Annotated in this window: 61 protein-coding genes, 2 tRNA genes and 1 pseudogene (1 of these 64 running past the window's edge); 19 read left to right on the forward strand and 45 right to left on the reverse strand. The window is 74.5% G+C overall.

Annotated elements, in window-relative coordinates; genetic code table 11:
- The 6 genes from ACYVKY_RS15560 to ACYVKY_RS15585 form a co-directional block, all read right to left on the reverse strand.
- On the reverse strand, positions 1–1104 hold a 1104-nt coding region (locus tag ACYVKY_RS15560), incomplete at its 3' end, for a chromosome segregation SMC family protein (protein WP_460435900.1).
- Positions 1105–1158: 54 nt separating this feature from the next.
- Positions 1159–2103: a sensor histidine kinase gene (locus ACYVKY_RS15565; protein WP_460435901.1), complete on the reverse strand. Its 945-nt coding sequence runs from the start codon at positions 2101–2103 to the stop codon at positions 1159–1161.
- Positions 2100–2825, reverse strand: coding sequence for a response regulator transcription factor (locus ACYVKY_RS15570; RefSeq protein WP_460435902.1), 726 nt, complete (start codon positions 2823–2825; stop codon positions 2100–2102). Before ACYVKY_RS15570 ends, ACYVKY_RS15565 begins: the two co-directional genes overlap by 4 nt.
- Positions 2822–3352, reverse strand: coding sequence for a DUF3060 domain-containing protein (locus ACYVKY_RS15575; RefSeq protein WP_460435903.1), 531 nt, complete (start codon positions 3350–3352; stop codon positions 2822–2824). Before ACYVKY_RS15575 ends, ACYVKY_RS15570 begins: the two co-directional genes overlap by 4 nt.
- A gap of 38 nt (positions 3353–3390) precedes the next feature.
- A complete protein-coding gene (locus ACYVKY_RS15580; protein WP_460435904.1) occupies positions 3391–3687 on the reverse strand; it encodes a DUF4190 domain-containing protein in 297 nt (98 codons plus the stop codon).
- A 114-nt stretch (positions 3688–3801) separates the two neighbouring features.
- Positions 3802–3969, reverse strand: coding sequence for a hypothetical protein (locus ACYVKY_RS15585; protein WP_460435905.1), 168 nt, complete (start codon positions 3967–3969; stop codon positions 3802–3804).
- 114 nt (positions 3970–4083) lie between these two features.
- Between ACYVKY_RS15585 and ACYVKY_RS15590 the strand changes: the two genes are divergently transcribed.
- On the forward strand, positions 4084–5001 hold the full coding sequence (locus tag ACYVKY_RS15590; protein WP_460435906.1) for a LysR family transcriptional regulator: 918 nt from the start codon (positions 4084–4086) through the stop codon (positions 4999–5001).
- A gap of 18 nt (positions 5002–5019) precedes the next feature.
- Here ACYVKY_RS15590 and ACYVKY_RS15595 read toward each other — a convergent pair whose 3' ends face one another.
- The 3 genes from ACYVKY_RS15595 to ACYVKY_RS15605 are packed head-to-tail and all read right to left on the reverse strand — an operon-like array spanning position 5020 to position 7032.
- Entirely contained in the window at positions 5020–5484 is a 465-nt protein-coding gene (locus ACYVKY_RS15595; RefSeq protein WP_460435907.1) for a hypothetical protein, read from the reverse strand.
- Between the two features lie 10 nt (positions 5485–5494).
- Positions 5495–6721 (reverse strand): MFS transporter, encoded by a 1227-nt coding sequence (locus ACYVKY_RS15600; RefSeq protein WP_460435908.1) that lies wholly within the window; start codon positions 6719–6721, stop codon positions 5495–5497.
- 20 nt (positions 6722–6741) lie between these two features.
- Positions 6742–7032 (reverse strand): acylphosphatase, encoded by a 291-nt coding sequence (locus ACYVKY_RS15605; protein ID WP_460435979.1) that lies wholly within the window; start codon positions 7030–7032, stop codon positions 6742–6744.
- 46 nt (positions 7033–7078) lie between these two features.
- Between ACYVKY_RS15605 and ACYVKY_RS15610 the strand changes: the two genes are divergently transcribed.
- A complete protein-coding gene (locus ACYVKY_RS15610) occupies positions 7079–7858 on the forward strand; it encodes an HAD-IIA family hydrolase (protein ID WP_460435909.1) in 780 nt (259 codons plus the stop codon).
- Positions 7859–7861: 3 nt separating this feature from the next.
- Here the strand turns inward: ACYVKY_RS15610 and ACYVKY_RS15615 are convergent, their stop codons facing one another.
- The 3 genes from ACYVKY_RS15615 to ACYVKY_RS15625 form a co-directional block, all read right to left on the reverse strand.
- Positions 7862–9421: a vWA domain-containing protein gene (locus ACYVKY_RS15615; RefSeq protein ID WP_460435910.1), complete on the reverse strand. Its 1560-nt coding sequence runs from the start codon at positions 9419–9421 to the stop codon at positions 7862–7864.
- Positions 9422–9486: 65 nt separating this feature from the next.
- Positions 9487–10326 carry an IclR family transcriptional regulator gene (locus ACYVKY_RS15620; protein ID WP_460435911.1) on the reverse strand — a complete coding sequence of 280 codons (840 nt, stop codon included), beginning with the start codon at positions 10324–10326 and terminating at the stop codon, positions 9487–9489.
- Between the two features lie 46 nt (positions 10327–10372).
- The gene (locus ACYVKY_RS15625; RefSeq protein WP_460435912.1) at positions 10373–11836 is read right to left on the reverse strand and encodes an amidohydrolase family protein; all 1464 of its coding nucleotides are present in this window, start codon (positions 11834–11836) and stop codon (positions 10373–10375) included.
- A 192-nt stretch (positions 11837–12028) separates the two neighbouring features.
- Here ACYVKY_RS15625 and ACYVKY_RS15630 point away from each other — a divergent pair, with 192 nt between their 5' ends.
- The 5 genes from ACYVKY_RS15630 to ACYVKY_RS15650 are packed head-to-tail and all read left to right on the forward strand — an operon-like array spanning position 12029 to position 15820.
- Positions 12029–13189, forward strand: a complete 1161-nt coding sequence (locus ACYVKY_RS15630) for a CaiB/BaiF CoA transferase family protein (RefSeq protein WP_460435913.1) — start codon at positions 12029–12031, stop codon at positions 13187–13189.
- On the forward strand, positions 13186–13998 hold the full coding sequence (locus ACYVKY_RS15635) for a citrate synthase family protein (RefSeq protein ID WP_460435914.1): 813 nt from the start codon (positions 13186–13188) through the stop codon (positions 13996–13998). Before ACYVKY_RS15630 ends, ACYVKY_RS15635 begins: the two co-directional genes overlap by 4 nt.
- 12 nt (positions 13999–14010) lie before the next feature.
- A complete protein-coding gene (locus ACYVKY_RS15640) occupies positions 14011–14898 on the forward strand; it encodes a class III extradiol ring-cleavage dioxygenase family protein (RefSeq protein ID WP_460435915.1) in 888 nt (295 codons plus the stop codon).
- A complete protein-coding gene (locus tag ACYVKY_RS15645) occupies positions 14895–15254 on the forward strand; it encodes a hypothetical protein (RefSeq protein ID WP_460435916.1) in 360 nt (119 codons plus the stop codon). The genes ACYVKY_RS15640 and ACYVKY_RS15645 overlap by 4 nt, the downstream gene beginning before the upstream one ends.
- Positions 15251–15820, forward strand: coding sequence for an NADPH-dependent FMN reductase (locus ACYVKY_RS15650; protein ID WP_460435917.1), 570 nt, complete (start codon positions 15251–15253; stop codon positions 15818–15820). Before ACYVKY_RS15645 ends, ACYVKY_RS15650 begins: the two co-directional genes overlap by 4 nt.
- Before the next feature lie 3 nt (positions 15821–15823).
- Here ACYVKY_RS15650 and mutM read toward each other — a convergent pair whose 3' ends face one another.
- The 8 genes from mutM to ACYVKY_RS15690 form a co-directional block, all read right to left on the reverse strand.
- Positions 15824–16741 carry an Fpg/Nei family DNA glycosylase gene (gene mutM / locus ACYVKY_RS15655; protein ID WP_460435918.1) on the reverse strand — a complete coding sequence of 306 codons (918 nt, stop codon included), beginning with the start codon at positions 16739–16741 and terminating at the stop codon, positions 15824–15826.
- A gap of 21 nt (positions 16742–16762) precedes the next feature.
- A complete protein-coding gene (rnc, locus tag ACYVKY_RS15660) occupies positions 16763–17542 on the reverse strand; it encodes a ribonuclease III family protein (RefSeq protein WP_460435919.1) in 780 nt (259 codons plus the stop codon).
- A 20-nt stretch (positions 17543–17562) separates the two neighbouring features.
- Positions 17563–17766, reverse strand: coding sequence for a 50S ribosomal protein L32 (rpmF, locus tag ACYVKY_RS15665; protein ID WP_460435920.1), 204 nt, complete (start codon positions 17764–17766; stop codon positions 17563–17565).
- A gap of 2 nt (positions 17767–17768) precedes the next feature.
- On the reverse strand, positions 17769–18269 hold the full coding sequence (locus ACYVKY_RS15670) for a YceD family protein (protein WP_460435980.1): 501 nt from the start codon (positions 18267–18269) through the stop codon (positions 17769–17771).
- A gap of 172 nt (positions 18270–18441) precedes the next feature.
- The gene (gene coaD, locus ACYVKY_RS15675) at positions 18442–18933 is read right to left on the reverse strand and encodes a pantetheine-phosphate adenylyltransferase (protein WP_460435921.1); all 492 of its coding nucleotides are present in this window, start codon (positions 18931–18933) and stop codon (positions 18442–18444) included.
- 22 nt (positions 18934–18955) lie between these two features.
- Entirely contained in the window at positions 18956–19534 is a 579-nt protein-coding gene (rsmD, locus tag ACYVKY_RS15680; protein WP_460435922.1) for an RsmD family RNA methyltransferase, read from the reverse strand.
- A 7-nt stretch (positions 19535–19541) separates the two neighbouring features.
- On the reverse strand, positions 19542–21797 hold the full coding sequence (locus tag ACYVKY_RS15685) for an ATP-dependent DNA helicase RecG (protein WP_460435923.1): 2256 nt from the start codon (positions 21795–21797) through the stop codon (positions 19542–19544).
- A gap of 33 nt (positions 21798–21830) precedes the next feature.
- Positions 21831–23495 (reverse strand): DAK2 domain-containing protein, encoded by a 1665-nt coding sequence (locus tag ACYVKY_RS15690; RefSeq protein WP_460435924.1) that lies wholly within the window; start codon positions 23493–23495, stop codon positions 21831–21833.
- Between the two features lie 147 nt (positions 23496–23642).
- On the opposite strand from ACYVKY_RS15690, the gene rpmB reads away from it, so the two are divergent.
- The gene (rpmB, locus tag ACYVKY_RS15695) at positions 23643–23828 is read left to right on the forward strand and encodes a large ribosomal subunit protein bL28 (protein ID WP_460435925.1); all 186 of its coding nucleotides are present in this window, start codon (positions 23643–23645) and stop codon (positions 23826–23828) included.
- Between the two features lie 62 nt (positions 23829–23890).
- On the opposite strand, the gene ACYVKY_RS15700 is transcribed toward rpmB, so the two are convergent.
- On the reverse strand, positions 23891–24877 hold the full coding sequence (locus tag ACYVKY_RS15700) for a thiamine-phosphate kinase (RefSeq protein ID WP_460435926.1): 987 nt from the start codon (positions 24875–24877) through the stop codon (positions 23891–23893).
- Positions 24878–25001: 124 nt separating this feature from the next.
- Here ACYVKY_RS15700 and ACYVKY_RS15705 point away from each other — a divergent pair, with 124 nt between their 5' ends.
- The 3 genes from ACYVKY_RS15705 to ACYVKY_RS15715 all read left to right on the forward strand — a co-directional run bounded on the left by ACYVKY_RS15705 (position 25002) and on the right by ACYVKY_RS15715 (position 26937).
- Positions 25002–25235: an Lrp/AsnC family transcriptional regulator gene (locus ACYVKY_RS15705; protein ID WP_460435981.1), complete on the forward strand. Its 234-nt coding sequence runs from the start codon at positions 25002–25004 to the stop codon at positions 25233–25235.
- A 73-nt stretch (positions 25236–25308) separates the two neighbouring features.
- Positions 25309–25719, forward strand: a complete 411-nt coding sequence (locus tag ACYVKY_RS15710) for a DUF3515 family protein (RefSeq protein ID WP_460435927.1) — start codon at positions 25309–25311, stop codon at positions 25717–25719.
- A 51-nt stretch (positions 25720–25770) separates the two neighbouring features.
- On the forward strand, positions 25771–26937 hold the full coding sequence (locus ACYVKY_RS15715) for an RtcB family protein (RefSeq protein ID WP_460435928.1): 1167 nt from the start codon (positions 25771–25773) through the stop codon (positions 26935–26937).
- 69 nt (positions 26938–27006) lie between these two features.
- On the opposite strand, the gene ACYVKY_RS15720 is transcribed toward ACYVKY_RS15715, so the two are convergent.
- The 3 genes from ACYVKY_RS15720 to ACYVKY_RS15730 are packed head-to-tail and all read right to left on the reverse strand — an operon-like array spanning position 27007 to position 29830.
- On the reverse strand, positions 27007–27738 hold the full coding sequence (locus ACYVKY_RS15720; RefSeq protein ID WP_460435929.1) for a sulfotransferase-like domain-containing protein: 732 nt from the start codon (positions 27736–27738) through the stop codon (positions 27007–27009).
- Complete coding sequence (locus tag ACYVKY_RS15725; protein WP_460435930.1) at positions 27735–28688, reverse strand: aminotransferase class IV; 954 nt, start codon at positions 28686–28688, stop codon at positions 27735–27737. The genes ACYVKY_RS15720 and ACYVKY_RS15725 overlap by 4 nt, the downstream gene beginning before the upstream one ends.
- Positions 28685–29830 (reverse strand): D-alanine--D-alanine ligase family protein, encoded by a 1146-nt coding sequence (locus ACYVKY_RS15730; protein ID WP_460435931.1) that lies wholly within the window; start codon positions 29828–29830, stop codon positions 28685–28687. Before ACYVKY_RS15730 ends, ACYVKY_RS15725 begins: the two co-directional genes overlap by 4 nt.
- Before the next feature lie 39 nt (positions 29831–29869).
- On the opposite strand from ACYVKY_RS15730, the gene ACYVKY_RS15735 reads away from it, so the two are divergent.
- Positions 29870–31018, forward strand: a complete 1149-nt coding sequence (locus ACYVKY_RS15735) for a trans-sulfuration enzyme family protein (protein ID WP_460435932.1) — start codon at positions 29870–29872, stop codon at positions 31016–31018.
- Here the strand turns inward: ACYVKY_RS15735 and ACYVKY_RS15740 are convergent.
- Both ACYVKY_RS15740 and ACYVKY_RS15745 read right to left on the reverse strand, forming a co-directional pair.
- Positions 31015–32028, reverse strand: a complete 1014-nt coding sequence (locus ACYVKY_RS15740; protein WP_460435933.1) for an NAD(P)H-dependent glycerol-3-phosphate dehydrogenase — start codon at positions 32026–32028, stop codon at positions 31015–31017. The genes ACYVKY_RS15735 and ACYVKY_RS15740 overlap by 4 nt on opposite strands.
- Positions 32025–32771: a lysophospholipid acyltransferase family protein gene (locus ACYVKY_RS15745; RefSeq protein WP_460435934.1), complete on the reverse strand. Its 747-nt coding sequence runs from the start codon at positions 32769–32771 to the stop codon at positions 32025–32027. Before ACYVKY_RS15745 ends, ACYVKY_RS15740 begins: the two co-directional genes overlap by 4 nt.
- A gap of 113 nt (positions 32772–32884) precedes the next feature.
- On the opposite strand from ACYVKY_RS15745, the gene cofC reads away from it, so the two are divergent.
- Positions 32885–33682 (forward strand): CofC family guanylyltransferase, encoded by a 798-nt coding sequence (gene cofC, locus ACYVKY_RS15750; protein ID WP_460435935.1) that lies wholly within the window; start codon positions 32885–32887, stop codon positions 33680–33682.
- A gap of 25 nt (positions 33683–33707) precedes the next feature.
- Here the strand turns inward: cofC and murA are convergent, their stop codons facing one another.
- The 4 genes from murA to leuC form a co-directional block, all read right to left on the reverse strand.
- Positions 33708–35033 (reverse strand): UDP-N-acetylglucosamine 1-carboxyvinyltransferase, encoded by a 1326-nt coding sequence (gene murA / locus ACYVKY_RS15755; RefSeq protein WP_460435936.1) that lies wholly within the window; start codon positions 35031–35033, stop codon positions 33708–33710.
- A gap of 118 nt (positions 35034–35151) precedes the next feature.
- Positions 35152–35886: an HU family DNA-binding protein gene (locus ACYVKY_RS15760; protein ID WP_460435937.1), complete on the reverse strand. Its 735-nt coding sequence runs from the start codon at positions 35884–35886 to the stop codon at positions 35152–35154.
- A 251-nt stretch (positions 35887–36137) separates the two neighbouring features.
- Positions 36138–36734: a 3-isopropylmalate dehydratase small subunit gene (leuD, locus tag ACYVKY_RS15765; protein WP_460435938.1), complete on the reverse strand. Its 597-nt coding sequence runs from the start codon at positions 36732–36734 to the stop codon at positions 36138–36140.
- A 21-nt stretch (positions 36735–36755) separates the two neighbouring features.
- Complete coding sequence (gene leuC, locus ACYVKY_RS15770; protein WP_460435939.1) at positions 36756–38183, reverse strand: 3-isopropylmalate dehydratase large subunit; 1428 nt, start codon at positions 38181–38183, stop codon at positions 36756–36758.
- A gap of 60 nt (positions 38184–38243) precedes the next feature.
- On the opposite strand from leuC, the gene ACYVKY_RS15775 reads away from it, so the two are divergent.
- Positions 38244–38960, forward strand: a complete 717-nt coding sequence (locus ACYVKY_RS15775) for an IclR family transcriptional regulator (protein WP_460435940.1) — start codon at positions 38244–38246, stop codon at positions 38958–38960.
- Here the strand turns inward: ACYVKY_RS15775 and ACYVKY_RS15780 are convergent.
- Entirely contained in the window at positions 38932–39426 is a 495-nt protein-coding gene (locus ACYVKY_RS15780) for a DUF4188 domain-containing protein (protein WP_460435941.1), read from the reverse strand. The two genes, ACYVKY_RS15775 and ACYVKY_RS15780, sit on opposite strands and share 29 nt — an antisense overlap.
- A gap of 78 nt (positions 39427–39504) precedes the next feature.
- Between ACYVKY_RS15780 and ACYVKY_RS15785 the strand changes: the two genes are divergently transcribed.
- The gene (locus ACYVKY_RS15785) at positions 39505–40143 is read left to right on the forward strand and encodes a MerR family transcriptional regulator (protein ID WP_460435942.1); all 639 of its coding nucleotides are present in this window, start codon (positions 39505–39507) and stop codon (positions 40141–40143) included.
- A gap of 22 nt (positions 40144–40165) precedes the next feature.
- Here the strand turns inward: ACYVKY_RS15785 and ACYVKY_RS15790 are convergent.
- The 7 genes from ACYVKY_RS15790 to ACYVKY_RS15820 all read right to left on the reverse strand — a co-directional run bounded on the left by ACYVKY_RS15790 (position 40166) and on the right by ACYVKY_RS15820 (position 45649).
- Positions 40166–40238: transfer RNA gene (locus ACYVKY_RS15790), tRNA-Glu, on the reverse strand.
- Positions 40239–40306: 68 nt separating this feature from the next.
- Positions 40307–40378 (reverse strand) — tRNA-Gln (locus tag ACYVKY_RS15795).
- 83 nt (positions 40379–40461) lie between these two features.
- Positions 40462–41535 (reverse strand): CPBP family intramembrane glutamic endopeptidase, encoded by a 1074-nt coding sequence (locus ACYVKY_RS15800; protein ID WP_460435943.1) that lies wholly within the window; start codon positions 41533–41535, stop codon positions 40462–40464.
- Positions 41532–42476 carry a CPBP family glutamic-type intramembrane protease gene (locus ACYVKY_RS15805; protein ID WP_460435944.1) on the reverse strand — a complete coding sequence of 315 codons (945 nt, stop codon included), beginning with the start codon at positions 42474–42476 and terminating at the stop codon, positions 41532–41534. The genes ACYVKY_RS15800 and ACYVKY_RS15805 overlap by 4 nt, the downstream gene beginning before the upstream one ends.
- Positions 42473–43951: a glutamate--tRNA ligase gene (gltX, locus tag ACYVKY_RS15810; RefSeq protein WP_460435945.1), complete on the reverse strand. Its 1479-nt coding sequence runs from the start codon at positions 43949–43951 to the stop codon at positions 42473–42475. The genes ACYVKY_RS15805 and gltX overlap by 4 nt, the downstream gene beginning before the upstream one ends.
- Positions 43952–43975: 24 nt before the next feature.
- Positions 43976–44752 (reverse strand): fumarylacetoacetate hydrolase family protein, encoded by a 777-nt coding sequence (locus tag ACYVKY_RS15815; RefSeq protein WP_460435946.1) that lies wholly within the window; start codon positions 44750–44752, stop codon positions 43976–43978.
- Positions 44753–44761: 9 nt separating this feature from the next.
- On the reverse strand, positions 44762–45649 hold the full coding sequence (locus ACYVKY_RS15820) for an exodeoxyribonuclease III (RefSeq protein WP_460435947.1): 888 nt from the start codon (positions 45647–45649) through the stop codon (positions 44762–44764).
- A 17-nt stretch (positions 45650–45666) separates the two neighbouring features.
- On the opposite strand from ACYVKY_RS15820, the gene ACYVKY_RS15825 reads away from it, so the two are divergent.
- Positions 45667–46683 carry a 3-methyladenine DNA glycosylase gene (locus ACYVKY_RS15825; protein ID WP_460435948.1) on the forward strand — a complete coding sequence of 339 codons (1017 nt, stop codon included), beginning with the start codon at positions 45667–45669 and terminating at the stop codon, positions 46681–46683.
- Here the strand turns inward: ACYVKY_RS15825 and ACYVKY_RS15830 are convergent.
- The 3 genes and pseudogenes from ACYVKY_RS15830 to ACYVKY_RS15840 all read right to left on the reverse strand — a co-directional run.
- Positions 46683–46970 (reverse strand): annotated as a pseudogene (locus tag ACYVKY_RS15830) (GNAT family N-acetyltransferase); the annotation flags it as partial. The gene ACYVKY_RS15825 and the pseudogene ACYVKY_RS15830 sit on opposite strands and share 1 nt — an antisense overlap.
- A gap of 80 nt (positions 46971–47050) precedes the next feature.
- Positions 47051–47593, reverse strand: coding sequence for a P-loop NTPase family protein (locus ACYVKY_RS15835; RefSeq protein WP_460435949.1), 543 nt, complete (start codon positions 47591–47593; stop codon positions 47051–47053).
- 16 nt (positions 47594–47609) lie between these two features.
- Positions 47610–48026 (reverse strand): nitroreductase/quinone reductase family protein, encoded by a 417-nt coding sequence (locus ACYVKY_RS15840; protein WP_460435950.1) that lies wholly within the window; start codon positions 48024–48026, stop codon positions 47610–47612.
- 62 nt (positions 48027–48088) lie between these two features.
- On the opposite strand from ACYVKY_RS15840, the gene ACYVKY_RS15845 reads away from it, so the two are divergent.
- Together ACYVKY_RS15845 and ACYVKY_RS15850 are read left to right on the forward strand one after the other, a co-directional pair.
- A complete protein-coding gene (locus tag ACYVKY_RS15845) occupies positions 48089–48412 on the forward strand; it encodes an ArsR/SmtB family transcription factor (protein ID WP_460435951.1) in 324 nt (107 codons plus the stop codon).
- Entirely contained in the window at positions 48409–49326 is a 918-nt protein-coding gene (locus ACYVKY_RS15850) for an SRPBCC domain-containing protein (RefSeq protein WP_460435952.1), read from the forward strand. Before ACYVKY_RS15845 ends, ACYVKY_RS15850 begins: the two co-directional genes overlap by 4 nt.
- Here ACYVKY_RS15850 and cimA read toward each other — a convergent pair.
- The 4 genes from cimA to serA form a co-directional block, all read right to left on the reverse strand.
- Positions 49313–50914, reverse strand: coding sequence for a (R)-citramalate synthase (gene cimA, locus ACYVKY_RS15855; RefSeq protein WP_460435953.1), 1602 nt, complete (start codon positions 50912–50914; stop codon positions 49313–49315). The genes ACYVKY_RS15850 and cimA overlap by 14 nt on opposite strands.
- Before the next feature lie 254 nt (positions 50915–51168).
- A complete protein-coding gene (locus ACYVKY_RS15860; protein ID WP_460435954.1) occupies positions 51169–52293 on the reverse strand; it encodes a branched-chain amino acid transaminase in 1125 nt (374 codons plus the stop codon).
- Between the two features lie 29 nt (positions 52294–52322).
- A complete protein-coding gene (locus tag ACYVKY_RS15865) occupies positions 52323–53375 on the reverse strand; it encodes a 3-isopropylmalate dehydrogenase (RefSeq protein WP_460435955.1) in 1053 nt (350 codons plus the stop codon).
- 172 nt (positions 53376–53547) lie between these two features.
- Positions 53548–55140 (reverse strand): Rossmann-fold NAD(P)-binding domain-containing protein, encoded by a 1593-nt coding sequence (gene serA / locus ACYVKY_RS15870; protein WP_460435956.1) that lies wholly within the window; start codon positions 55138–55140, stop codon positions 53548–53550.
- A gap of 113 nt (positions 55141–55253) precedes the next feature.
- Between serA and ACYVKY_RS15875 the strand changes: the two genes are divergently transcribed.
- On the forward strand, positions 55254–55640 hold the start of the coding sequence (locus ACYVKY_RS15875; protein WP_460435957.1) for an SGNH/GDSL hydrolase family protein. Its footprint extends 885 nt past the window's final position; the window shows 387 of its 1272 coding nt (coding positions 1–387); it begins with the start codon at positions 55254–55256; the stop codon falls past the right edge of the window.

Raw genomic sequence — 55640 nt, forward strand, 5'->3', positions numbered from 1 at the left:
CTCGACGCGGCCGCGCTCGGCGACCCGTCCCTCGACCACCTCGTCGGCGTGCTCGGCCTCGGCCGCCAGCGCGGCCTCCTCCTGCAGCGCCCGCTCGGCCTGGGCACGCAGGTCCTGCGGGTCGCGGCCGGTGTCGGCGGGCTCGCCACCGTCGTCGGTGCCGAGCAGGCGGGTGCGCTCGGACGCGAGCGTGCCGGTGCCGCGCAGCCGCTCGCGCAGGCTCGACAGGGCGTACCAGGTCTGCGCGGCCTCGGTGAGCCGCGGCGCCGCCTCGGCCGCGGCGCGCTCGAGCGCCTGCAGCTGCTCGCGGGCGGCAGCGATCTCCTGCTCGACCTCCGCCCGGCGGGCCCGCAGCGCGGTCTCGTCGGCGACCTCCTGCTCGAGCGTGGAGGTCAGCTGCACCAGCTCGTCGGCCAGCAGCCGGGCCCGGGCGTCGCGCACGTCGGCCTGGATCGTGACCGCCCGCCGAGCGACGTCGGCCTGCTTGCCCAGCGGGCCGAGCTGGCGACGGATCTCGGAGGTGAGGTCGGACAGGCGGGTCAGGTTCGCCTGCATCGCCTCGAGCTTGCGGAGCGCCTTCTCCTTGCGCTTGCGGTGCTTGAGGACGCCCGCGGCCTCCTCGACGAACCCGCGGCGGTCCTCCGGCGTGGCGTGCAGCACCTGGTCGAGCTGGCCCTGCCCGACGATGACGTGCATCTCCCGGCCGATGCCGGAGTCGGACAGCAGCTCCTGGATGTCGAGCAGCCGTGCGGGCGAGCCGTTGATGGCGTACTCGGACCCGCCGGAGCGGAACATCGTCCGCGAGATCGTGACCTCGGTGTACTCGATCGGCAGCGCGCCGTCGGAGTTGTCGATGGTGAGCGACACCTCGGCGCGGCCCAGCGGCGCGCGGCCGGCCGTGCCGGCGAAGATGACGTCCTCCATCTTGCCGCCGCGCAGGCTCTTGGCCCCCTGCTCGCCCATCACCCAGGCGAGCGCGTCGACGACGTTGGACTTGCCCGACCCGTTCGGCCCGACCACGCAGGTGACGCCCGGCTCGAGGCGCAGGGTCGTCGAGGACGCGAAGGACTTGAAGCCCTTCAGCGTGAGGGTCTTGAGGTACAAGCTCGGGCTCCCGCTCGGGCCGGGGACGGACCCGCGCCACCCTAGTGGACCCCGCTACGCCGCCGGCCGGGGCGCCGCGGGCAGGGTGAGCCGCACCACCGTGCCGCTGCCGTGGCGCGAGCGCAGCACCAGCGAGCCGCCGTGCCGGGCCGCGACGACCCGGGCCAGCGCCAGGCCGAGGCCGGAGCCCGGAGTGCCGCGGGCGTCGCGTCCGCGGGCCAGCTCCTCCAGCACGAGGTCGACCTCGTCCGCGGGGATGCCCGGGCCGCCGTCGGCCACCTCCAGCACCACGGTGGCCCCCTCGTCGGAGCCCCGGACCTCGACCGGCGCCCCCGGCGGGCAGAACTTCACGGCGTTCGCGACCAGGTTGTACACGGCCAGGTAGAGCAGGTCGGCGTCGCCGAGCACCTGCGGCAGCGGCCACGGCACCGTCGGCATGGACACCTCGACGCGCGGCGCCGCGTCGACCGTGGCGGCGGACTGCTCGCCGACGTCGGCGACGACGTCGGCGACGACCGCGGCGAGGTCGACCGGCACGACGTCGATCGGCTGGGTCTCGAGCTCGGCCAGCTTGCGCAGGTCGCCGACCAGGCCCGACAACCGTCCCGCCTGGGACAGCACGGTCGCGTGCGCGCCGACGAGCCGCGGGTCGTCGGCCGACGGCTCGAGCGCGGCCGCGGCGGCACGCAGCGCGGTGAGCGGGTTCTTCAGCTCGTGGTCGAGCCGCTGCACGAACCGTCGGTGCGCCAACCGCTCGCGCTGGCGGTCCCGCTCCCGCTCGGCGGCTAGGGCTGCCGCGGTCCGGCGGCGGCCGCGGGCGACGAGCGCGGTGCCGGCCAGGACGGCGGCGGCGAGCACGATCGCGGTGCCCAGCGCGACCCCGGGCGCCGACGCCGACACCTCCAGCCGCAGGCCGCGCCAGGCGAGCGCGAGCGCGGCGCCGACCGCCACCAGGACGCCGGCCGCGGCGCCGGCGACCGCGAGCGGGCGCCTGCTCACCCGCGGGTCACCGTGCCGCAGAACAGGTACCCCTGCTGCGGCACCGTCTCGACGAACCTGGGTGCGGCGGCGTCGTCGCGCAGGACCTTGCGGATCTCGGCGACCCGGTGGTCGACGGCGCGGGTGGTGACCAGCGACTCGAAGCCCCAGAGCGCGGAGAGCAGCCGCTCCCGGGTGTGCAGCTCGCCGGGGTGGGTCATCAGGTAGTCCAGCAGCAGCGACGCCTTGGGGGTCAGCTGCACCGGCTCGCCGCCGAGCAGCACCCGGCGGGTGGTCCGCTCGACCCGCAGGTCGGCGCAGACCAGGACGTCGGCAGCCGGCAGCGGGGGCTGCCCCGGCACGGCCCGGCGGAGCACGGCCCGCACCCGGGCGAGCAGCTCCTGGGGGTCGAACGGCTTGTTCAGGTAGTCGTCCGCACCCTCCTCGAGCGCCGCGGACCGCTCGTAGGACTCGCCGACCTGGGTGAGCAGCACCACCGGGGTCCAGTCGCCGTCCGCGCGGAGCCTGCGCACCAGGGCGCGTCCGTCGAGCCGCGGCATCATCACGTCGCTGACCACGATGTCGGCGGGCTCGGCGGCGTGCGCGGCCAGCGCCGCCTCGCCGTCGACCGCCACCCGCACCTGCAGCCCCGCCCGCTCCAGGAACGGGCCGAGTGCGTCGAGGATCACCTGCTCGTCGTCGACCAGCAGCACCCGGGGGGCGACGGCCGCTGCGGGGCTCACGGCCGCGGTCCCGGTGGCGCCTCGACCGACCCCACCGGCCCGTAGGCGTTGCCGGTGCCGTCGTCGACCACCCGCGGGTCCCCGGACTCCCACGCCACCGTCACGGTGCTGCCCCGCAGCACCACCTCCTGGGCCGACCGCACGACGACCTGCGCGCCGTCACCGCTGACCACGAGCCGGTCCACGTCGTCGGCGACGACGGTGGAGGCGGCGGCGCCGACCTCCAGGAGGGTGCAGCGACCCGTCACGACGGTGCCCACCGCGGTCTCGTCGAGCCGCACCGCGGCGTCGTCGCACCCGGTGCGGCCGGTCGCACCCGGCGTCAGCAGGTCGCGGTCGAGCAGCTCGGCGCCGACCGGCGCCGCGGAGGTGGCCGGTGGGGGCGACGACGACGTCTGGGGTGCGGACGAGGCGCTCGCCGACGGGTCCACGAGCCGCACCGTGCACCCGGTCGCGCCGACCGCGAGCGCGAGCGCCGCGAGGGCCGCGCAGCACCGGCGCGCGGACGGGACGGTGGGCCTCGGCACGGGACGCAGGCTAGAGGAGCCGGCGGGTGCGCCCGGTCTCACCGTGCCCCGCCGAGCACGCCACCGACGACGCCGGCGACGACGAGGACGGCGAGCAGCACGTACAGCGCGCACTGGCCGTAGCCGAGGACGAGACCGACGACGGCGAGGGTCGAGCCGCGCTCACCGCGGCGGCGCAGCTGGGCGAGCGCCAGGTGGCCGAGCACGACCGGGATGATCGCGAACCCCATCAGGCCGGTGACGAGCGCTGCGACGGCCGCGCCGTTGGTCGACGGGACCGGCTGCGCCGCAACAGGGTCGAGCGTGCGAGCCGGGGTCCAGGTGGGGTGCGACATGGTTCCTCCTCGTGGTGGGTCGTGTGGTCCCACCACCCTGGAGCCGCACCCGGCCCGCGAGGTCGCACCCGCGTCGCAGCCCTGTCGCAGTGCTGCGACAGGGCTGCGCGTCGCTCAGACCAGACCGGGCAGCGGGTCGCCCTGGGCGTCCCACACGGCCACGCCCCCGCAGGTGCACCGCACGACGGCGTGCACGCCGCGGTCGTCGTTGACCACGCCGAGGACCTGACCGGCGGACGCCAGCCGGCGGGTCGAGCAGGACTTGCAGCTGACCAGGAACATGACGGCACCTCCAGCCGGTGTCGGCAGTCACTCGCTGCCGCTCGAGGTCCAGCCTAGGAACGGCGCGCTCATCGTGGTAGGCGATGATTCCTGGACGTGCCATAGGCTTGGCCTATGCTGTCGCTGCACCAGCTCCGCTGCTTCCTCGCCGCGTACGAGCACGGGTCGTTCACCACCGCCGCAACGGTTCTGGGGCTCACCCAGCCCTCGCTGTCGGAGCAGATCCGGCTGCTCGAGCGCACGCTGCGCACGACGCTGTTCGACCGTGTCGGCCGGGGCGTCGTACCGACCGAGGCCGCCCGCGCCCTGCGCCCGCACGCGGAGACCACGCTCGCCGCCGCCGACACCGCCCGCGACGCCGTGGCGGCGGTCTCCTCCCTCGAGACCGGGACGGTGCGGTTCGGCATGTTCGGCGCCGCGCGGCTCTACCCCGGCGCCGCGCTGGTGGCCGACGTGCTCGAGCGGCACCCCGGCCTGCGGGTCGAGCTGGTGGGCACCAACTCGACCGTCGTCATCGACGAGCTGCGGCAGGGCCGGCTGCAGGCGGCCGTCGTGGCCATCCCGGTCGTCGACGAGAGCCTGGCGGTGCGGCCGATCGCCCGCGACGAGCTCGTCTACGTGTCGGCCGACCCCGCGCGGACGAGCCAGCCGGTGACGCCGAAGCGCGTCTCCGAGGCACCGCTCGCCCTGTCGGACGCCAGCTTTCGCGAGGTCGACTCCGTGCGCCGCAACCTCGCGGGCTGGCTGCAGCGCGACGGCCGCACCGCGTCGTCGCGCGTCGAGGTCGAGGACGTCGAGACGGCGCTGGCGGTCGTGCAGCGCGGGCTGGCCGACACGGTGCTGCCCCTCGGCGGCCTGCAGGCGCTGCGCTCCACCGTCGCCCGCGGGCTGCACCACGTCAGCCTGCGCCCGCGGCTCTACGAGACCATCGCGATCGTTCACCGTCCGGACGCCGTGCTCTCCCCCGCCACCCGGCTGGTCATCGAGCTGGCGACGGCCCGCATCCGGGAGGTCGCCGAACCGGTGCACTGACCTCGCGGCGGCTGCGGCTCAGGGCATCTCCATCGTCTCGGCGCGCGCCACCTCGGCCAGCGCGGCGTCGAGCAGCGGCCCCGGGTCGCGCCCGCGCAGCAGGTGCGCCACGAGCACCGCGGCGGCCAGGGCGACCTCGCGCGCGGCGGGTGCAGCAGGCACCGGCTCGTCGGGGTGCACGCCGAAGGCGCCGGTCAGCACCACCACGAGGGCGGTCGCGTCCAGCTCCGGGTACCAGGCCGAGGCGCGCACGACGTCCTGGAGCAGGTCGGACAGGTCGTCGGCGTCGACGCCGTCGGGGTGCGTGCGCTCGACCAGCCCGCGCACGATGTGCCCGAGCACGAGCCGCACGTGCTCGGGCTCGACCCGGTCCAGCCGGGCGGCACCCTCGGCGAGGCCAGCGGGGTCGTCGCGCCCGGCGGCCCGCACCAGGTCGCGCAGCACGGCACGCAGGTCGCGGGCGGCGGCGGGCTGGGTGGTCACGCCCGCGAGGCTAGGCGGCGTCGCCGACGGCGGGCATCTCGGCCCGGCGGAACGGCGAGAGCGTCAGCAGCAGCGACGCGGCCGCGACCACGACGACGCCGAGCGCGATGACCGGCCGGTTGCCCCAGGCCGTGGCCGCGAGCCCCGCGAGCGGCGCCGAGACCGCCACCGACCCCCAGTTCACCGACCGGATCGTCGCGTTCATCCGCCCCCGCAGTGCGGGCGGCGTGACGGCGTTGCGGAAGCTCAGAGTCAACGGGTTCGTGATACCGCCGCCGAGCCCCCAGAGCAGCTGACCCGCCACGAGCAGCACGACGCCCCCGGCGCCCGGACCCGCGAGCAGCGCGCAGGTGAAGGCCGCGGCGGTCAGCCAGTCGGCGGCGACGCAGACCCGACCCAGACCCCACCGGCGGGCGAGCCGCGGCGCGAGCCCGGCGCCGACGACGGCGGACACCCCGGAGCAGGCGAGCACCAGGCCGACGGTCACGGCACCCAGACCGAGGTCGGTGACGGCGAAGAACACCAGCACGGTCATCACGGTCGAGTTGCCCAGGAACCACAGGTGCAGCGAGAGCGCGTAGGGACCGAGGGTGCGGTGACGGTAGACCCACCGGGCGCCCTCGGCCAGCTCTCGCCGCAGGTTCCGGCCCGTCCGGTCCGGCGGCGCGGGCTCGTCGGCGCGGATCGTCAGCAGCAGCGCCGCCGACACCGCGAACGACACGGCGTTCGCGAGCACCGCCACCGGCGCCGACAGCGTGCGCACCAGCACCCCGGCGAGCAGCGGGCCGACCGACTCCCCCACCGCCGACACCTGGTCGACCCGCGCGTTGGCCTGCGGCAGCAGTCGTTCCGGCACCAGGTCCGGGAGGAACGCCTGGTGCGCGGCGGTCGAGACCGTCGTGGCCGCTCCCGCGCCGAGCACCAGCAGCACGAGCACCGGGACGGTGAGCGCCTGCGCCAGCGCCAGACCGGCGATCGTCCCGAACAGCAGGGCGGACGCGAGGTCCGAGGCCACCATCGCCCGCCGCCGCCGCACCCGGTCGAGCAGCACCCCGGCGAGCATCCCGAGCAGCAGGGCCGGCAGCCACTGCGCCGCGCGCACCACCCCCAGCGCGGTCTGGTCGGCGTCGAGCGGACCGATCAGCAGCAGCTGCAGCGCGAGCCCGGACGAGAAGGTGCCGAGCACGGACACCCCGTCGGCGAGCAGCAGCCGGACGAACCCCGGGTGCCGCAGCACCCCGTCCGCGGTGCCGGCGATCAGCGCTCCTCGAAGCCGTCCGGCACCCGCACGGGCGGCAGCCGGTGCGCCGTGACGCCGTCGACCCGCCCCGGGCGGCCCGCGGCGCCCGGCTCCCCGAGCAGCGCCAGCAGCCGCTCGCACGCCGCGGGGTCGCCCTGCGCCAGCACCTCGACCCGCCCGTCCGGCAGGTTCTTCGCCCAGCCGCGCAGGCCGAGCTCGAGCGCGCGGCACCGCGTCCACCAGCGGAAGCCGACACCCTGGACGTGGCCGCGGACGAAGGCGGTCACGCGGACCACGTCGGCGGGCACCTCGGCGTCGGTCACGGACCCACCCTCTCGCACCTACCCTCGGGCCATGACCGAGCGTCCCGAGATCGAGTGCTGGCTCACCGACATGGACGGCGTGCTGGTGCACGAGGACACCGCCCTGCCGGGGGCGGCCGAGTTCATCCAGCGCCTGGTCGACCGCGAGCGCCGGTTCCTGGTGCTCACCAACAACTCGATCTACACCCCGCGCGACCTCGCCGCGCGGCTGCGGGCCGGCGGCCTGGTGGTCCCCGAGGAGGCGATCTGGACCTCCGCCCTCGCCACGGCGCAGTTCCTCGACAGCCAGGTCCCGTCCGGCTCGGCGTACGTCATCGGCGAGGCCGGGCTGACCACCGCGCTGCACGAGGTGGGGTACGTGCTCACCGACACCGACCCCGACTACGTGGTGCTCGGCGAGACCCGCACCTACTCGTTCGAGGCCATCACCCGGGCGATCCGCCTGCTGGAGGGTGGCGCGCGGTTCATCTCGACCAACCCCGACCCGACCGGCCCGTCCGCGGAGGGACCGCTGCCAGCGACCGGCGCCGTGGCCGCGCTCATCACCCGGGCGACCGGGAGGGAGCCGTACGTCGTCGGCAAGCCGAACCCGATGATGTTCCGGTCCGCGATGGACCGCATCGACGCCCACTCGGCCACCACCGCGATGGTCGGCGACCGGATGGACACCGACGTCGTCGCCGGCATCGAGGCCGGCCTCGAGACCACCCTGGTGCTCACCGGTTCGACCCGGCGCGACCAGGTCGACGGCTTCCCGTTCCGACCCACGCGGGTCGTCGAGTCCGTCGCCGACCTGGTCGACCTGGTCTGACCCTCACTCGTACGGCGTGGCCCCCCGCGCCTGCCGCAGCAGGTCGACCAGCTCCCGGGCGCCCTCGACCTCGCGCTCGGCGAGCTGCTCGGCCCGCGCCAGCACCGGCTCGAGACCGGCGGCGACGTCGACCGGCTGCTGCTGCTCCTGGCCGTCGACGGCGTCCGCTGCCGGCTGGGCCCGCAGCACCTCCGCGGCCGCGGCGACCGTGGCGGCCAGCTCGACCCGCTCGTCCCCGCCACGGGTCGACAGCGGCCAGGACCGCTGCTGCACCGCGCCGCCCTCGGCGACCGACTCCCACCGCAGGTCGACGGTGCCGATCTGCTCGGCGCTCGCGCCCTGCGCGCGCCGCACCTCGTACAGCGCGGTGACGGTGTGGCCGGCGCCGACCTCGCCGGCGTCCACGGTGTCGTCGAGGAAGTCCTCGTCGGCGATCGCCCGGTTCTCGTAGCCCAGCAGGCGGTACTCGGCCACCTGCGCCGGGTCGAACGAGACCTGCAGCTTGGCCTGGCGGGCGATCACGGTGAGCGTGCTCGTCAGCTCGTCGCCGAACAGCCGCTGCGCCTCGTCGGCGGTGTCGACGTGGCTGTAGAAGCCGTCGCCCTGGTTCGCGAGCTGCTCCATCATGTGGTCGTCGTAGTTCCCCGTGCCGAAACCCACTGACACCAGGTTGATCCCGCGCTGGCCCTCCTGCCGGATCGTCTCGACGATCGAGCCGGGGCCGGTGTCGCCGACGTTCGCGACGCCGTCCGAGGCGAGCACGACGGCGTTGACGCCGTCCTGCCGGAACATCTCGCGGGCCTGGGCGTAGCCGAGGCGGATCCCGCCCTCGAGGTTGGTGCTGCCGTCGATCTGCAGCCCCCGCACGGCCCCGAGGAGGGCGGCGCGGTCGGAGACCGGCGTCGGCGGGAGCAGGACCGCTGCCTCGCTGCCGTAGGTCACGACCGCGACGGTGTCGTCCTGGCGGAGGTTCTCGGCGAGCACCTCGAGCGAGCGGCGCACCAGCCCGATCCGGTCCTCGCCGTCCATCGAGCCGGACACGTCGACCACGAGCGTCACGGCCGCGGGGGGACGCTGCTCGTCCGGCACCTCGCGGGCCGCGAGGCCGACGCGCACCAGCTCGGTGCCCTGGGTGCCGGTCAGGGTGGCGGGGGTGCCCCCGGTGACGACCGCGAAGTCCTCGCCGGTCGGCGCGCGGTACCCGTAGTCGAAGGCGTTCACCCACTCCTCGGTGCGGACGGCGGCCGCCGGCGGGAGGTAGCCCTGCGCCACGAGCTCGCGCGAGACGGTGTACGAACCGGTGTCGACGTCGAGCGCGAAGGTCGAGCGCGCGTCCTCCACCGTCGTGACGAACGGGTTGCGGCCGACGTCGACGAAGGTGTTGTCCTCGGTCGGGGCGGGCGGGACCGGACCGGGCTCGGGCGGCAGCGCGGCGTCCGGCGCGACGGCGCCGGTCTCCGAGGTGGCGTAGTCGCCCCCCGAGTCGCTGCAGCCGCTCACCAGCGCGGCGAGCGCGACCGGGACGGCGAGGGCGGTCATCCAGCGGGTGCGTGTCGTGGTCATGCGGGCTGCGACGCACGAGGTGCGGCAACCGGTTCCACGCGGTCCCGGTCGTGACCGGTTCGAGATCAGGCGGTGATCGGGCCGTGGTCGGCACCGCCCGCGGCGGGCCGGTCGACCTCGACCTGCGGACGCCGCTGCCACAGCGCCCACTCCGCGCTGATCTCGCCGGCGGTGCGCAGCAGCAGCGGCAGGTGGTCGTGCAGCAGCCGCTCCGTGGTCGTCTCGGCCGCGTGCACGGTCACGTTCGCCGCGGCCCGCACCTGCCCCTCGGCGTCGCGCACGGGCACCGCCACCGACCGGACGCCCGGCGCGAGCTCCTCGTCGGCGAGCGCCCAGCCGCGGGCCCGCACCTGCACGAGCTCGGCCTCCAGGTCGTCCCGCAGCCGCGTGGTGACCGGCAGCCCGGACCGGCTCGGCTCTGCCAGCACCGCCGCGAGCCGCCCCGGCGGCAGCGCCGCCAGCAGCACCTTGCCCTGCGAGGTCTGCGGGGCAGGGAACCTGGTCCCGATGTCGACGCGCAGCGCGATCAGCTTCGGGACGGCCACCCGCGCGACGTAGACGATGTCGGAGCCGTCGAGCTGGGCCATCGACGACGACTCACCGGTGCGCGCGACCAGGTCCTCCAGGTGCGGACGGGCGATGTCCCACAGCCCCAGGCCGCTCACGTACGCCGTGCCGAGCGAGAGCACCTTCGGGGTGAGCCGGAACACGCCGTCGGACGACCGCACGAACCCGAGCTCCTCGAGGGTGAGCAGCAGCCGGCGCGCGGTCGGGCGGGCGAGGCCGGCGGCCGCCGCCACCTCCGACAGGGTCATCGCCGGTCGCCCGCCGTCGAAGCAGGCGAGCACGTCGAGCCCGCGCGCGAGCGCCTCGACGAAGTCGGGACCCGTCCCGCGTCCGGCCACGTGCCACCCCCTCCGCTCGTCGTGCCTGCACCCACCTGCCGGTGCGTCAGCCGAACATGCTCCCACGGGCCTCGTGCGTGGCCGACGTCTTGTACTCCGTGTACTGGTACGGGTTGTCGAGCACCTCGTCGGTCGGCAGGTCGGGGTTCATGCCCTGCTGCCACACGTCCTCGCCCATGTCGGCACGCAGGTGCTCGACCGTCGCCTCGACCGCCGAGCGCACGGCGCCGAGGTCGGCCCCCACCAGGCGGCCCTCGTGCTTGACCACGCGCCCACCCACGAGCACGGTGTGCACGTCGCCGCGCTGGGCCTGGAACGCCACGTGGCCGTACGGGTTGAGCACGGGGAACGACACCGGCGACGCGTCGTTCTTCAGCAGCACGACGTCGGCCGCCTTGTCCGGCTCGAGGCTGCCGATGTCGCTGCGCCGCAACGCCTCTGCGCCGCCGCGGGTCGCCCAGGCGACCACCTGCTCGGCCCGCAGGTGCACGTGCGTCACGGTGTCGCCGGCCACGTGGGCCTCGAGGTGCTCGCGCGAGCGGTCGGCGCCGAGGGTGGTGCGCATCGCGGAGAACAGGTCACCGCTCCACCACACGCTGGTGTCCATCGACAGCGACACGGGGATGCCGTGCCGGCGCAGCTGCCAGGTGGGCGGGTACCCCTGCCCCGCGCTCTGCTCCGACTCGGTCGAGACCGACACCGAGCCGCCGGAGGCCGCGATCCGGTGGTAGGAGTCCGTCGACAGCGTCGCCGCGTGCACGTACACGGTCTCGGGCGTGGCGAAACCGTTCTCGTGCATGAGCCGGATGCCGTCGTCGTTGGTCGCGCCCCACACGCCCGCGTGCGTGCTGACCGGGAGACCCAGCTCGCGCGCCACCTCGAAGGCCGCTCGCTCGGGGAACGCCGGGTCGCCGGTGACGTCGAACGCGAGCTGGACGCCGAGTCGGCCCTCGTCGCGACGGCGCTGCAGGAAGCCCTGCACGGCCTTGTCCGCCGTCCACTCCCACGGACCGGCCTGGATGTTGCCGTACGCCAGCACGAACCGTCCCGGGACGCCGACGAGGGCGTCGGCCGCGGCCTCGGCGTGGTCGACGGACTGCAGGCCGTGCGACCAGTCGACGGTGGTGGTCACGCCGGCGTCCAGCGCCTCCCAGGCGGCCAGCGCGTTGCCGGCCGCGACGTCCTCGGGACGGAACCGCCGGCCGTGCTCGAGGTAGTACCAGACGAAGTACTGGGTCAGGGTCCAGTCGGCGCCGTACCCGCGCATCGCGGTCTGCCACATGTGCCGGTGGGTGTCGACCATGCCGGGCATGACGACGCCGCCGGACGCGTCGACCTCCGTCGTGCCGTCCGGCACCTCCAGGTCGACGCCCACGGCGGCGACCTTCCCGTCGACGACGAGGACGTCGCCAACCGGCAGCACGGTGCGGGCGTCGTCCAGGGTCAGCACGGTGCCGCCGCGCAGCACGAGGGGGCGGCCGTCCTGCGGGACGGGGGTGGTCGTCGACATCGTCGTCTCCTCCAGCCGGGCCGGGATCGCTGCGGACGACCGTCCGTCTGACGGCGGATCACCGGGCTGGCGCCACTGTCACCGCGCCGCGACGATGCTGTCAAGACCTTGACATCGTCGGCCTCGACCTCGTTGACTGCCAGACGACCGCAGAACGGACGCTTGTCCGTTCACGACGAGGAGGAGACGCCGATGCCGAGCTCGGGACCCCTGTCCGGGCTGCTGGTCGCCGACTTCTCCCGCGTGCTGGCCGGGCCCTACGCCACCATGCTGCTCGCCGACCTCGGCGCCGAGGTGGTGAAGGTCGAGAGCCCCGGCGGCGACGACACCCGCTCGTGGCGCCCACCCGTCCGCGACGACGTGTCGACGTACTACCTCGGGGTCAACCGCAACAAGCGCTCGGTCGCGCTCGACCTCAAGGACGACGGCGACCTCGCCGCGGCGCAGGAGCTCGCCCGACGGGCCGACGTGCTCGTCGAGAACTTCAAGCCGGGCGGCCTGGCACGGTTCGGCCTCGACTTCCCCACCGTCTCGGCGACCAACCCGAAGGTCGTCTACGCGTCGATCAGCGGGTTCGGCAGCGGCCCGGGTGGCGCGTCGCTGCCGGGGTACGACCTGATCGTGCAGGCCATCTCCGGCCTGATGAGCCTGACCGGCGACCCGGACGGCGAGCCGTTCCGCGCAGGCATCTCGGTGTTCGACGTGATGGCCGGGCTGCACGCGACGATCGGCGTGCTGTCGGCGCTGCACGACCGCGAGCGCACCGGCGAGGGCCAGCACGTCGAGGTGAACCTGCTGTCGTCCGCGCTGTCGGGGCTGGTGAACCACTCCAGCGCGGTGGTCGCCGGTGGCGTCGTGCCGTTCCGGATGGGCAACAGCCACCCCAGCGTCTTCCCCTACGAGCCGCTGCCGTGCTCGGACGGCGACCTGATCGTCACCGCCGGCAACGACACCCAGTTCGCCCGGCTGGCCGAGGTGCTCGGTGTGCCGGAGCTCGCGACCGACGAGCGGTTCGCGCGCAACGCCGACCGCACCGCGAACCGCGAGGAGCTGCGGCCCCTGCTGGTCGAGCGGCTCGCCACCCGCACCAAGGACGAGTGGTTCGACGCGCTGATCGGCGCGGGCGTGCCGTGCGGCCCGATCAACACCGTCGACCAGGGCGTCGCGTTCGCCGAGAAGGTGGGGCTCGAGCCGGTCGTCGAGGTCGGCGAGGGCGCGGCCGCCGTGCCCTCGGTCCGCAACCCGATCCGGTTCTCCCGCACGCCCGCCGGGTACCGGCTGCCCCCACCGGGCCTCGACGAGCACGGCGACGAGATCCGCCGCTGGCTGACGACCCCGCAGGAGGACGCGTGAGCGACGACGGGCTGCGCTTCCCCACTTCGCTCGGAACCTCCACCGCCGACGAGATCCGTCTGCTGGGGCGCGATCTCACGGCCGACCTGATGGGCCAGGTCGGGTTCGGGGAGCTGGCGTTCTGGCTCGTCGCGATGCGCAGGCCCACACCGTCCGAGACCCGGGTGTTCGAGGCGGTGCTCGTCGCGCTGGCCGACCACGGCTTCACCCCCACCGCCATCGCGGCGCGCCTCACCTACCTGTCCGCCCCCGACTCGCTGCAGGGCGCGCTGGCCGCCGGCCTGCTCGGCGGCGGCTCGCGCTTCCTCGGGGTCACCGAGGACTGCGGCGCGTGGCTGCACGCGGCGCTCGACGACCTCGGGGACGACCACCCGACCACCGACGAGGGCTGGGACGCCGTCGCGCTCGAGGCCGTGCGCCAGACCAAGGAGTCCGGCCGCTACGTCCCCGGGCTCGGTCACCCGGTGCACAAGCAGGGCGACCCCCGCACGCCGGTGCTCGTCGCCATCGCGGACGAGGAGGGCCTGCGCGGACCCCACCTGCGGCTGTTCGAGGCGGTCGGACGCGTGCACGAGCAGGTGCTCGGCCGGCGGCTGCCGCTGAACGGCGCAGGCGTCTGCGGTGCCGCGCTGGCCGACCTCGGGCTGCCGGTCGAGCTGCTGCGCGGGTTCGCGCTGCTCGCCCGCGCCGCGGGGCTCCTCGGCCAGATCGCCGAGGAGCGCAGGCGGCCCATCGGCATGGACGCCTACCTCGCCGTCGACCGCAACGCCGTCTACGTCGACCCCGACCCGTCCGACCCGCAGGACTGACAGGAGCGCAGCATGGCCACCCTCGCGGCGGTGATCGCCTCGACGCACCACCCGTTCTACTACCGCGCCAGCACGGCGACCGGCGACGACCGGCCCCCGTTCGCCGACGAGTGGGTCGCGAAGATCGAGCGGTTCCGCGAGACCCTCACGGCCGCACGGCCGGACGTGCTCGTCATGGTGGGCAGCGACCACTTCCACCAGCTGTGGCTCGACAACATGCCGCAGTTCCTCGTCGGCAAGGCGCCCTTCTACGACGCCAACTGGTACAACGAGGAACGCGAGTTCGGGCTGCCCCGCATGACGCTGCAGGGCGAGGAGGACCTGTCGGCCCACCTGCTGCGCCAGGGCCTTGACGCCGGGTTCGACCTGGCGTTCAGCAACGAGCTGCGCATCGACCACAGCGTCACCTGCCCGATCATCACGCTGCGCCCTGAGGCCGACCTGCCGATCGTCCCGGTCTACACCAACATCTTCGCTCCCCCGCTGCCGCAGCCGAAGCGGTTCGTGCAGCTGGGCAGGGCGATCCGCGAGATGGTCGAGTCGTGGCCGTCCGACCAGCGGGTCGCGGTGATCGGCACCGGCCACCTGTCGCTCGAGCTCGGCGGGCCGCGCCAGTTCGGCGAGCACGGACCCGACCCCGAGTTCGACCGCAAGGCGGTCGACTGGATCGCGAGCGGCGACATCGAGGGCGCGCTCGCCGAGGTGACGCTCGACAGCCTGCACCTGCCGGGCAACGCCACCCACGGCTTCATGGACTTCATGCTCATGCAGGGCGTGGCCGGTGACGGCCAGAAGGCGCACCACGTCGACACCCTCGACCTGTTCCACACCATGGAGGCGTACTTCACCTGGTACCCCGACGGCCAGGTGCCCGACGGCCTGTCGGGAGGTGCGGCGTGAGCAAGTACCTGCTCGACAAGTTCCTGTTCACCGTCGACCGCGACCCCGAGCTGGTCGAGCGCTACCGCGACGACCCCGCCGGCCTCGTGGCCTGGTGGGAGGACGAGATGGCGAACCGGCTGCTGGGCTGCACCACGGGCGAGCAGAGCACCTGGCTGCGCCTCTCCGACGAGGAGCGCGACGTCCTCGTGCGCCAAGACCACGTGCGGCTGTTCGAGCTCGGCGCCCACCCGTTCCTCACCCTCACGCTGTTCATCGCCGTGTTCGAGCGCGACCACGGGCCGCTGGAGTACCAGCTCGCCTACGCTCGGGCGATGGAGCACATCACGCTGCCGTACCCGGACATCGCCACGTGAGCCGGCCGAGGCTGCTGCTGCTCACCTGCAGCACCCGTCCGAGCCGCAAGGGACCGGCCGTGGCGTCCTGGGTGGAACGAGAGGCGTTGCGGCACGGCGGTTTCGAGGTCGACCCGGTCGACCTCGCCGAGATCGCGCTCCCGCTGCTCGACGAGCCGCACCACCCGAAGCTCGGCCGCTACGAGCACGAGCACACGAAGGCGTGGAGCGCGGTCGTCGATCGCGCCGACGCGGTGGTGCTGGTGTTCCCCGAGTACAACCACTCGTTCCCGGCGACGGTGAAGAACGCGCTCGACCACCTGCACCGCGAGTGGGCCGACAAGGCGGTGGGTCTCGTGTCGTACGGCGGCGCGTCGTCCGGGCTGCGGGCCGCGGCCGCACTCAAGCCGGTGCTCACGTGCCTGCGGATGGTGCCCGCCGTCGAGGCCGTCTCGGCCCCGTTCTTCGAGCAGTTCCTCGACGACGACGGCACCTTCGTCCCGAACGACGTGCTCGCCGGCAGCGTCGTGGCGATGCTCGACGAGGTCGCCCGGCTCACCGCGCTCCTGCGGCCGTCCGCGGGCTGAGCCCTACCAGCGGGCCCGGCGGGGTCGCGGCTGGCACCGGGGGCAGGTGAACGAGGAGCGGTTCATGAACGCGTCGCGGCGCACGAGGGTGCCGCAGCGCGGGCACGGCCGGCCCTCCTGCCCGTAGACCGCGAGCGAGCGGTCGAAGTACCCGGACTCCCCGTTCACGTCGACGTAGAGCGCGTCGAAGCTGGTGCCGCCCTGCGACAGCGCCTCGGTCATCACCTCGCGCACGTGCCCGAGCAGCGCCAGCACGGCGGGACGCGTGAGGGTCTCGGTCGGGCGGGCGTAGTGCAGCCGGGTGCGCCACAGCGCCTCGTCGGCGTAGATGTTGCCGACGCCCGACAGCAGCGTCTGGTCGAGCAGCGCCCGCTTCACCCCGGTCTTCCTCCCCCGCACCCGCCGCACCAGCGCGTCCTCGTCCAGCGCGGGGTCGAGCGGGTCGCGCGCGATGTGCGCGACCGGCACAGGGATCCAGGTCGACGAGGGGTGCGTGGCCCCGAGCGGCCCGGCCAGCCCGGCCGGCCCGCCGTCGCGGGTGGGTTCGGCCTCGACCACGGTCATGCCGCCGAACATGCGCTGGTCGACGAAGCGCAGCTCGCGCGAGCCCTCGGTGAACGCGATGCGCACCCGCAGGTGCCGCTCCGCCGGGGCGTCGGGGTCCTGCACGAGCACCTGCCCGCTCATGCCGAGGTGGGTGAGCAGCGCCTGCCGGTCGTCCAGCTCGAGCCAGAGGAACTTGCCCCGCCGCACCGCGGCGGTGGTGGTGCGGCCGCGGAGCCGGGCGACCAGCTCGTCGGCGCCGCCGGCCTGCCGGCGTACCGGGCGCGGGTGCAGCACCTCGACGTCGGCGACGGTGCGCCCGACGGCGTGGGCGGCCAGGCCGCGGCGGACGACCTCGACCTCGGGCAGCTCGGGCACGGACGGTTCTCTCGGTGGGGGTCAGTCGCGCGAGACGGGCGGGGTGGCGACGTGCTCGAGCGACTCCTGGTCGGCGGGCACCGCGCCCTGCTCCGCGAGCTCGGCGCTGACGGCCTGCCAGGCGGTGGCGGCGGCCTGCTGCTCGGCGGCCTTCTTGCTGCGACCGCGTCCCTCGCCGCGCTGCTGCCCGGCCACGACGGCCAGCGCGTGGAACTGCTTGGCGTGGTCGGGGCCGTCCTCGGTGACGTCGTAGGAGGGCACGCCGAGCCCGGCGGACGCGGTGAGCTCCTGCAGCGAGGTCTTCCAGTCCAGGCCGGCGCCGAGGGTCGCGGACGACTCCATCAGCGGGTCGATCAGCCGGTGCACCAGCGCGCGCGCGGGCTCGATGCCCGCCGACAGGTACGCCGCGCCGATCAGCGCCTCGAGGGTGTCGGCGAGGATCGAGGACTTGTCGCGGCCCCCGGTGGTCTCCTCGCCCCGACCGAGGCGCACGTGGTCGCCGACGCCGAGGGCCCGCGCCACCCCCGCCAGCGCGCGCATGTTGACGACCGCGGCGCGCAGCTTCGCCAGCTGCCCCTCGGGCAGGTCGGGGTGGCGGTGGTAGAGCGCGTCGGTGACGACGATGCCGAGCACCGCGTCCCCGAGGAACTCGAGCCGCTCGTTCGTGGGGAGGCCACCGTTCTCGTACGCGTACGAGCGGTGGACGAGGGCGCGCTCGAGCAGCGCCGGGTCGAACGACGCACCCAGGCGCTGCGCCAGCTCCTCGTCGGGCGGGAGCGCCCGACCGGTGACCTCTCCCACGGGTGTCCCGGGGGGAGGGCTCAGAGGTCCTTGACCTTGCGGCCCTTGTACTCCAGGAACAGCGGGGTGCCGTTGGAGTCGGTCACGACCCGGGCGTGGTGCGGGCGCGCGAGGACCTCCTGGCCGCCCTCGACCGTCGCGGTCAGGGTGGTCGGGGTGGTCTTCCACTGCGACCGGCGGTGCCGGGTGTTGCTGCGGGACATCTTCCGCTTCGGGACGGCCACGTCTAGCTCTCCTCGTCGATCAGGTCCTTCAACGCCGCCCAGCGGGGGTCGACGTCGTCGTGCTGGTGGTCCGGCTCGTCCGCGAGCCGCACCCCGCACTGCGGGCACAGCCCCGGGCAGTCGGGCCTGCAGACGGGCTGGAACGGCAGGGCGGTGCCCACCGCGTCCGTGAGGACGGGCTCCAGGTCGACCAGGTCGTCCTGCAGCTCGTACTCGTCCGCCTCCGCCTCGTCGCCCTCGCCCTGGTGGGGTCGGCCGTCGCGGCGCTTCTTCTCCGGGTAGACGTACAGCTCCTGGAACGTCACGTCGAGCCGCTGCTCGAGCGGGTCCAGGCACCGCACGCACTCACCGGTGGCGAGCGTGGACGCCGTTCCCGACACCAGCACGCCCTCCATGACCGACTCGAGCCGCACGTCGAGCTCGATGTCGGTGCCGGCCGCGACCGCGATCACCTCGGTGCCGAGGTCGTGGGCCACCTGCACGGTGCGCGAGAGCCGCCGCATGGAACCGGGACGTCGGCCGAGCTCGACGGTGTCGAGCACGAGCGGCGACCGCGGGTCCAGGCTGGTCACGGACTCCCTCCCTGCGGGGAACAGCGTGCGAACGGGGGGCAGACACGACCCCGGCCCCGACGCAGGGCGCGACGAGACCGACGACCCAGGCTATCGCAGCAGGTCAGGGCCGCCCAAATGCACCGTCGAGACGGGCCAGGACGGGCGCCGGCACCAGGGCCGACACGTCGCCGCCCAGCCGGGCCACCTCGCGCACGAGGGACGACGACACGTGCAGCCAGGAGGGGTCGCCGGGCAGGTACACCGTCTCCAGCCCGCTCAGGTGGCGGTTCATCTGCGCCATCGGCTGCTCGTAGTCGATGTCGGTGGCCCCGCGCACGCCCTTCACCACCGCGACGGCGCCGACGCGGGTGCAGTAGTCGACCAGCAGGCCACCGGGCACGTCGTCGACCTCGACGCGGCCGGACGCCAGCAGGTCGGCGGGCAGGCAGGCGCGCAGCAGGTCGAGCCGGTCGGCGACCGGGAGGAACCCGTGCTTGCTCGGGTTGTGCACGACGGCGACGACGACCTGGTCGAACAGCCGCGCGGCGCGGGCGACGACGTCGAGGTGCCCGTTGGTCACAGGGTCGAACGAGCCCGGGCACACCACCTTCATGCCGCGCACGCTACCGCTGCGCTCACGTGGGGGCGGGGCCGCTCTCGGCGTCGGCCAGCCACAGCACCGTCTCGCCGTACCGGCGCTCGTCGAACCGCACCAGTCCCTCGGGCCAGACCGGCTCGGGCCCCCGGGCGCTGCGCTCGACCACGACGACGGCGCCGTCGGCGAGCCAGTCCCGGTCGACCAGGGCCGCGAGCACGGCGGCCAGGTCGTCCTCGGCCAGCGGGTACGGCGGGTCGGCGAGCACCAGGTCGTACGGCTCGCCGGGCCCGTGCGCGAGCGCGGCCGCCACGGACGACGCCCGCACCTCGACCGTCCCCGCGAGCCCGAGGTCGGCGACGTTGCGCCGGCACACCTGCGCGGCCTGCCTGGCCTGCTCGACGAGCAGCAGGTGCGCGGCGCCCCGGCTGGCCGCCTCCAGCCCGAGCGCGCCCGACCCGGCGTACAGGTCGAGCACCCGCGTGCCCTGCAGCAGCCCCTCGTGGTCGAGCCGGGAGAACAGCGCCTCCCGGACCCGGTCGGAGGTGGGACGGGTGTCGCGACCGGCGGGGACGGCGAGCGTGCGCCCGCGCAGCGTCCCGGCGACGATGCGGGTCACCGGCGCCTCACCCGCGCTCCAGGAAGACCTCGCGCTCGGGGTCGAGCAGCAGCCGCAGGTGCTCGGCCAGCACCGGGTGCTGCTCCAGCTCGGGGTCGACGGCCACCAGGGCGGTGGCCCGCTCGCGGGCGTCGGCGATGACGTCGCCGTCGCGCGTCACCCGCAGCAGCCGCAGCGAGGACCGGAAGCCGGACTGGGCGGCGCCGAGCACGTCGCCCTCGCGCCGGGTCTCGAGGTCGAGGTGCGACAGCGCGAACCCGTCGGACGTGGCGGCGACCTTCTCGAGCCGGTCGCGGGCGCGGTCCTTGGCGTCGTCGCCGCAGAACAGCAGGCAGGTGCCGGGGTGGGCGCCGCGGCCGATGCGGCCGCGCAGCTGGTGCAGCTGGGAGATCCCGAAGCGGTCGGCGTCCATGACGATCATCACCGAGGCGTTGGGGACGTCGACGCCGACCTCGATCACCGTGGTGGCGACGAGCACGTCGACCTCGCCCGCCACGACGGCGGCCATCACGGCGTCCTTGTCGTCGGGGGCCAGGCGCCCGTGCAGCACCTCGATGCGCAGCCCCTGCATCGCGGGGTGCTCGCGCAGGGCGAGCACGACGTCGACGACCGCCCGCGGCGGGCGGCGGGACTCGCCCCGCGCGTCGTCGGGCTCGTCGACGTCGGCGAGCGCCTCCTCGAGCAGCTCGGAGCCCTCGACGCCGATGCGCGGGCAGACGACGAACGCCTGCCGTCCCTGGTCGACCTGCTCGCGGACGAGCCCGAACGCGCGGTCGACCCAGCCCTGCTTCTCCTCAGGCACCACGTGCGTCGTGACGACCTGCCGGCCGGCCGGCACCTCGGTGAGCGTCGAGGTCTCGAGGTCGCCGAAGACCGTCATCGCCACCGTGCGCGGGATCGGGGTGGCGGTCATCACGAGCAGGTGCGGGGTGCGGATCGCCTTGGCGCGCAGCGCGTCGCGCTGCTCGACGCCGAACCGGTGCTGCTCGTCGACGACCACCAGGCCCAGGTCGAAGAAGTCGACCTTGTCCTGCAGCAGCGCGTGCGTGCCGACGACGATGCCCGCCTCGCCGCTCGCGGCGTCGAGCATCGCCTGGCGCCGGGCGGCGGTCGACATCGACCCCGTGAGCAGCACGACCTTGGTCTGCGCGTCGGCCGGGCCGTCGTCACCGGCGAGCAGCCCCGGGTCGTCGAGCGGGAGCATGCCCGACCCGGCGAGACCGCCGAGCATCGCGGTGATCGACCGGTGGTGCTGCTGGGCCAGCACCTCGGTGGGGGCGAGCAGCGCGGCCTGGCCGCCGGCGTCGACCACGGTGAGCATCGCCCGCAGCGCCACCACCGTCTTGCCCGAGCCGACCTCGCCCTGCAGCAGCCGGTGCATGGGGTGCTCGCGCGCGAGGTCGGCCGCCACCGCCTCGCCCACCTCGCGCTGGCCGGCGGTGAGCTCGAACGGCAGCCTCGCGTCGAACGCCGCCAGCAGGCCGCCCTCGGACGACGGTCGCGGCGTCGCGGGCAGCGCCTCGGCCTGGGCGCGCCGCCGGGCCAGCGCGATCTGCAGGACGAACGCCTCCTCGTACCGGAACCGCTCCTGCGCCAGCCTCGCCAGCTCGCGCGAACCGGGGCGGTGGATCAGCTGGAGCGCCTCGGCCGCGCCGGGGAAGTCGTGCCCGGCGAGCACCTCCGGCGGCAGCGGGTCGGGGACGTCGGAGGGCTGCAGCTGGTCGAGCACCACCGCCATGGCCTTGCGCACGACCTCGGACGAGCACCTCGCGCTCGCCGGGTAGATCGCGAACAGCCGGGTGGCGGCCTCGACGACGTCGAGGTCGGTGGCGTCCTGCTCGAGGGTGGTGAACGAGGGGTGCGAGAGCTGGCGCTGCCCGCGGAAGGAGTCGACCTTGCCGTCGAACAGCGCGAGCGTGCCGACGGCGAGCTGGCGGGTCCAGTGGTCGGCGACGTGCTTGCGCGCGGCGAAGAACGCGAGCCGCAGCCGCGCGCTGCCGTCGGTGACGACCGCCTCGACGATGTGCTTGCCGTTGCGGGTCGGTCGCGCCTTCACCTCGGCGACCCGCGCGACGACCGTGACGTGCTCGCCCTCGACCAGCTCGGTCAGTGCCGTGGGTTCGTCGAAGGAGGCGTAGCGGCGCGGCAGGTGCAGCAGCAGCGCGTTCACGGTGTGCAGGCCGAGCCCCTCGACGAGCGGCTTGGCCGAGCGCTCGCCGAGCACGCGGTCGAGCGGCTGGTCGAGGAACGGTGCCGGGTGCACGGCCCGATCAGACCACACGGGTCGGACGCCCGGTCACTCCACGCCGACGAGCACCGGGTAGCGCGGCTGCCCGCCGTCGAGCACCTGCACCTCGACGGCGCCGGACCGGGCGTCGACGAGGGCGCGCACCGCGTCGGCCACGCCGGCGGGTGCGTCGGCACCGAGCACGAGCGTGACCAGCTCGCCGCCGTCGTCGAGCAGCTGCCCCACGACCTGCGCCGCCACGTCGGCGACGTCGGCCGCCACGACCGTGAAGGCACCGCCGACGACACCGAGCACGTCGCCCGCGCGGCACGGACCCACCTGGGTCACGGCGTCGCGCGCGGCGACCGTCACCGCCCCCACGCGCACGGCGCCGGCGGCCTCGGACATGCGCGCGGCGCACCCGGCCGGGTCGAGCGACGGGTCGAGCACGGCGTCGGCGGCCAGGCCCTGCACCTGCGCGCGGGTGGGCACGACCTCGACCCGGACGCCGGCCGCCGCGGCCTGCTCCACCGCGGCCCGGGCGACGGCGACCGTGTCGGCGTCGTTCGGCAGCAGCACCACCCCGGCCGCACCGGTGCCGAGGACGGCGTCGAGCAGCTCCTCGGTCGACGCGCGGGCGCCGCTGCCGCCGGCGACCACCACGGCTCCCGCGTCCTCGTAGAGCCGGCGCAGCCCCTCGCCGGCGCAGCACGCGACCACCGCGACGTCGGTCGCGAGCGAGCGGTCGACGGACTGCGCGGCGCCGGGCCGCGCGAGCGGCTGGCCGTGGACGACCTCGCCGGTGGCGAGCTCGGTGACCCGCACCTCGCGCGGGCTGCCGGCGGACGCCCCCGCGGCCACCGCCGCGTCGTGGTCGTCGACGTGCACGTGCACGTGCCACAGCCCGCTGCCGCCCACGACGACGAGGCTGTCGCCGAGGGCGCCGAGCCGGTCGCGGACGACGGCCAGCAGCGGCTCCTCGTCGGCGGCGGGCACCTCGAGCAGGTACATGACCTCGAACGCCGGCCCGTCGGTGCCGGGCGACGGGCACGACTGGGCGAGCGGCACCGGACCCGGGGTGACGGGCAGCGGCGGCACGTCGTCGCCGGTGACGGCGGCCGCGAGCGCGTCGAGGACGACCACCAGTCCGGCTCCCCCGGCGTCGACGACCCCGGCCTCGGCGAGCACGTCGAGCTGCGACGTCGTGCGGGCCAGCGCCGCGCGTCCGGCGGCGGCGACGTCGGCGACCAGCACGGCCAGCGGGCGCCCGTCGTCGCGGGCCGCCTCGAGGGCGGCGGCGCGGGTGACCGAGAGCATCGTCCCCTCGACGGGGGTCTCGACCGCACGCCAGGCCTGCTCGTCGGCCAGGCGCAGCGCCTCGGCGACCTCGGCGGGACCGGCCACGCGGCGGCCGTCGAGGGCCTGCGCCCAGCCCCGCAGCAGCTGGCTGGTGATGATGCCGGAGTTGCCCCGCGCCCCGAGCAGGGCGCCGTGCGCCGCCGCGCCCGCGATCGTGGCGAGGTCGGCGTCGTCGGCCACCTCGGCGACCTCGTCGGCGGCCCGGCGCAGGGTGAGGTGCAGGTTGGTGCCGGTGTCGCCGTCGGGCACGGGGTAGACGTTCAGCGCGTCGATGGCCTCGCGGTCGCGCTCGATGCCGGCCAGCGCGAGGGCGAGCCAGCGCCGGGCGAGGGCTGCGTCGAAGGGCTGCTCGGGCGGCGGCGTGGGGTCGGCCACGGGGCTCCTGTCGTGCGGTCGGGTCGGCCGCATTTGGGCGGCGCCGCGGGTGTCGGCTACCCTAGTCCGGTTGCCCGACGTGCTCGGGCGCGCCCTGTCGGCGGGAGTCCCCGCCGCCCACCAGTTCCAGGACGTAGGAGATCACCCGTGGCTGCCCACTGCGACGTCTGCGGAAAGAAGCCGAGCTTCGGCAACACCATCTCGCACTCGCACCGTCGGCACTCGCGCCGCTGGAACCCGAACATCCAGCGCGTGCGCGCGATGGTCGGCGGCACCCGCAAGCGCGTCGACGTGTGCACCTCGTGCCTGAAGGCCGGCAAGGTCACCCGCTGACCCTGCTGCTCCGCACACACCGAGGCCGGTCCCCGAGGGGGCCGGCCTTCGTGCTCCCCGGGTCAGCCCCGGAAGTGGTCCCAGCCCAGGCGCCCCTCCGACGGGTGGCCGTCGAGGGTGACCACCCCGTCCCCCGTCCCCGACCGCACGGAGCCGAGCACGTCCCAGCCGGACGGCACCTGCCCCGGTGCGAAGGTCGCGAGCAGGGCGTGCTCCTCGCCCCCGGACGCGACCCACGACACGGGATCGGCGCCCAGTGCCCCGGCGGCCGTGCGCAGCGCGTCGACCCTGTCCTGCCAGCCGCGCGCGCTCCCGTCCAGCGCGACCGTCACGCCCGAGGCCCGGGCGACCCGCCCGAGGTCGAGCAGCAGCCCGTCCGAGACGTCGATCATCGCCGTCGCCCCCGCCAGCGCGGCCTCCCGCCCGGCGAGCACCGGCGGGTCCGGACGCAGGTGCGCCCGCACCAGCTCGCGGTCGACGTCCGCCCGACCCGCCTCCAGCAGCGCCAGCCCCGCGGCCGAGCGGCCGAGCGTGCCGCGCACGGCGACCACGTCACCGGGCCGCGCGCCGTCGCGCCGGACGGGGTCGCGCCCCTGCAGGTCGCCGAGCACCGTCACCGACACCACGAGCACCGGCCCGGACGACAGGTCACCGCCCGCCACGGTCGCACCGGTCCCGGCGCACCCCAGCGCGAGCCCGCGCGCCAGGCCCTCCGCCCAGGCCACGGGCGTCGACGGCGGCGCCACCAGCGTCACGACCAGGGCCGTCGGCACCGCACCCATCGCGGCGACGTCGGCGAGGTTCTGGGCGGCGGCCTTGACCCCGACGTCCTCGCCGGTCGACCAGTCCAGCCGGAAGTCGCGCTCCTGCACCATCGCGTCGGTGCTCACGACGACGCGCGCGTCGGGGGCCGCGAGCACGGCGGCGTCGTCGCCGGGACCGAGCAGGGTGGCCGGCCCGGACGGCAGCAGCGGCAGGATCCGGCGCAGCACGCCGTCCTCGCCGACGTCCGCGAAGGTGGGGCCGACCTCCCGGGAACCGTCCGTCACCGCCGCTCACCCCCCGTCACGACCCCTTGGCGGGTCGGCGCCACGGCACGGTAGCGTGACGGCGGTCGACGCCGACGGCGCCGGCCAGCGTCGTCCCGAGACTCGACTCCAGGAGGTCCCCGTGGTGGTCCAGGCCTACGTCCTTGTCCAGACCGAGGTCGGCAAGGCCGCCTCCGTGGCGGAGTCGATCGGCTCGCTGCAGGGCGTCGTCATGGCCGAGGACGTCACCGGCCCCTACGACGTGATCGTCCGCGTCGAGGCCGCGAGCGTCGACGAGCTCGGCCCGCTCGTCATGTCGAAGATCCAGGGCGTCCCCGGCATCACCCGCACGGTGACGTGCACGGTGGTCCACGCCTGAGCGGCTCCTCCTGAGCCCCGCACGACCCCGCCGCAGCGCCGGGACCCTCGCGGTCCCGGCGCTGCTGCTCGTCGTGGGTGCGGGCCTGGCCGGCTGCTCGCGCGCCGTCCCCGTCGACGTCGCACCGTCCGCCGCCGACCCCGCCTGCGCCGAGGTGCTGGTGCGGCTGCCCGACGCCCTCGGCGACCGCGAGCGCCGGCAGGTCACCAGCCAGGCCGCCGCGGCCTGGGGCGACGGCGAGTCCCTCGTCGTCGTCCGCTGCGGCCTCGAGCCGTCCGGTCCCACGACCGACCGCTGCCTGCGCGTCGGCGCCGTCGACTGGGTGACGAGCACCGGCGAGGGCACCACGCGCTACACGACCTACGGCCGCTCCCCCGCCGTCGAGATCGAGCTGCAGGGCACCGAGCCCGAGGGCACAGACCTCGTCCTGAGCGAGATCGGCACCGCCGTCGAGATCCTCCCCACCGATCGCGAGTGCACCTGAGGCACTGAAAACCCCTGTGCCGCAGCGCCGACATCTGCGCACACTGGCGGCATGGAGAAGATCAACGCGCGCCTGCTGAGCTGGGCGAGCATCCTCGAGGCGCAGACCCGCGAGCAGGCGGAGCTGACGTCGCGGCTGCCGTTCATCCACCCGCACGTCGCGCTGATGCCCGACGCGCACCTCGGCAAGGGCGCGACCGTCGGCTCGGTCATCCCCACGCTCGGCGCGATCATCCCGGCCGCCGTGGGCGTCGACATCGGTTGCGGCATGATCGCCGTGCGCACGCAGTGGCACGTCGACCAGCTGCCGTCCGACCGCCGCAGCGTCCGCGAGGCGATCGAGCGGGCGATCCCGCTGTCGGCGGGTGGCGCGAACCAGAAGCTCACCGCGACCGCGCAGGAGCGCGTGGCCGACCTCGAGGCGCGGGCCGAGAAGGCCGGCTTCGACCCCGACACCCACGCGCCTCGTTGGCGGCTGCAGCTCGGCTCGCTCGGGTCGGGCAACCACTTCATCGAGGTGACGGTCGACGAGGAGGGGTCGGTCTGGCTGTTCCTGCACTCGGGGTCGCGCGGCGTCGGCAACCGGATCGCGCAGCACCACATCAAGATCGCGGCCGAGCTGTGCCGGAAGTGGTGGATCGACCTGCCGCACCGCGATCTGGCGTACCTGGTCGAGGGCACCGACGAGTTCTGGGCGTATGTCCGCGAGCTGCGGTGGGCGCAGCACTTCGCGCTGCTCAACCGCGAGGAGATGATGGACCGCCTCGTGAAGTGCGTGCAGGAGTGGACCGGCGAGCAGGTCGAGCGCCGGGAGCAGATCAACTGCCACCACAACTACACCGAGCAGGAGGAGCACTTCGGCAAGCGGGTGTGGCTGTCGCGCAAGGGCGCGATCTCGGCGCGCGAGGGCGAGCCGGGGCTGATCCCGGGCTCGATGGGCACCGCCTCGTACGTCGTCGCCGGCAAGGGCAACCCGGTCGCGCTGCACTCGTCCCCGCACGGCGCGGGACGCGAGTACAGCCGGTCGGCCGCCCGACGGCAGTTCACGGTCGAGCAGCTGCGGGAGGCGATGCACGGCATCGAGTACCGCGACACCGACGCCTTCGTCGACGAGATCCCGATGGCCTACAAGGACATCGACGTCGTGATGGCCGACGCGGCCGACCTCGTCGAGGTCCGCCACGTGCTGCGGCAGATCGTGAACGTCAAGGGCGACTGACCCCGGTCACACCCCGGTGCGCAGTAGTCGCCCCATCCGCACCCTCGGAAGGGGCAACTACTGCGCATCTCACGGCGTCCAGCGGAGCGCGTAGAGCCGCTCGTACGCGGGGCGGCAGGCGCGCGCGACCTCGGCCGCGGCGCCGTCCAGGTGGACGGCGTCGCGGCTGCGGGGCTCGAAGCCGGTGGAGCGCTCGACCGCGGCGTACCACCACGGCGCCCAGACGCCGTCGATGTCGCGCGGGCCGGGCGGCCACGACAGCATGCGCTCGGTGAACGGGACGCCGGCGTGCTCGCACATCGCCCGCAGGTACGTCGGCGGGTCGTCGAGCAGGTCGGCGGAGTCGACCACCAGCACCGCGTCCTCCCCCAGCTCGTCGAGCAGCGAGACCTGCTGGAGCAGACCGATGTCGGCGGGCTCGACGTGCTCGCGCGAGCGCGTGTACGACGCGACGACCGCGTCCGGGTCGCGGACCAGCAGCACGTTGACCAGGTCGCGCACCCACGTCCGGTCGTCGACCTCGTCGACGAGGTGGTGGGTCATGTGCTTCTGGTAGTGCACCCGGGTGCCGTCGGGCAGCGGCGCGAACAAGGCCTCGACCGCTGCGCGCCAGTCGGTCTCGCCTGCCTCGATCACGAGGTCGCGGGCCGGGTGGTCCAGGCCCGTCACCGCGAGGTAGTGCGCGTAGAGCGGCTCGTCGACGACGACGCAGTCGCCGCGGTGCTCCCACGACCGCATCAGCGCGGTCGAGATGTTGCGCGGCCCGGACCAGACGGCCAGCCGCACCGGCTCGGACGTCACACCCGGTCCCAGGCCGCCCGCCGGCGCGCGACGTCGGCGTCGACGTGGGCGCGGTAGAGGCCGCGCAGCCGTTCGGTGACCGGGCGCTCCCCCGTCCCGATCGTGCGGCCGTCGACCACGCGCACCGGGCCGAGACCGGCGTACGTCCCGGTGACGAACGCCTCGTCGGCGCCGTACACGTCGGTGAGGCTGAAGTTCTTCTCCCGCACCACCATCCCGGCCTCGCGCGCCACCTGCAGCACCGTGGCCCGGGTGATGCCGCCGAGGCAGTAGTCGCCGGTCGAGGTCCACAGCTCGCCGCGGCGCACGACGAAGAAGTGGGTCGAGTTGCAGGTGGCGACGAAGCCGTGCGGGTCGAGCATCAGCGCCTCGTCGGCCCCGGCGGTGTACGCCTGGATGCACGCCGTGATGTCGTTCAGCTTGCTGTGCGAGTTCAGCTTCGGGTCGACCACGTCGGGGTACGGGCGCCGCACGTGCACCGTGAACAGCGTGATGCCGCGGTCGACGGCGGCGGGGTCGGGCTGCTTGTGCTCGGCGATCATCACCACGGTCGCGGGGCCGACGGTCACGCGCGGGTCCTGGTACGGCGTGCTCTTCACCCCGCGCGTCACCATGAGCCGCACATGCACGCCGTCGCGCATGTCGTTGGCGCGCAGCAGGTCCCGCACCGACGCCTCGAGCTGCTCGCGGGTGCGACCGACGTCCATGGCGATCGCCTTCGCGCCCTCGAACAGCCGGTCGAGGTGCTCGTCGAGCAGGGCGGGCACGCCGTCGTGCACGCGCAGGCCCTCCCAGACGCCGTCGCCGAGCACGAAGCCGCTGTCGAACACCGACACGACCGCCTCGGCGCGCGGCACGAGACGTCCGTCGACGTGCACGAGCACGCCGGCGTTGCGCGGGTCGTCGGCGCTGTGCTGCGTGCCGGTCGCGGGCACGACCGCGTCGGTCACCGCAGACCCGTGCGGCGGTGCAGCGCGAGCTGCAGCAGCCGCTCGACGAGCTCCTCGTACGGGACGCCCGAGCGCTCCCACATCCGCGGGTACATCGACGACGGGGTGAAGCCCGGCATCGTGTTGAGCTCGTTGACGACCACCCGCTGGTCGCGGGTGACGAAGAAGTCGACCCGGGCCAGCCCCTCGCACCCCATCACCACGAACGTCTGCCGCGCCAACCGCCTGACCTCGTCGGCGACCTCGGGCAGCAGGTCGGCGGGGCAGCTCAGCCGCACGCCCTCGCCGTCGAGGTACTTGGCCTCGAAGTCGTAGAACTCGTGGCCCGAGCCCTCGACGACCTCGATCTCGCCGGGGTCGGTGGTGAGCGGCTCGCCGTCGTCGGGCGACTGCAGCACGCCGCACTCGATCTCGCGGCCCTCGATCGCCGCCTCGACCAGCACCTTCGGGTCGTGCTCGCGCGCGAACGCGATCGCCGCCTCGAGCTCGTCCGGCCCGTGCACCTTGGTGATGCCCATCGACGAGCCGGCGCGCGCCGGCTTCACGAACACGGGGTAGCCGAGGGCCGCCACGGCGTCCTGCACCGAGGCCGAGTCGTTCTCCCACTCGACCGGCAGCACCACGACGTAGGGCCCCACCGGCAGCGCGTGCGCCGACAGCACCGACTTCATGTAGTGCTTGTCCATGCTCAGCGCGGACGACAGCACCCCCGCGCCGACGTAGCGGGTGTCGCTCAGCTCGAGCATCCCCTGGAGCGTGCCGTCCTCGCCGAACGGGCCGTGCAGCAGCGGGAAGACGACGTCGACCTGGCCGAGCACGCGCGGCACCTCGTCCGGCTGCAGCGTCACGAGCTCGCGCGAGTGCAGCCCCTGCGACAGCGCGAGGGACGCGCCCCCGGCCGCCCGCTCGTCGACGCTCGGCAGCTCGCCGTCGGTGATCGCCCACTGCTGCGGGTCGCCCTCGGCGAGCACCCACCGGCCGTCGGTGGTGATGCCGACCGGCACCACCTCGTAGCGCTCGGGGTCGATCGCCGCCATCACGCCGGCCGCGGTGACGCAGCTGATCGCGTGCTCGCTGGAGCGGCCGCCGAAGACGACCGCCACCCTGGTCCGGCCGGTCCGCTCGTTCTCGTGCTCGCTCATCGGTCACCGACCCTAGCGCCGCGTGGCTAGGGTCGGACGGTGGCCCGAGACGACACGCCCTCCCCGCTGCAGCCCGAGACGCTCGCCGTCGTCAGCGGGCGCCCGCCGCGCGAGCCGGGCGCCCCGGTGTCGCCGCCGCTGGAGCTGACGTCCACCTTCGTCGGCGCCGGGACGGTGCCGCCCGGCCAGCCGTTCTACGGCCGGGTCGACAACGCCACCTGGCACGCCTGCGAGCAGGCGCTCGGCGTCCTCGAGGGGGCGCCGGACGGCGCGACGCTGTTCGCGTCCGGGATGGCGGCGATCAGCGCTGCGGTCGACCTCGTGCGGGACGGCGGGACGCTCGTCGCCCCGGACGCCGCGTACAACACCACGCTCGAGCTGGCCGAGGTGCTGCAGGCGCGCGGTCGGCTGCGGCTCGTCCGCGTCGACGTCGCCGACACCGCGGCGGTGACCGGCGCCGCCACCGGCGCCGACGTGGTGTGGCTCGAGTCGCCCACGAACCCGCTGCTGCAGGTGGCCGACCTCGCCGCCTGCGCCGCCGCGGCCCGCGCGGCCGGGGCGCTCACCGTCGTCGACAGCACCTTCGCCACCCCGCTGGTGCAGCGTCCGCTCGAGCTGGGCGCCGACGTCGTCGTGCACTCGGTCACCAAGTACCTGTCCGGCCACTCCGACCTGCTGCTCGGCGCCACCGTCACGTCCGACCCGGACCTCGGCGCTCGCCTGCGCACCCACCGCCGGCTGCACGGCGCGGTCCCCGGCCCGTTCGAGGCCTGGCTCGCCCTGCGCGGGCTGCGGACGCTCGGCGTCCGGCTCGGGCGGGCGCAGGCGACCGCGCTCGAGCTGGCGAACCGGCTGCGCGACCACCCGGCCGTCGAGCGCGTGCGGTACCCCGGTCTGGCGGACGACCCCGGGCACGACCTCGCGCGGCGCCAGATGCGCGGGTACGGCGCGATGCTGGCCGTCGAGGTCGCAGGCGGCGCGGACGCGGCGGACGCCGTGGTCGACGCCGTGCGGCTGTGGCTGCCCGCCACCAGCCTCGGCGGCGTGGAGTCGATGGTCGAGCGTCGCCGACGGCACGGCAACGAGCCGCTGACGGTGCCGGAGGGCCTGCTGCGGCTGTCGGTGGGGATCGAGGACGTCGAGGACCTGTGGGCGGACCTGGACGCCGCGCTGAGGACCGTCCGCTAGCTCTGCTCGTGCTTGCGGGCGCGCGACAGGATGACCCGCACCATCTCGGCGGCGGCCACGCCGTCGTGCACGACGGTCGAGACGGCCTGCGTGATGGGCATGTCGACGCCGGCCGACTGCGCGAGCTCGAGGATCGACCGGCACGACTTCACGCCCTCGGCGGTCTGCTTCGTGACCGCGACGACCTCCTCGACCGTCATGCCCTGACCGAGGTTGTGCCCGAACGTGCGGTTGCGCGACAGCGGCGAGGCGCAGGTGGCGACGAGGTCGCCCATGCCGGCCAGGCCCGAGACCGTCGTCGGGTCGGCGCCGAGCGCGGCTGCCAGCCGGGCCGTCTCGGCCAGGCCCCGGGTGATGATCGAGGCCCGGGTGTTGTCGCCCATGCCCATGCCCTCGGCCATGCCGACGGCGAGCGCGATCACGTTCTTCACCGCTCCGCCGAGCTCGACCCCGACGACGTCGTCCTGGGTGTACGGACGGAAGTACGGCGTGGAGCACTCGTGCGCGAACGCCACGGCGCGGTCGTGGTCGGCGCAGGCGACGACGGTGGCAGTGGGCTGGCGGGCGGCGATCTCGGTGGCGAGGTTCGGCCCGGACACCACCGCGACGCGCTCGGCGCCGGCCCCGGTGACCTCGGCCACGACCTCGCTCATCCGCAGGTGGGTGCCGAGCTCGACGCCCTTCATCAGGCTCACCAGCAGGGCGTCGTCGCCGATCGCGGGTGCCCAGCCGGACAGGTTCTGCCGCAGCGTCTGCGACGGCACGACCAGCACCACGGTGGACGCGCCGGCCAGGACGTCGGCGGCGTCGGTCGAGGCGCTGACGCCCTCCGGCAGCTCGACGCCGGGCAGGTACTCGGTGTTGCGGTGCCGCGTCGTGATCTCGTCGACCACCTCGGCACGGCGTCCCCACATCCGCACGGTGGCACCGGCGTCGGCGAGCACCATCGCGAAGGTCGTGCCCCAGTTGCCGGTGCCCATGACGGCGGTGTGGCCGGTCGACGCGCTCATCCGGTGCTCCCTCGGTCGAACCTGCCGGTGGTGCTCTGGCCGTGCTGACGCGGATCCCACCGCGTCGTCGGCGGCTCGGCGCCGCGCACCTCGCCGACCAGGGTCGACAGGGCGTCCATGATCGCGTCGGTGGCGGCGGCGAGCACCTTGCCGTCGTGGGGGACGTCGCGGAACGCCGACAGGTCGACGGGCGGTCCGGCGACGACCGTGACGCGCTGGCGCGGGAGCAGGCGCAGGTCCGAGCCGTACGGCGACAGGATCGTGTGCGACCCCCACTGCGCCACGGGGACGACGGGGCAGCCGGTCTCGAGCGCCACCCGCGCCGCACCCGTCTTGCCTCGCATGGGCCACAGGTCGGGGTCACGGGTCAGCGTCCCCTCCGGGTAGATGACGACGCACTCGCCGTCGCGCACGGCCCGGACGGCGTCGCGGTAGCTGCGCGAGGCGTCGACCGACTCGCGGTACACCGGGATCTGGCCGGCGCTGCGCAGGATGCGACCGGCCAGCGGGATGCGGAAGACCGACTCCTTGCCGAGGAACCGGGGCAGCCGCGGGACGTTGACCAGGTAGTGCGCCACGACGAACGGGTCGGCGTGCGAGGTGTGGTTCACCACGACAACGACACCGCCCTCGCGCGGGACGTGCTCCTGCCCGCTCCAGCGGTGGCGGGTGAGCAGCCGGACGAGCGGCCGGACGATCGACTCGGCGAAGCGGAACGCCAGGCTCCTGGACGGACCCGTCACCGCACCTCCCCGGCTCGCTCGCGCCCTCGCGTGCCCCGCCGGCGCGCCGCACCATCCTCGCCGCAGGGCGAGCGCCGTGTCGACCTGACGCACCGGTGCGAGAGGATCGACCCGTGACCTGGGACGTCGTGCTGCCCGTCAAGGGCGGCTCCGCGGCGAAGTCCCGGCTCGGCGCGCCCGTCGACCTCGCGCTCGCGATGTCGCTCGACTGCGTGGAGGCGGTGCTCGGCGCGGCACCCGTCTCCCGCGCGCTGGTCGTCACCGGCGACGCCCGGGTCGCCCTCGACGCCACCGCGCTCGGCGCGCACGTGGTGCGCCAACCGCCGCCCGGCGGGCTGCGCGACGCCGTCGACCGCGGCCTGCGCGCCGCACGCCCCGGACCGGTCGCCGTCCTGCTCGCCGACCTGCCCAGCCTGCGCCCGGACGACCTCGCGACGACCCTCGACGCCGCCGCCGCGCTGCTCGCCTCCGGGGTCCCGCAGGTGGTGGTGCCCGACGCACACGGCGAGGGCACGGTGCTGCTCGCGGCGGCGTCCGCCGGGCGGGTGCGGCACTCCTTCGGCGCGGGGTCGGCGCAGCGCCACCGCGACCTGGGCGCGGTCGACCTCGACGCCCCGCCCCGGCTGCGCCGCGACGTCGACACCCGCGACGACCTGGCCCTCGCCGCCGCGCTCGGTGTCGGGTCGCGCACCGCGCGTACGCTGCGCGACATGCAGGCCACCGTGCTCCGCTACGACGCCGCGACCCGCACCGGCGAGGTCGTCACCGACGACGGCGTGCGCCTCACCATGGCGCCGGACGCGCTCGACGGCAGCGGGCTGCGCCACCTGCGTCCCGGGCAGCGGGTCTCGTGCGTCGCCGCCGGCGACGGCTCGGTCGGCGGCGTGCACCTGCGCGGCATCGAGGACTGACGCCGGACGATCCGATCAGGCCCCCTCAGGCCGTCGGCACCATCCACTCGCAGTCGGCGCCGAGCGCCTCGAGCTTGTCCGAGAACCGCTCGTAGCCGCGGTCGATGATGTCGATGCCGTGCACGTTCGACGTGCCCTCGGCGGTGAGCGCCGCGATCAGGTGGCTGAACCCGCCGCGCAGGTCGGGGACCACGACGTCGGCGCCCTTCAAGGGGGTGGGCCCGGAGATGACCGCGGAGTGGCGGAAGTTGCGCTGCCCGAACCGGCACGGCGTCGAGCCGAGGCACTCGCGGTAGAGCTGGATGTGGGCGCCCATGCCCCGCAGCGCCTCGGTGAAGCCGAACCGGTTCTCGTACACCGTCTCGTGCACGATCGACAGCCCGCGCGCCTGGGTCAGGGCGACGACGAGCGGCTGCTGCCAGTCGGTCATGAACCCGGGGTGGACGTCGGTCTCGACGGCGATGGAGCGCAGCTCGCCGCCGGGGTGGAAGAACCGGATGCCCTCGTCGTCGACCTCGAACGCGCCGCCGACCTTCCGGAAGGTGTTGAGGAACGTCATCATCGACAGCTGGTCGGCGCCGCGGACGTAGATGTCGCCGCCGGTGGCCAGCGCCGCGCTCGCCCACGACGCCGCCTCGATGCGGTCGGGCAGCGACACGTGGCGGTAGCCCTCGAGCCGCTCGACGCCCTCGATGCGCACGACGCGGTTGGGCTCGATGTTGATGATCGCGCCCATCTTCTGCAGCACGGCCACCAGGTCGACGATCTCGGGCTCGATGGCCGCGTTGCGCAGCTCGGTGATGCCCTCGGCGCGCACGGCGGTCAGCAGCACCTGCTCGGTGGCGCCGACGCTCGGGTACTCGAGCTCGAGCCTGGTGCCGCGCAGCGGCTGCGGCGCGGTGATGCGGATGCCCTGGTCGCGCTTGTCGACGACGGCGCCGAACTGGCGCAGCACGTCGAGGTGGTAGTTGATGGGCCGGTCGCCGATGCGGCAGCCGCCGAGGTCGGGGATGAACGCCTCCCCGAGGCGGTGCACCAGCGGGCCGCAGAACAGGATCGGGATGCGGCTCGAGCCGGCGTGGGCGTCGATGTCGGCCACGTGGGCGCTCTCGACGTTGCTCGGGTCGAGGTCGAGCGTGCCGTCGTCGCCGACCCCCACCCGCACCCCGTGCAGGTCGAGCAGGCCGCGGACGACCGAGACGTCGCGCACCTCGGGCACGTTGCGCAGCTGCGACGGGGTCTCGCCCAGCAGGGACGCCACCATCGCCTTGGAGACGAAGTTCTTCGCCCCGCGGACGGAGATCGAGCCCGAGAGGGGGCGTCCGCCGCGGACGGTCAGCACGTCGCTCATGTCACCAGCCTTCGTCTCCCCCGTCGTGTCGTGCAGGTCGCACCTACTGTCGCACGCACCGAGGGGCCGACCCGCACGGGTCGGCCCCTCGGTGGTCGTGCTGCGCCGCTGTCGCGGCTCAGGCCTTCTTCGCCGCGGTCTTGCGCGCCGTGGTCTTGCGGGCCGTGGTCTTCTTCGCGGCCGTCTTGGTGGCCGTCTTCTTCGCCGGCGCCGCCTTCTTCGCGGTGGTCTTCTTCGCCGTGGTCTTCTTCGCCGCGGCCTTGGCCGGGGTGGCCTTCTTCGCCGTGGTCTTCTTCGCGGCCGTGGTCTTGGTGGCCGTCGTCTTCTTCGCCGGGGTGGCCTTCTTCGTGGTCGCCCGGGTGGTGGTCTTCTTCGCGGCCGTGGTCTTCGTGGCCGTCGACTTCTTCGCCGGCGCAGCCTTCTTCGCCGTGGTCTTCTTCGCGGCCGTGGTCTTGGCGGCCGTGGTCTTCGTTGCGGCCCGCTTCGACGGCGCAGCCTTCTTGGCGGCGGCGGCCGTGGTCTTGCTGGCCGACGACACCCGGGAGGTGACGGCGGCGGCAGCAGCGGCCGGGAGGCTGCGCGGCGAGGCCACGTACCCCTTGAAGGCCGTACCGGGCTTGAACTTCGGCACCGAGGTCTTCTTGATGCGGACGGTCTCGCCGGTGCGCGGGTTGCGCCCGGTGCGAGCCGCGCGGGCGGCCCGCTCGAAGGTGCCGAAGCCGCTGATGGCGACGCGCTCACCCTTGGCGACGGCGCGGACGATGGTGTCGATCACGGCCTCGACGGCGTCACTGGCGAGCTTCCGGCTACCGAGCCGGTCCTCCAGCGCGTCGACCAGCTGTCCCTTGTTCACTGAACTTCTCCTCCAGTGCCTGAGCCTCCGGGCGGTCGCCCGGTTCGCGCACGACGGTATTCCTGCTGGGCGCGCTCGTCCACCACAACGACGCGTGTGTCTCGTTGTGTCGTGGGCGGTTTGCCGGGCTGCAGGAGGCTGGGGAGAGGCTCCGGTGGGAGGGGGCCGGGGACGGCCGGTTCAGGATGCGTGATCGAGATCTAGTGTGCCAGAACCGGTTCGAGGCTCGGGCGGTGCGTCGGACGCGGCCGTCAACGCGCCGGCAGGGTCGCCGGCAGGAAGGCCGGACGCGCCTGCTCGAACTCGGAGATCTCGTCCTCGTGCTGGAGGGTCAGACCGATGTCGTCGAGGCCCTCCATGAGCCGCCAGCGGGTGTAGTCGTCGATCTCCAGGGGCGCCACGACGGTGTCGCAGACGACCTGACGGGCCTCGAGGTCGACGGTCACCTCGGTGCCGGGGGCGTTGTCGAGGACCTTCCAGATCAGCTCGATGTCGTCCTGGGAGAGCACCCCGGCGACGAGCCCCTGCTTGCCCGCGTTGCCGCGGAAGATGTCGGCGAACCGGGACGACAGGACGGCCCGGAAGCCGTAGTCCTTCAGCGCCCAGACCGCGTGCTCGCGGGAGGACCCGGTGCCGAAGTCGGGACCGGCGACCAGCACCGAGCCGGACGCGAACGCCTCCTGGTTCAGGACGAACGAGGGGTCGGAGCGCCAGGCCGAGAACAGCCCGTCCTCGAACCCGGTGCGCGTCACCCGCTTCAGGTAGACGGCGGGGATGATCTGGTCGGTGTCGACGTTGCTGCGGCGCAGCGGGACGCCGACGCCGGTGTGGCGGACGAACGAGTCCACGGCTTCCTCCTGGGGGTGCGGTCAGGCCGGGACCGGCGCGGTGACCGGCTCAAGGTCGGACGGGGACGAGAGGGTGCCGCGCACGGCGGTGGCGGCGGCGACGACGGGGCTGACCAGGTGGGTGCGACCGCCCTTGCCCTGGCGTCCCTCGAAGTTGCGGTTCGACGTCGACGCGCTGCGCTCCCCCGGCGCGAGCTGGTCGGGGTTCATCCCGAGGCACATCGAGCAGCCCGCGTTGCGCCACTCCGCGCCGAAGTCGGTGAAGACGCGGTCGAGGCCCTCCTCCTCGGCCTGGAGCCGCACCCGCGCCGAGCCGGGGACGACCAGGACGCGGACCGCGTCGGACTTGCTGCGCCCGCGCACGACGTCGGCCGCGGCCCGCAGGTCCTCGATGCGGCCGTTCGTGCACGACCCGATGAAGACGGTGTCGACGGCGATCTGCTTGAGCGGGGTGCCCGGCGCGAGGTCCATGTACTCGAGCGCCTTCTCGGCGGCCTGGCGCTGGTCGGCGTCGGCGATCGACGCCGGGTCGGGCACCGCGGCGGTGAGGGGCAGGCCCTGGCCGGGGTTGGTGCCCCAGGTGACGAACGGCTCGAGCTGGTCCGCGTCGAGGGTGATCTCGTGGTCGAAGACCGCACCCTCGTCGGTGCGCAGCTGCGACCACCACTCTACCGCGGCGTCCCAGTCGGCGCCCTGCGGCGCGTGCGGCCGTCCCTGCAGGTACGCGAAGGTGGTGCGGTCGGGCGCGATCATCCCGGCGCGGGCGCCGGCCTCGATCGACATGTTGCACACCGTCATCCGCGCCTCCATCGACAGCCGCTCGATGGCCTCGCCCCGGTACTCCAGGACGTACCCCTGGCCGCCGCCGGTGCCGATCTGCGCGATGACGGCGAGGATCACGTCCTTGGCCGTGACGCCCTCCTTGAGGGTGCCGGTGACGTTGACCGCCATGGTGCGGAACGGCTTCAGCGGCAGCGTCTGCGTCGCCAGCACGTGCTCGACCTCGCTGGTGCCGATGCCCAGGGCGAGCGCGCCGAACGCTCCGTGCGTCGAGGTGTGCGAGTCGCCGCACACCACGGTCATCCCGGGCTGGGTCAGGCCCAGCTGCGGCCCGACGACGTGCACGATGCCCTGCTCGATGTCGCCCAGCGGGTGCAGCCGGACGCCGAACTCGGCGCAGTTGGCGCGCAGCGTCTCGATCTGCGTGCGGCTCACGGGGTCGGCGATCGGCAGGTGGATCTGCTGCGTCGGGGTGTTGTGGTCCTCGGTCGCGATCGTCAGGTCGGGACGGCGCACCCCGCGGCCGGCGAGCCGCAGCCCGTCGAAGGCCTGCGGGCTCGTCACCTCGTGCACGAGGTGGAGGTCGATGTAGAGCAGGTCGGGCTCACCGCCCTCACCCGCCCGTACCAGGTGGGCGTCCCAGACCTTCTCCGCCAGCGTGCGAGCCATGGCTCCTGCTCTCTTCCTCGGGAACTTGCGTCTCACTTGATAAGACGGCAATATCGACCTATGGACAAGAGTAGCGGAGTCGGCGTCCTGGACAAGGCCGCCGTGGTGCTGTCGGCCCTCGAGGCCGGGCCGGCCACCCTCGCGCAGCTGGTGCAGGCCACGGGCCTGGCCCGACCCACGGCCCACCGCCTCGCCGTCGCCCTCGAGCACCACCGGCTCGTCGCCCGCGACATGCAGGGCCGGTTCGTCCTGGGGCCGCGGCTGGCCGAGCTCGCCGCCGCCGCCGGCGAGGACCGGCTGCTCGCGGCGGCCGGCCCCGTCCTGGTCCAGCTGCGCGACGCGACCGGCGAGAGCGCCCAGCTGTACCGCCGCCAGGGCGGCGCCCGCATCTGCGTGGCCGCGGCCGAGCGCCCCGTCGGCCTGCGCGACTCGATCCCGGTCGGCTCGACGCTGACGATGCTCGCCGGCTCGGCCGCCCAGGTGCTGCTCGCCTGGGAGGAGCCGGACCGGCTGCACCGCGGCCTGCAGGGCGCGCGCTTCACCGCGACGATCCTGTCCGGCGTGCGCCGGCGCGGCTGGGCGCAGTCGGTCGGCGAGCGCGAGCAGGGCGTCGCGTCGGTCTCCGCCCCGGTGCGCGGCCCGTCCGGTCGCGTGGTCGCAGCCGTCTCGGTGTCCGGTCCGCTGCAGCGGCTCTCGCGCCAACCGGGACGGCTGCACGCGGCGGCCGTGACGCAGGCCGCCGGCCGGCTCACCGAGGTGCTGCGCCGCTCCGCCTGATCCGGTCCGTCGCCGTCTCCGTCCGCGCACCGACCGGTACGGAGGTGGTGGCCGCGGCCAGCCCGAGCAGCGGCATGTCGCTGTAGACCGACTCGTGGCCGCCGGCCGGCGCGACGAACGTCTCGTGCCAGATGCCGACGTCGCCCGGGTGCCTGCGCATCGCCGCGTTGAAGGCCTTCCACGCCGGCCGGTGCTCGCCGTCCGCGTCGTGCGCGTACGCGACCAGCGCGTCCAGGCTGCTCCAGTACGTCACGACCACGGGGCCCGCGCCGCCCACGAGGTTCGCCACCCCGAGCAGTCCGCGCTCGCGCTCGCGCCGCAGCTCGGCCTGCATCCGGGGCATCGAGGCCAGCACCGGGAGCCACGAGCGCACCCGCCACCACCGGTTCACCCGCATGCCGAGCAGGAACACCACGACCGGACCCTCGTGCTCGTGCGTGAACCGTCCTCGCTGCACCCGCGGCATGACGACCTCCCTGATTGGATAGTAGAACTCTCCGATATTGGAGACCTGTACTCTCCAGCGCAAGAGGAAAGGAGCGGCGTGCGCATCTCCGAGCTGTCCCGCGAGTCCGGCGTGCCCCTGGCGACGGTGAAGTTCTACCTGCGCGAGGGGCTGCTGCAGGCCGGCCGCCGCACCTCGGCGACGCAGGCCGTCTACGGACCCGAGCACGTGGCGCGGCTGCGCCTGGTGCGTGCGCTGGTCGAGACCGGGGGGCTCAGCCTGGCCCGCACCCGCGAGGTGCTCGCGGGCCTGCAGAGCCCGTCGCTGTGGGAGGCCGTCGGGCACGCGCACAGCGCGCTCGGCGACGCGCCGGACGAGGTCAGCACCTCGCGCGTCGGCGAGCTGCTCGACCGGGTCGGCTGGGACGGCGTCGACGAGCACTGCCCGGCCGCGCGCCGGCTGGCCGCGGCGCTGGCGGCGCTCGACGACGTGGGGCTGACGATGACCGACGACCACCTGCTCGCCTACGCGTCGGCGGCCCGGGCGGCGGCCGAGGTCGACGTCGCGTCGGTGCCGACGGACTCACCCACCGACGCCGTCACCACCGTGGTGCTCGGCACCGTGCTGCGCGAACCGGTGCTGCTGGCCCTGCGGCGCCTGGCGCAGCAGTCGCAGGCGGCGACCGCGTGGGGTGGCGCGGGCGAGGCACCCGGGAACGGCAGGAGCCCGGTCACCTGAGGTGACCGGGCTCCTGCGGACGTAGCCCCGACGGGATTCGAACCCGCGCTACCGCCTTGAGAGGGCGGCGTGCTAGGCCGCTACACAACGGGGCCGTGCGTTCCGGCGGACCGGACTGCGCTGGAGAACCTTAGCCGCTGCCGCGGCCGGCTGACCAATCGCGCTGGGGTACCAGGACTCGAACCTAGACTAACTGAACCAGAATCAGTCGTGCTGCCAATTACACCATACCCCACGGGGGTATGACCCGGTCTCCGGGACCAGCGTCCCGAGAGGCCGTGCCACGGCCCGTTCTCGCCCCGGAGGGCGAACGCGATGCTACCGGGTCGGTCCCGGTCCATCCAAAACGGATCCGCCGGGGGTGGACGGTGCGGCGGGCGGACCGGCGGGCGGGCCGGCGGTCGGCCAGTGCGGCCCCCAGCCGGGGGGCGCCTGGGGCGGCGGCAGCGGCGGGGGTGGCGCGCCCGGCTGCCGGGCGGGGTCGTGCACCCGCTGCGCCCGCACGAAGCGGGCGAGCACGGTGACGAGCACCCCGACGACCACCATCACCACGACGTCCAGCGCCACCATCCCCCAGGGCGCGTCCGAGACGGCGAGGCTGTCGTCGAGCGTGCCCGTGAGGATCGCCGGGACCATCACCACGAGGTTGTTCGCGGTGTGGGCGGCGATCGCGGCCTCGAGGCCGCCCGTGCGCCACACCAGGTACGACGCCAGCAGCCCGAACGCGAACCGGTCGAGGAACAGCGCGAGGTTCTGCTCGGCCCCCAGCGAGTGCATGCCGGCGAACACCGCAGCCGTGACCACGGCGGGCACCAGGACGGCGAGCAGCGCCCGGCTGAAGAACGACCCGATCGCCTGGGTGAGCCACCCGCGGCACAGGTACTCCTCGCCGGCGCACTGCAACGGGGTCGTCAGCAGCACGCACAGCAGCAGCGCGACCGCCTGGTCGTCGGCCGTGCCGGTCGGGAAGCCGTCGACGGTCCAGAGCAGCAGCGTCCCGGCCACCTGCACCAGCAGGCACACCGCCGTGACGCCGAGCATCCAGCGCCAGCGGATGCCGGGCACGACCGAGGCCACCCACCGCGGACGCCACCCGTGGCCGGCCCAGACCGCCAGCATCGCGGCGGGGACGAGCGAGGCGAGGAACAGGTTGTTGACCGTGAACAGCGCCGGCGAGGCCAGCAGCTCGGGCGAGATCTCGCCGGTCATCGACAGCAGGTCGACGTCGCCCGTGACCAGCACGACGAGCACCGCGATCGAGCTCAGCACGAACAGCACGAGGAGCAGTCCCACCATGACCGCGAGGCCGACGAACGGCCGCCACCAGCGGTGCCGGGGACCGCGCAGCAGCTGCGGGTACGGGCGCGGCTGCAGCTCGACCGCTGCCGTCACCGCACGCCCCGGGCCTGGCTCAGGTCGCTGAGGCCGCGCTGCTCCCCCTCCGGCCGACCGCGCCGGTCGGCGCCCGCCAGCCGCGCCAGCCCGACGGCCGCGGCACCGGCGGCGACGGCGACCACGACGTCGGTCCAGGACGCCGGCCGGGCGGACGCGCCGACGTCGAGGCCGTGGCGGGCGGCGTAGGGGACGAGCAGGCCGGCGGTCAGCCCGAGCGAGACGGCGAACGGGGCCTCCAGCCCGCCGGTCAGGGTCGCGACGGCGAACAGCACGAGCCCGACGAGCACGGCGCAGGCGGCACCACCGACCGAGTCGGTGCGGTGCCACCAGGCGTAGGCGGCCGCGCCGCCGAGCCCGGCGACCGCGAGGGCCACGCGCTCGTCCTCGACGAGCGAGCCGAGCGCCTGGGAGAGCCAGCCGCGGAAGACGACCTCGTCGAGGAGCGCCGTCGCCAGCGCGAGCAGCAGGCCGACGGCGACCCACACCGCCGGGGCGGCCGCGCCGCCCGACGCCGAGGCGTCGGCCGGCACCGGCCCGCTCCCGGTGGCGGCGGCCAGGCCCCACACCCCGAGGCCGGCGACGAGCGCGGCGGGCAGGGTCGTCACCGCGACCCGTCCGCGCAGCCGGGTCGCGACCGAGGCGAGCCACCCGGGGCGCACCGAGTACGCCCAGCACGCCGCGACGACGACGAGCGCGGTGAGCACCACGAGCTGCACCACGGTGTACAGCACGGGTGCCGGGCCGCCGTACGACCCGTCGTCCTGCACGCCCATCGCGAAGCCGAAGCCGCCGTAGAACCCGACCTCGAACAGGACCTGCAGGAGCGAGACCACGCCGAAGAACAGCCCGACGAGCACCAGGCTGACCGGGGCCTGCCACCAGCGCGTGCCGGGACGGCGCAGCAGCTGGGGGTAGAGCCTGCCCCGGTCGGCGCTCACCAGCGGTCCCGCAGCGCCCGCAGCCGCAGCAGCGACTCCTCGCGCCCGAGGATCTGCATGCTCTCGAACAGCGGCGGCGAGATGCGCCGCCCGGTGACCGCGACCCGCAGCGGGCCGAAGGCGAGCTTCGGCTTGATGCCGAGGCCGTCGACCACCGCCGCCCGCAGCGCCGCCTCGATCCCCTCGGACGTCCACTCCTGCAACGGCTCGAGCGCGGCCAGCGACGCGTCGAGCACGGCCGGGGCGTCGTCCTTCAACGTGGCGACCGCGTCGTCGTCGACCTCGAGGTCGCGACCGTCGACGAGCAGGAAGCCGAGCATCGGGCCGGTCTCGGCGAGGGTCACCATGCGGGTCTGCACCAGCGGGGTCGCCTCGGTGAGCGCGGCCAGCTGGGCGTCGGTGGGCTCGTCGCCGAGCAGCTCCTCGCGCTGCAGGTGCGCCACGATCCGCGCCGTCAGGTCGGCCTCGTCGAGCGAGCGGATGTACTCGCCGTTCAGCCAGTTCAGCTTGTCGACGTCGAAGACGCCGCCGGTCTCGCTGACGCGGTCCCAGCTGAACGACTCGACCATCTCGTCGAAGGAGAACTTCTCCCGCAGGTCGGGCATCGAGTACCCGGTGAGCGCGAGGAAGTTGCGCAGCGCCTCGGGCAGGTAGCCCTGCTCGACGAACCAGGTGAGGCGGGCGGCCGGGTTCTTGCGCTTGCTGATCTTCGACTTCGTCTTGTCCGCGTTGCGCAGCAACGGCATGTGCGCGAACTGCGGCACCGGGATGCCGAGCCAGCCGTACAGCAGCAGGTGCTTCGGGGTGGAGCTGATCCACTCCTCGCCGCGCACGACGTGGGTGATCGCCATCTCGTGGTCGTCGACGACGACCGCGAGGTGGTAGGTCGGGAAGCCGTCGGCCTTGAGGATCACCTGGTCGTCGGGGCGGGGGGTGCGCACCTCACCGCGGATGACGTCGGTGAACACCAGCGGGACGTCGTCCGGCACGAGCATGCGCACGACCGGCGTCTCGCTGAAACCCGGCAGAGCCGAACGCTCCTCGGCGGTCTTGCCGTGGCACAGCCGGTCGTACCCCGTGGCCTGCTTGCGCGCCTGCTGGTCGGCGCGCATCTGCGCGAGCCGCTCGGTGGTGCACCAGCACAGGTACGCGTTGCCCTGCTCGAGCAGCCGGTCGACGTAGGGGCGGTAGGTGTCGAGGCGCTCGGACTGCCGGTACGGCGCGTACGGCCCGCCCTTGTCGGGCCCCTCGTCCCAGTCGAGCCCGAGCCACCGCAGCGTGTCGTACACCTGCTGCTCGCTGTCCTCGCGGAAGCGGGCGCGGTCGGTGTCCTCGATGCGCAGGACGAACTGCCCGCCCTGCTGGCGCACGAAGGCGAGGTTGAACAGGGACATGTACGCGGTGCCGACGTGCGGGTCGCCGGTGGGCGACGGGGCGACGCGCAGGCGCACGGGTGCGGTGGGGGTCTCGGCCATGGTGGATCCAGGGTAGGGGGGCCGTCAGCGGCGGACGACCGGGTTCGAGAGCGTGCCCAGCCCCTCGATCTCGACCTCGACGCGCTGACCCGCCTGCAGCGGGCCCACGCCGGCCGGGGTGCCGGTGAGGATGACGTCGCCGGGCAGGAGCGTGAACGCCTGGCTGGCGTAGGAGACCAGGTGCGCCACGTCGAAGACCATCTGCGACGTGCGCCCGTCCTGCACCACCTCGCCGTCGAGCCGGGTGACGACGCCGACGTCGGCGTGGTCGAGGTCGGTCTCGATCCAGGGCCCGAGGGGGCACGACCCGTCGAAGCCCTTGGCGCGCGCCCACTGCCCGTCGGTCTGCTGCAGGTCGCGCAGCGTGACGTCGTTCGCGCAGGTGTACCCGAGCACGACGTCGTCGACGCGCTCGGGCGGCACGTCCTTGCACAGGCGCGAGATGACGACGGCGAGCTCGCCCTCGTAGTGCACGTCGTCGCTGAACGACGGCAGCGGGACCGGGTCGCCCGGTCCGATCACCGAGGTGTTCGGCTTGAGGAACATCAGCGGCCGCTCGGGCACGTCGTGGCCAAGCTCGGCGGCGTGGTCGGCGTAGTTGCGGCCGATGCCCACCACCTTCGACCGCGGGATCACCGGCGCCAGCAGCCGCACGTCCGCGAGCGGGACGGTTCGGCCGGTGGGGCTGACCGGCGTGTAGAGCGGGTCGCCGGCGAGCACGACGAGCCGCTCCTCCCCCGGGTCGCCCTCGACCAGGCCGTAGGTGGGTTCGTCGTCCAGGGAGAACCTCGCGATGCGCACCTCGGCAGGCTAGCCCTCGCGCAGGTCGAGGTCGGCCAGCAGGGCGGCGTGGTCCGACGGCCGCTCGCCGCCCCGCTCGGCGTGGTCGACCCAGGTGGTGACCACGCGCGCGGCCAGGACGGGGTCGGCGGCCACCACGTCGATGCGCATGCCCAGGTTCGTCGCGTACCGGTGCCCGTAGCCCCACCAGGTGAACCGCCGCGCCCGCTCGCCCCAGACGGCGACGTCGAGGTCCACCAGGCCGGCGTCGAGCACCGCGGCCCACGCCTCCCGCTCCGCCGGGGTCACGTGCGTCGCCCCGGCGAACGCGTCGGGGTGGAACACGTCGCCGTCGGTGGGCGCGACGTTGACGTCGCCGGCCAGCACCAGGCCGCCCTCGTCCCGCCAGGTGCGCACCTGCGTCGCCAGCGCCGCGAGGAAGTCGAGCTTGAAGCGCATGTGCCAGTGGTCGACCTCGCGCCCGTGCGGCACGTAGACGCTGGCGACCCGCACCGGTCGTCCGGCGTCGACCACGCACGACACGAGGCGGGGCTCGCGCGCGAGCACCTCGGCCGCAGGCGGCGGGTCCTGCGCCAGGAGCGGCAGCCGGGTCGCGACCGCGACGCCGCCGGCGGCGCCGGTCCCGTGGTGCACCAGCCTGTAGCCGAGGCGGTCGAGCAGGGCGGTGGCGGCGTCGGCGGGAGCGGCCGTGCGGGTCTCCTGCAGGCAGACCACGTCGGGCTCGGCCCGCACGAGCAGCCGCTCCAGGGCCGGCAGCCGCACCCGCAGCGAGTTGACGTTCCAGGTCGCGAACCGGACCGCACCGGGAGCCGGACCCGTGGGCGTCATCGCCGCGCGCGCCGCCAGCGCCGCCTCGCGGCGGGCGAGGCGGGCGCGCCGCTGCTCGGCCGTCGCCACCCGCCTACCCTCGTCGGGTGGTCGAGGTGCTGCACGCCGGGACGTGGACGCAGTGCGCCCGCGACCACGAGGCCGCGGTCGACGCTCGGCTGGCGGCGCACCTCGACCGGCGTCGGCGCGCCGAGAAGCACCCGGTCGAGGACTTCCTGTTCACGTACTACCGGCTCCGACCGGCGGCGCTGCGGCGCTGGCACCCCGGCGCGGGCACCTCGCTGGCGACCGACGGCGCCGACCCGGTCGAGGTGCGCGAGCGCGCCGGGTGGCGCTGGTACGAGGTCGTCGACGGCGCCCTGGGCCTCGACGTCGGCACCTACCTCGCCGACCGCGAGGGCGTGGTGCGGTTCGTGCGCGACCTGCTGACGGCGACCGCCGCCCGGCCCGCCCAGCTGGGCTGCTTCGGCCTGCACGAGTGGGCGATGGTCTACCGCCTCCCGGCAGGGGCCCAGCGGCACGAGGACCACCCGCTGCGACTCGGGTCGGCGGGTACCGACGCCGTCGTCGAGCAGAACCGGCTGCGCTGCAGCCACTTCGACGCCTACCGCTTCTTCACGCCCGAGGCCGTGCCCCTGAACCCGTTGCAGCCCAGTCGCTCCCGGGTGCTCGAGCTCGAGCAGCCGGGGTGCCTGCACGCCACGATGGACCTGTACAAGTGGGCCGGCCAGCTCGGCCCGGCCGTGCCGTCGTCGCTGCTGCTGGCGTGCTTCGACCTCGCCCGCGACGTGCGGGTGCTCGACATGGAGGCCTCGCCGTACGACCTGGCCGACCTCGGGTACGAGCCGGTCAGGATCGAGACGCCGGACGGCAAGGCCGAGTACGCACGCCGGCAGAAGGTCCTGGCCGAGCGCGCGGCGCCGCTGCGGGTGGCCCTGGTGGAGGTCTGCGACGCGGTGCTGGCTCAGGCCGGCGACAGCGGACGGCGCATCGCGACCCGGGCCGAGCGGTCGAGCCCTCTGGCCGCCTCGGCCTCGCGCACCGCCCGCAGCCCGGGGGCCAGCGCGGCGCCGTCGACGACCTCGAACCCCAGCCGCTCGTAGTACGGCCGGTTCCAGGGCACGCCGTCGAAGGTCGTGAGGGTCTGCGCAGCCAGTCCGCGACCTCGTCCCCACGCAGCCGCGTGGTCGACGAGATCTCGCCCCAGCCCGTGCCCCGCGTGGTCGGGGTGCACGCTGACCTGCTCGACGTGCACCGCGTCGTCGACGACGTCGGCCACCAGGTAGCCCGCCACCGCACCACGGTGCTCGACGACCCACGCCCGTCCGGCTTGCACGGACGCGAGCAGCTCGTGCTCACCGGGCGGCGGGTCGTCCGCGACCCAGTCCATCCCGACCTCGCGGAAGGCGCGTCCGGCGGCGGTCTCGACCTCCTGCAGCCGGCGCACGTCCTCGGCGCGGGCGGGCCTGATCACGCCGCCTGCTCGAGCCAGCGCCGCACCTCGCGGGGCGAGCGCAGCCGCACCCAGCGCACGCCGTCCGCGCCGTCGCGGTGCCGCTCCCACAGCGGCGCGTTGCGCCGGCGCACGACGCCGTGGCGGGTCCACGTCCAGAGCAGGATGTTCTCGAGCGGGTCGCGCCGCAGCAGGTTGCGCCAGCTCTCCCGGTTGCCGTTCCACAGCTCGCGCCGCAGCAGCACCCGTCCCGCGGTGCGACGCGCCACCCGCGCCATCACCGTGCGACGGGGCAGGTCGAGCCACACCACGGTGTCGACCGCCGCCAGGGCGTCCTGCGCGCGCGAGGTGTAGCTCCCGTCGACCACCCAGCCGTCCGGGGCCCGCGCGACGAACTGCTCGAGCCCGGCCGCCCACTGCTCGTCCGACGCCTGCTGCCAGCCCGGGCGGTGCTGCACCGAGTCGAGCTCGAGGTGCGGGACGCCCAGGCGGGAGGCGAGCTCCCGGGCCAGGGTGGTCTTGCCCGACCCGCTGATCCCGAGCACCCGCACGCGCCGCACCCGGCGAGGGTAGCCGTCAGCGGCGGGTCAGCCGCACCACCGGGATCACGCGCGTCGTCCGCGTCTCGTAGTCGGCGAAACCCGGTGCCTCGGAGACGATCCGGCGCCACGCCACGTCGCGCTCGTCCGGCTCGAGCTCCGCGGCCTGCACCTCGACGGTCCCGTCGTCGGGCGTCTCGACCGACGTGCGCGGGTGCGCGAGCAGGTTGCGGTACCAGGCGGGGTGGTCGGGCGCCCCGGCCTTGGACGCGACCACGAGCCAGCCGTCGTCGGTGGGGAAGCCCATCACGGGCGAGACCCGTTCGGTGCCGGTGCGGGCCCCCACGTGGTGCAGCAGCACGAGGCTGCGCCCGAACTGCGGCACCTCGCCGCCGTTGGCGCGGAAGGTGTCGATGACGGTCTGGTTCCAGTCGGCCACGTCGATCCCAACCACCGCCGCGTCCCCGCCCATTCCACGATTGACAGGTGACCAGATGGTCACCTAACGTCCGTGCCGTGACCGACGTGTTCCGCGCGCTCGCCGACCCGACCCGCCGGGCGGTGCTCGACAGCCTCGCCGAGCGCGACGGGCAGACCCTGGCCGAGCTGTGCGAGCACTTCCCGGGCATGACCCGGTTCGGCGTCAGCAAGCACCTCGGGGTGCTGGAGGCGGCCGACCTGGTGGTCCCGGTGCGGGAGGGCCGCAGCAAGCGGCACTTCCTCAACCCCGTCCCGATCGAGCAGATCGCGGGTCGCTGGGTCAGCCGCTACGCCGGCCGCTTCGCCGCGGCGCTCGTCGACCTCGAGCAGACCGCCACCCGACGCGAGGAGCACCAGTGACCATCACGACGCACGTCTACCAGGTGCACGTCGCCGCGTCGCCGGAGCAGGTCTGGCAGGCGCTCACCGACTCGGACTGGACGAGGCGCTGGCTGCACGGCACCTCGTTCCTCGAGCCGCCCGCACCCGGTGCGGCCTACCGCACGGTGACGCGCGACGGCCGCGACGCGGTCGAGGGCACGATCGAGGAGATGACCCCGCCGGCCGACGGGCGCCCCGGCCGGCTGGTCCAGACCTGGCACGTGCTCGACGACGTCGAGCTCGCGGCCGAGCCACCCGGCCGGGTGGAGTGGACGGTCGAGGCCGTCGGCGAGGGACTCACCCGCGTGCGGCTCGTGCACGGCGACCTCGCCTTCAGCCCCCGCACCTGGGAGTCGGTGCGCGACGGCTGGGTGTGGGTGCTCGACGCCCTGAAGACCGTCCTGGAGACGGGGCGCGAGCTGCCTCCTCGCACCGACCGGACGCCGACGCCGGTCCCGACGTCGGCCGACTTCCACCGCCGGATGGCGGTGGAGGCCAACAACAGCGTCTGGGACCTCGTCGACCGCGACCGCACGCCGGACGACGACGAGGACCTGCTGCGCCGCGCGTACGCCGCGGCGTACCACTGGGCACGGGCCGCCGGGGCCGCACCGGCCAACGAGGCGCGGGCCGCGTACATGGTCGCCAAGGCGCTGCTGCTCACCGGGCAGCCGGAGGCGTCGCTGCGCTCGGCCGACCGGTGCCTCGCCACCTGCGAGCAGCACGGGCTGGTCGACTTCGACCTCGCCTACGCGCACGAGGCGCGGGCCAGGGCGCTGTCCGCGCTGGGCCGCCACGACGACGCGCGGACTGCGTGGGACGCGGCCCGGTCGGTCCCGGTGGCAGACCCCGAGGACCGGGCCGTGCTCGAACGCGACTTCAGCGCGGCGTGACGCCCGCCCGCAGCAGGCCGTAGGTGAGGCCGTCGACGAGGGCCTCCCACGACGCCTCCAGGATGTTCGGCGCCACGCCGACGGTCTCCCAGGACGACTCCTTGTCGGCGGTCTCGATGAGCACGCGGGTCACCGCGTCGGTGCCGTGCGCGGCGTCGAGGATGCGCACGCGGAAGTCGATGAGCTGCATGGTGGCGAGCTCGGGGTAGGCCGGCAGCAGGGCCTGGCGCAGGGCGTGGTCGAGCGCGTTCACCGGGCCGTTGCCCTCGCCGGTGGCGACCGTGCGGGTGCCGGCAGCGACGAGCTTCACGGTGGCCTCGGACACCGCGCCGTCCGGACGCGAGTCGGTGATGACGCGCCAGCTCTCGGCATCGAAGAAGGCCGGGCGGCGGCCGTCGACCTCCTCGCGCAGCAGCAGCTCGAACGAGGCGTCGGCGGCGTCGAACGTGTACCCGTCCTGCTCCATCTGCTTCACCCGCGCGACGAGCCGCGCGACGACCTCGGGGTGCTCGGACAGGTCGTAGCCGAGCTCGCGGCCCTTGAGCTCGACCGACGCGCGACCTGCCATGTCGGAGACCAGGAGCCGCATGTCGTTGCCCACCTGCACCGGGTCGGTGTGCTGGTAGAGGTCGGGGTCGACCTTGATGGCGCTGGCGTGCAGGCCCGCCTTGTGCGCGAAGGCGCTCGCGCCGACGTACGGCTGGCGCGAGTACGCGGGCACGTTCGTGACCTCGCTGACGGCGTGCGCGACGCGCGTGCCCTCCCGCAGCTTCCCCTCGGGCAGGACGGCACGCCCGCGCTTCAGCTCGAGGTTGGCGACGACGGTGAGCAGGTCGGCGTTGCCCGTCCGCTCGCCGTAGCCGTTGAGCGTGCCCTGCACGTGCAGGGCGCCGGCGTCGACCGCGGCGAGCGAGTTGGCGACGGCGCACCCGGTGTCGTTGTGGCAGTGGATGCCGAGCCTCGAGCCGGACGACCCCGCGACCTCGACCCCGGTGCGCTGCAGCACCGCGTGGACGACGTCGGCGACCTGGTCGGGCAGCATCCCGCCGTTGGTGTCGCACAGCGCCAGCACCTCGGCGCCGGCCTGCGCCGCTGTGACCAGCACCTCGATCGCGTAGTCGGGGTCGTCGCGGTAGCCGTCGAAGAAGTGCTCGGCGTCGAGGAACACCCGGCGCCCCTCCCCCGCGAGGAACCCGACCGTGTCGGACACCATCGCCAGGTTCTCCTCGGGCGTCGTGCGCAGCGCGAGCTCGACGTGGCGGGAGTGCGACTTCGCGACCAGGGTGACGACCGGCGTCTGCGCGTCGAGCAGCGCGCGCACGAGCGGGTCGTCGGCGGCGCGGGTGCCCGCGCGGCGCGTGGCGCCGAACGCCGCCAGCTGCGCGTGCTCGAGCCGCAGCTCGGTGGCGGCCCGGCGGAAGAAGGCGGTGTCCTTCGGGTTCGCGCCGGGCCAGCCACCCTCGATGAAGCCCACGCCCAGGGAGTCCAGCGACGCGGCGATGGCCAGCTTGTCCGCCACCGAGAGGTTCAGCCCCTCCTGCTGCGCGCCGTCGCGCAGGGTGGTGTCGTAGACGTGGAGGTCGCTCATCGGCCTGCCTTCGTGTCGTCGCCGGTTGCCGGTCGTGGCTGGGTCGTGCTGCCCGTCCTGGTACTCCGTCGAGAGGATCGCCCCCGACGCAAAAAGACCCCCCGCGGGCACGGGAGGTCTGCGCGGCTCCGGGGTGGTGCCCCGGCGGCCGCGCTCAGGTAATGAGGAGCGAGGTACGCATCGGGACCATCGTGCCGACCGCTCGGTGGGACGTCCAGCCTCCGGACCAGACGTCCCACCATGCGGTCAGCGGCTCACGCGAGGCGGTGCAGCCACCCGTGGGTGTCGTCGGCCCGGCCGTACTGCACGTCGAGCAGGGTCTGCCGGATCCGGGTGGTGACCTCACCGGTGCCGCCGCCGCCGACCACGTGCTCGGTACCGGGCTCGACCAGCCGACCGACAGGGGTGACGACAGCCGCTGTGCCGCAGGCGAACACCTCGGTCAGGCGACCCGAGGCCACGCCGTCGCGCCACTCCTGGACGTCGATGCGCCGCTCGGTGACCTCGTGGCCCTGCTCGCGCAGCAGCGCGATGATCGAGTCGCGCGTGACGCCCTCGAGGATCGTGCCGGACAGCTCGGGGGTGACCACCGACCCGTCGTCGTGCACGAAGAACAGGTTCATGCCGCCCAGCTCCTCGACCCAGCGGCTCTCGACGGCGTCGAGGAAGACCACCTGCTCGCAGCCGGCGCGCGCGGCCTCGGCCTGCGCGTTCAGGGAGGCGGCGTAGTTGCCACCGCACTTGGCGGCCCCGGTACCGCCCGGCGCGGCGCGGGTGGAGTGCTGCGCCAGCCAGATCGACACCGGCTGCACGCCCCCCGGGAAGTACGAGCCGGCGGGCGAGGCGATCACCATGTACGTGACCTCCGCCGCCGGGCGGACGCCGAGGAACGCCTCGGACGCGAACATGAACGGCCGCAGGTACAGGCTCGACTCGCCGCCGGTCGGCACCCACTCGACGTCGGTCTGCACCAGCGCCTCGAGCGAGCCGAGGAACACGTCGGCAGGCAGCTCGGGCAGCGCGAGCCGGGCGGCCGAGCGCGCGAACCGCGCGGCGTTCACCTCGGGGCGGAAGGTCCAGACCGACCCGTCGGCGTGCCGGTAGGCCTTCATGCCCTCGAAGATCTCCTGCGCGTAGTGCAGGACCGCGGCCGAGGGGTCCATCGCGATCGGGCCGTAGGCCTCGACCCGACGGTCGTGCCAGCCGCCCTCGGCCGTCCACGTCGCCCTGGCGAGGTGGTCGGTGAAGTACTTCCCGAAGCCGGGCGCGGCGAGGACCTCCGCGCGGCGCGCGGGGTCGGCGGGGTCGTCGCGCCGGACGACCTCGAAGCCGCCCGGGGCGGCGTCGGTGCTGGTGGGGGCGTCGGTCGTCGTGCTCATGGGCTCACCGTACCTGCGTGACGTGGACGTCAGGCGAGCCGCGCGAGCAGCCGGTCACCGACCTCGCGCGTGCTCGGACGCCCGGTCGACCCTGCGCGCTCGGCGAGGTCGTCGGACACCGCCTGCTCGACCCGGGCGGCCGCGGCCGGGTGGCCGAGGTGCTCGAGCAGCAGGGCGACGGACAGCACGGTGGCCGTGGGGTCGGCCACCCCCTGGCCGGCGATGTCGGGCGCCGACCCGTGGACGGGCTCGAACATCGAGGGCGTGGTGCGCTCCGGGTTGACGTTGCCGGAGGCCGCCAGGCCGATGCCGCCGGTGACGGCAGCGGCCAGGTCGGTGACGATGTCGCCGAACAGGTTGTCGGTGACGATCACGTCGAAGCGGGACGGGTCGGTGACCAGGAAGATGGTCGCCGCGTCCACGTGCAGGTAGTCGGTGGTCACGTCGGGGAACTCGGCCCCGACCGCCTCGACCGTGCGCCGCCACAGGTGGCCGGCGTGGGTCAGCACGTTGTGCTTGTGCACCAGGGTCAGCTTCCGGCGCGGGCGCCGCTGCGCCCGGGCGAACGCGTCGCGCACGACCCGCTCGACGCCGAACGCGGTGTTGACGCTGACCTCGGTCGCGATCTCGTGCGGGGTGCCGACCCGCAGCGCGCCGCCGTTGCCGGTGTAGGGACCCTCTGTGCCCTCGCGGACGACGACGAAGTCGATCTCCCCGGGGTCGGCCAGCGGCCCGCGCACCCCCGGGAAGAGACGCGACGGGCGCAGGTTCACGTACTGGTCGAGCTCGAACCGCAGCCGCAGCAGGAGCCCGCGCTCGAGCACGCCGCTCGGGACCCCCGGGTCGCCGATCGCGCCGAGCAGGATCGCGTCGTGGCCGCGGACCTCGTCGAGCACGCTGTCGGGCAGGCACTCCCCCGTGGCGTGCCAGCGACGCGCACCCAGGTCGTACTCGGTGGTGTCGACCTGCACGCCCTCGGCGCCGGCGACCTGCTCGAGGACGCGCAGGCCCTCGGCGACCACCTCGGGGCCGATGCCGTCGCCCGCGACGACGGCCAGGCGCAGGCTCTGGTCGGTGCTCACTCGCCGTGCAGCTCCATCGACTCCTGGAGCGCCTGCGAGAACGTGACGTGCTCGCTGGTCTCGTCGGTCGTGTCGGGCACGGTGATCACCTCGGTCGCAGTGGTGGAGCGGACCCGTCGAGATTACGTCGGACGTCCAACCATCGGTACGGCGATCTCGCAGAGCGAGACGGTCAGTCCGTGAGGTCGACGACGTGCACGGCGTCGGCGTCGACGGCATCCCGCAGCGCGGAGGCGATCTCGTGCGGCACCGGCCCGTCGACGGCGAGCACGCTGACCGCCTGGCCGCCGGCGCTCGCGCGTCCGACCTGCATGGCGGCGATGTTCACGTCGGCCTCGCCGAGGATCGAGCCGAGCGCGCCGATCACCCCCGGCCGGTCGCGGTAGCGCAGCACCACCAGGTGGTCGTCGAAGGTGATCTCGAGCGGGTACCCGTCGACGCCCACCAGCTTGCGCACCTGCTGCGGGCCCGTGAGCGTGCCCTCGACCTGCACCCGCGAGCCGTCCTCGAGCACGGCGGCGAGGGCGACCACGTTGCGGAACCGCGGGCTGTCGGGCTCGGTCACCAGGTGCGCCTCGATGCCCCGGGCCTGCGCGAGCACCGGCGCGTTCACGACCGTGACGGGTTCGGCGACCTGGTCGGTGAGCACCCCGGTCAGGGCCGCGAGCCGCAGCACCGAGACGTCCTCCTCGGTGATCTCGCCGCTCACCTGCACGTCGAGCCGGGTGAGCGCGGCACCGCTGAGGGCCGTCAGCAGCCGGCCCAGCCGGTGGGTCAGCGCGATGCCGGGGCGCACCACCTCGGCGACCGAGCCGCCGGCGACGTTGACGGCGTCCGGGACGAGGTCGCCGTCGAGCGCCTGGCGCACCGAGCGCGCGACGGCGACCCCCGCCTTCTCCTGCGCCTCGTGCGTCGACGCGCCGAGGTGCGGGGTCGCCACGACCGTGTCGAAGCCGAACAGCGGTGAGTCCGTGCAGGGTTCGGTCGCGAAGACGTCGAGACCGGCGGCGCCGACACGTCCGTCCGCGAGCGCCGACGCGAGGGCCTGCTCGTCGACGATCCCACCGCGGGCGGCGTTCACGACGATCACCCCGCGCCGGACCCGGCGCAGCGCGTCGTCGCCGATCAGGCCCACGGTCTCGGCGGTGCGCGGCAGGTGCACGGTCAGCACGTCGGCAACGGCGAGCAGCTCGTCGAGCCCGACGAGCCGGACGCCGAGCTGGGCCGCGCGGGACGCCGAGACGTACGGGTCGTAGGCGACGACGTCCATCTCGAACGCCTGCAGCCGCTGCGCCACCAGCATCCCGATGCGGCCGAGACCGACGACGCCGAGCGTCTTGCCGGCCAGCTCGACGCCCGTGAAGCGCGAGCGGTCCCAGCGCCCTGCGCGCAGCGAGGCGCTGGCGGCGGCGACGTGGCGGGCCGCCGCGAGGACGAGCCCCACGGCGTGCTCGGCGGCCGAGGTGGTGTTCGAGGTGGGCGCGTTCACGACCATCACGCCGGCCGCGGTCGCGGCGGGGACGTCGACGTTGTCGAGCCCGACGCCGGCGCGGGCGACCACCCGCAGCCGCGGGGCGGCGGCGAGCACCTCGGCGTCGACCCGGGTGGCCGAGCGCACCAGCAGCGCGGACGCCTGCGCGACCTCGCGCAGCAGCGCCGGCCGGTCGGTGCCGTCGACGGTGCGGACGTGGACGCCGGGCCCGAGGGCCTCGATCGTGGCCGGGGAGAGCTCCTCGGCGATCAGGACGACGGGCTGCTCGGTCACGGCGGCGAGCCTAGTGCGGATGCGCAGGGTCTTGACCGATGTCCGATTCGGGCGAATGATGCGGTTCCACCGAACGCGAACACTCTGTCGCGTTTCCGACCTGGGGGTCCGTCGTGCGACCGAAGCCGTCCCGTCTCCTCGCCGTGGCGGCGCTCGCCGCGGCCGTGCTCGTCGTCCCGGTCGGCCAGGCCCCGCCGGCGCAGGCGTCGGCCCTGCCGACCACCGCGGTCGCGATGGGCGACAGCTTCATCAGCGGCGAGGGCGCCGGCGCCTACCAGCCCGTGATCGACGAGGCCGGTGCGGCGCAGGGCTTCCCGGGGTGGTCGGCCCCGAACAGCAACCCGTTCTTCTGCCACCGCAGCGCCAAAGCCTCGATCGCCGTCGCCGACCTGCCCGGCATCGAGCAGCGGGTGAACCTCGCCTGCTCCGGCGCGCAGCCCGCCGACCTGGCGAGCCCGTCGTCGGCGCGCGCGAACGGCCGCACCGTCGCCGCGCAGCTC

This window comes from Angustibacter speluncae (assembly GCF_054777815.1).

Coding starts and splice junctions, on each gene's coding strand:
- ACYVKY_RS15860 (WP_460435954.1), bottom strand. CDS start 52,293: ATGAGCACGACGACCGACGCCCCCACCAGCACCGACGCCGCCCCGGGC.
- ACYVKY_RS15730 (WP_460435931.1), bottom strand. CDS start 29,830: ATGAGCGAGCACGAGAACGAGCGGACCGGCCGGACCAGGGTGGCGGTC.
- ACYVKY_RS15610 (WP_460435909.1), top strand. CDS start 7,079: ATGACCGAGCGTCCCGAGATCGAGTGCTGGCTCACCGACATGGACGGC.
- ACYVKY_RS15640 (WP_460435915.1), top strand. CDS start 14,011: ATGGCCACCCTCGCGGCGGTGATCGCCTCGACGCACCACCCGTTCTAC.
- ACYVKY_RS15615 (WP_460435910.1), bottom strand. CDS start 9,421: ATGACCACGACACGCACCCGCTGGATGACCGCCCTCGCCGTCCCGGTC.
- leuC (WP_460435939.1), bottom strand. CDS start 38,183: ATGGCTCGCACGCTGGCGGAGAAGGTCTGGGACGCCCACCTGGTACGG.
- ACYVKY_RS15780 (WP_460435941.1), bottom strand. CDS start 39,426: ATGCCGCGGGTGCAGCGAGGACGGTTCACGCACGAGCACGAGGGTCCG.
- ACYVKY_RS15740 (WP_460435933.1), bottom strand. CDS start 32,028: ATGAGCGCGTCGACCGGCCACACCGCCGTCATGGGCACCGGCAACTGG.
- ACYVKY_RS15585 (WP_460435905.1), bottom strand. CDS start 3,969: ATGTTCCTGGTCAGCTGCAAGTCCTGCTCGACCCGCCGGCTGGCGTCC.
- ACYVKY_RS15625 (WP_460435912.1), bottom strand. CDS start 11,836: ATGTCGACGACCACCCCCGTCCCGCAGGACGGCCGCCCCCTCGTGCTG.
- murA (WP_460435936.1), bottom strand. CDS start 35,033: ATGAGCGACGTGCTGACCGTCCGCGGCGGACGCCCCCTCTCGGGCTCG.
- ACYVKY_RS15590 (WP_460435906.1), top strand. CDS start 4,084: ATGCTGTCGCTGCACCAGCTCCGCTGCTTCCTCGCCGCGTACGAGCAC.
- ACYVKY_RS15630 (WP_460435913.1), top strand. CDS start 12,029: ATGCCGAGCTCGGGACCCCTGTCCGGGCTGCTGGTCGCCGACTTCTCC.
- gltX (WP_460435945.1), bottom strand. CDS start 43,951: ATGGCCGAGACCCCCACCGCACCCGTGCGCCTGCGCGTCGCCCCGTCG.
- ACYVKY_RS15580 (WP_460435904.1), bottom strand. CDS start 3,687: ATGTCGCACCCCACCTGGACCCCGGCTCGCACGCTCGACCCTGTTGCG.
- ACYVKY_RS15715 (WP_460435928.1), top strand. CDS start 25,771: ATGGAGAAGATCAACGCGCGCCTGCTGAGCTGGGCGAGCATCCTCGAG.
- cimA (WP_460435953.1), bottom strand. CDS start 50,914: ATGAGCGACCTCCACGTCTACGACACCACCCTGCGCGACGGCGCGCAG.
- coaD (WP_460435921.1), bottom strand. CDS start 18,933: ATGAAGGTGGTGTGCCCGGGCTCGTTCGACCCTGTGACCAACGGGCAC.
- ACYVKY_RS15775 (WP_460435940.1), top strand. CDS start 38,244: ATGGACAAGAGTAGCGGAGTCGGCGTCCTGGACAAGGCCGCCGTGGTG.
- ACYVKY_RS15670 (WP_460435980.1), bottom strand. CDS start 18,269: ATGCGGCGGCTCTCGCGCACCGTGCAGGTGGCCCACGACCTCGGCACC.